Origin of the sequence: Pseudomonas sp. I8001 (assembly GCF_013385345.1) — a bacterium.
GTDB lineage: Bacteria > Pseudomonadota > Gammaproteobacteria > Pseudomonadales > Pseudomonadaceae > Aquipseudomonas.
Map to the genome: position 1 here is coordinate 1 of NZ_JACAQC010000015.1, position 52,737 is coordinate 52,737.

Here is a 52,737-nt window from a genome sequence, read left to right on the forward strand (position 1 = left end):
CTGGGCCATGGATGGCCCGTCGCGGCTGCCCGCTTCGCGGTGCCGGAGTGAGGGAACGCCGAGCCTAGGCGAGGCGCCGACAGGCGGGGCAGAGCCCTAATGAGATGGTCAGCCCGGCACGGGCCCCCGGTAAATCTAGACTTACCGGAGGGCCCACTTCCCGCTCAATAAAACCGACCATTACTCTCTTCCCCCCGGGCAAAAAAAACGCCAGACCAGCCTCCCGTGAAAGAGCGCATGATCCAGCGTAAAAATGAACCTCGGCTGCTTCAGCCAGGCCCCATGTTCAACCCCTTCAGACCGGAATCACCACAAAGCTTTCCGGTTTGCAGGTCAACGCCACATTCGTACCCGGCGGCAGTGCGTGGCTGCCGGGAGTCGGCAGTTGCTGGCATTTGAGATCAAGCGTGCCACCGGCCACCTCCACGCGGTAGATCACCCGATTACCGATAAACGAAGTGTCCTTGACCTTCCCGGCAAACGCACCGTCGGCCAGTGCGGCGCCCAGAGCCGGCTCAAGGCCGATGGTTTCAGGCCGGATCGACACATTCACCGGCCCTGCACCCACGCCGCTTTTAGCCGTATGGGCATAACGCCCAAACGGCAACTCGACCACGCCACCCAGCCCATACGTGCCGTTGACGATATTGGTATCGCCGAAAAACCTGGCGGCAAACAACGTGCGCGGCGACCAATACATCTCCTGCGGCCCGCCGATCTGCTCGATGCCACCCTTGTTCAGCAATACCACACGGTCCGACAAGATCATCGCTTCGTCCTGGTCGTGAGTCACATACACAAACGTGGTGGAAGTCTCTTCGTGGATGCGCTTGATCTCGTTAAGCATGTGATGGCGAATCTTCAGGTCCAGGGCCGCCAGCGGCTCGTCCAGCAGCAACACCGCCGGGCGATTCACCAGTGCGCGGGCCAGGGCCACACGTTGCGCCTGCCCGCCACTGAGCTCGGAGATCCAGCGGCTCTTGAAGCTTTCCAGTTGCACCAGTTCCAGCGCCTTGTTCACTTCACGCTTGATCTCATCCTTGGGCTTCTTCTTCAAACGCAACCCGAAGGCCACGTTGTCGAACACGTCCAGGTGCGGGAACAGCGCGTACTTCTGGAACACCATATTCACCGGGCGGTGTTCAGGCGCCAGGGCGGTGGAGTCCTTGCCGTCGATCACCACTTTGCCGGTGGTGGGCTCTTCGAAGCCGGCAATGATCCGCATCAGGGTGGTCTTGCCGCAGCCACTGGGGCCGAGCAGGGTCAGGATCTCGTTGCGTTTTACCGTGAGGTCGACTTTGCCCAGGGCAGTGAGGTTGCCGTAGCTCTTGGAAATTCCGGTCAGTTCAATACTGTTGGTCATGGTGATTACTCTGCAGTTTCAGCACGTTCAAGTTCGAGGCGGCGACGACGCAAGGTCATGACCAGGCCGGCAATGGCGATGATGGCGATGGTCACCACCAGCATGAATACCGAGGCGGCATTGATGGTGGGGCTGACGGCGCGGCGCATCATCGAAAGAATCATGAGGGGCAGCGTGGTGTCGCTGCCGGTGACGAACACGGTGATCAGGAATTCATCCATCGACAGCGCCACCGCGAGGATCGCGGCGCCGGCAATGGTTGGCCCGATGATCGGCAGCGTCACCAGCCAGAACGCTTTGAGGGGCGAGGCGCCGAGGTCACGCGCGGCCTCCTCGAACGACAGGTCGAAATACTCCAGCCGTGAGCGCACTGACTCCACGAAGAACGGAAAGGTGAACAGGGTGTGGCCGATGATCACCGTCAGCAGCGAGCGGGGCAGGCCGACCAGTGAGAAGAAAATCACCAGTGCAATCCCCAAAAACAAACCGGGCAAGGCGATGGGGGCGAAGTTCATGAACGCGAACACCGCTTTTACCCGGCCTTTCATGCGCATCAGCGCCAGGGCCGAGAACGTGCCCAGCAGCGTGGTGAGAATCGCCGAACCGGCGGCGACGATCGCACTGTTGGTCAGGGCTGTCATGAAGTCCGAACTGCTGAACAGCGCCTCGTACCAGCGCGTGGAAAAACCCTCGAACGGGAACGACAGCGAGGCGGACGAGTGAAAGCTGAACAGCGCGATAATCGCGATGGGCGCGTAGAGGAACAACATGTAGACGTAAGTGAATAACCGGATCATGGCGAGTTACCTTTTTTATGAGCGGCAGTCAGTCGTGGTAGCGCTTGCCGGGTGCCAGGTTGGCTGCGCGCAACACCCCCAGCAGCAACGCGTACACCAGCATGAACACGATCAACAGCAGATAAGCCATCGCCGCACCGAGTGGCCAGTTACCTACCGAGCGGAACTGGTTGGCGATCACCAGCCCGGTGGTCATCGCATCCCGGCCGCCCAGCAGTTGCGGGGTGACGTAGTCGCTGGCGGCCAGCACGAAGGTGAACATGAAGGAGCTGACGATGCTCTTGTGGGCCATCGGCATGATCACCCGCCACAGAATGGTGACACCGCCGGCGCCCAGGTCGGCAGCGGCCTCCAGGTAGTCCTTCTTGATGTCCCGCAGGCCCGACACCAGCAGCAACAGAGTGAAAGGCAGCATGATGTGCACCAGGGTCAGCACCACGGCGAACTTGCTGAACACCAGCCACTCCAGCGGCTGGTCGATCAGGCCGAAGTGCAGCAGGGTGGAGTTGATCACGCCGTTGGTGCCCAGGATCGAGCGCCATGCGTAGACCCGTACCAGGTAACTGGAAAACCACGACACCAACGCCAGGTACAACACGGCGTTGGAGCGTGTGCGGTACACGATGTAATAGGCCACCGGCGCACTGATCACGGTGGAGAGCAGGGCGGTCCAGAAGCCGTTTTGCAGGGCGATCCACAGCGAGTCATAAAACCCGCTGGCGCTCAGGGCCTTGGCATAGTTGGCCAGGGTGGCGGCGGGCTCCATGCTGAAGGTCTTGGCGGTCCAGAAACTGGCAATCAGCAACAGTGCCGACGGAACCAGAAAGAACACCACCAGAAACAGCAACGGCGGCGACGCCAGCCAATACCCGCTGAGGGTTCTCTTATCCATCTTCACGTGTTTACCGACCCTTGAATCGCCGTCGTCCAGGGGCATGGACTCGGTGTTGTTGACTACGGTCATGATGAGGTTGCCTTTGCGTTTTTATTCGAGAGTCAGGGCGCGTTGACCCGTGGGGCGCGTGTTGATGAACACCCACCCCACGGTTGCCAGCGCCGGCGTGCCAAGCGCTCTAGAACGAGCCTTTGAAGTTCGCCCACTGATCGATCCATTCCGCATAGGTCACATACTTTTCGGAGCTCAGGGGCGGTTGGCCATAGAGTTTGGATTTCTCGAAGAAGCTGTCGAGGTTCGCGTAGTCAAAGGTGTTTCTCAGGTCCTCCGGCAGCAGCGGCACGGCCTTGGGGTTGACCACGCCGGAGAACATCGTGGTTGCCATCTTGGCCTGGGTATCGGGCTCCAGGGTCTTGTTGATGAACTCCAGGGCCAGGGGAATATCCTTGGCGGTTTTCGGGATGAACAACGCATCGCACCACAGCGCTGCGCCTTCGCTGGGCACCGACAGGGCAGTGGTCACGCCACGCTTGATGGTTTCGCTGGGGGTGTTGGCGGAGGCCGAGAACACCGCGTCCACTTCACCCGATACCAGCAGCGATACCGCGTCACCCGACGAAGCCGCGAACACGCGGCATTGATCACGGTACGGCTTGAGTTTTTCAAAGGCGTCGTTGAACTCGGCGCGGGTCAGGTTGGGGTACTTGTCGCCGCAGCCGGCGATGGTCGCGATCAGCGACCAGTTCGAGGTGCCGTCATCGACAAAGGTCAACTTGCCCTTGAGCTTGGGGTCCAGCAGGTCGGTGTATTGGGTGGGCTTTTTGACGTTCTTGGGGTTGTAGATGATGGTGTTCATCCCCCACAGCAACGGGATGCCCCATTGCTTGCCGTCCCAGTACCAACGGCTGCCCTTGTAGAACAGCGCGAGGGTATTGTCGGCGGAATAGTTGGGGATCTTCGTGGTGTCGATGGCCTTGAGCAGGCCCATTTCCTGATAGATCTTTTCGTAGCCCAGGGCGTACATGGTCAGGTCGAGCTGCACTGGATCGGAGCCGGCCAGCCGGGCGGTGATGTCGTCCTGGTTGCTGGCATAACTGGAGCGCACGGTAACGTTGCGTTGCTTGCGCCAGTCGGCGAGTTCGGCGTCGCCGGTTTCGCCTTCCCAGCCGAGGATTTCCAGGTGCCCGGTGGTGGCGGCAAATGCGCTGGGCACGAACGAGCCGAGGTACAAGCCTGCGGCAGAGGCGGCAGCGCCCAGCAGGAACGAGCGTCGTTTCAAGCTGAGGGAATTGAAGTCAATGCCGGTCAAACCATAACCCGTCTCTATTTCTTTTTTCATTTCGAGTTCCTGCCTGGGTGGTGGGTGCAAATGTTGAGCGACTTGCAAGGCGTGGGCCTGGTGTCGATGCCAGGTGCGTCCTTTTGTATGCAGTCAGTTGGATCGGCAGTGTTATGGCCAGCATTGATTCCATGCTGCTGGGGAGGGTGGTAAGGCCTCCACTGTTCCGATTGACTCTTCCTTGGCGGGGCGACGCACGCTTATTCCGGGCTGCAGGGTGTTGCGGGCCTGAAGCGGTGCGCCCAGCGCTTGATAGGCTCGGCTTGTTGTTTTCATGGGTTGAGTATTGAGCGGGGAGGCGGGGGGCTCAATTTCGCAGGGGGGTTAAAAGCGACGCACTCTGACGCATTGGAGTGACCTAAGCGGCGCACGTGGGGGGCCAGGGGTTTCTGGGGGGATCCGTAGCAAGAGCACGGCGGCCTGAAAGCCGACCTGCAGGTTAGAAACCAGAGCAGAAGCAGAGCGGCTTTTCTGTAGGAGCTGGCTTGCCTGCGATGCAGACAACTCGGTACATCAGACACACCTGGGCGATGCCATCGCTGGCAAGCCAGCTCCCACATTTGACCGTGCCCGCTTTAGCTTTTGATTTGGCTTCTAACACTCAAGCCGGCCTGCAGGCCGCTGTGCTGTAGTGAGCCCCAATATCTGCGTCAATCTGCGTCTCTTTTACCCAAGGTGCGAAATTGAGCCCACCCCGCACCAGGCGAATACTCCAAGCCTGATCCCGGCCCAGACGCCGCGCATTCGCTGGAGTATCGAGTGAAATTCACAGGTGGCCAAATCATCGCCAAGGCACTCAAGGCCAACAGTGTCGACTACGTAGCCGGGCCCCCGGGCGACGGCGCCCGGGCCCTGGTGGAAGCGCTGCTGACCCCGGGCACCGACATCCCCTTTATCCACGTCATCCAGGCCCACAGCGCCGTGCACCTCGCCGACGGCTACTACCGTGCGTGCGGTCGCCCCATGGCCGTCGTACTTACGGGCCCCCTGGGCATCCCCTCAGCCCTGGGAGCCCTGGCCACCGCGCACCAGGACGCCTGCGCGCTGCTGGTCATCAGTAACGCCCAGCCCGAAACGATAGCCGCCAACGTCATGAAAGATCACGCGACGGTTTCGACACTACAACAGCTACCCCAAGCCCTGCGCCAAGCCTTCGACACCATGCTGAGCGCCCATCCCGGCCCCGTCAGCCTGTCCATTGACGACGCCCTCCAAGGCGCCTCCACCAACGCCAGCCTGCCACCCGCCACCCTGCGTGCAGAACCCCAACCCACCCCGCGTAAAATCAGCGTACTGCGCGAAGGCCGCGCCTCATCCTCCGTGCTGGAAAACGACGCCATTCTCGTCATCGGTAGCGGCCCCACCCAGCCCATGGCCCGCAAGATGTTCCCGGTGCATTACCCCGGCAGGCACTTGTGCGCCGGCAACCCCGCCACCCTCGGCTGGGCCGTCCCGGCGGCTATCGGCGCCAAGCTCGCCATGCCCGCCCGCCAGGTGGTCTGTGCCGTGGGCAGCCGGGATTTCCTGCAGTCGATGCAAGAGATGGCCGTGTGCGTGATGCACAGCATTCCGGTGGTGTTCCTGGTCTTCAACAGCAACGGTGACGAAGCCCTGGGCGACGTACAGACGTCGCCCATCGAGCAGCACCGGGCCGGTGAATTCAACCTGCCGGATGGCAAACCCTATGCCCCGGACTTCGCCGGCATCGCCCGAAACTTCGGCCTTGAAGCCTGGCGCGTGGAACACGCGTCACAACTCAACGCGACCCTCGTCAAAGCCCTCAACAGCAAGGGCCCGTCGCTGGTTGAAATGATGACGGCACGCCAGCCCCTGCAGGTCCCTCAGTCCTGACCGCCCCAGACAATGGTGGCGTTGTCGCCGGTCATGTATTCACGTACGTCCAGCGGGATCGACTGGTCGCTGGGCAACAGCACCGTTGCATTGCGCAAGTGGTGCTTGCGGATCTTGCCCTTGTCCACCAGTCCCAGCGCCATGCGCGTGGAGAAAGGCTGGCGGAACGAGGACGACGCCACACCCGTCACCAACCCATAGAGAAAACGGATCGGCCGACGATGCTGCGGCGTCAGGATCGAGAACGTCATTTCGTTACGTTGCTTGCCTTCGAAATCCACCATGAACAGGCGATCGCCCAGCAGCAGGCAGAACCCGTGATAGGTGAATGAATACCCGATCTTGCCGCTGCCATCGCGCAGCGGAAAGCGCTCGACGGTGACGTACTGCACCATCGAGTCGGCGCGGTACAGGCAGGTGACCGAACGCAGGATCCGGCCCTTGTAGATCGATGAATTGTGGTAGCGGTAATACACCCCCAGATAGTCTTCGAGCACGTCAGCCGACTGCTTGGCCAGCGGCAGGAAATGATTGAACTGCTCCGAAGCCCGCAAGCCGGTCGGCAGTTCGTTTTCATAGCCTTCATAAAACTTCTTGAACTCGGCGGGCGGGCGGAAGAGGTCTTCGGCTTCCATCATGAAATAGCGGCCGATCTTTTGCAGAATCTTCTGCGACGGCACGTGCTGGCCCACCAGGTACTTGTTGAACTGCTGGCGGTTCACATCAACTTTGCGGCACATGTCGGCCACCGACCGGCAGGACTCCACCAGCGTGCTCAGGTTCTTTTGCACATTGGCCTGCAAGTCGCTGCGCGCCTGCTGTCGCTCGGGGTGGGAGGTGGCGGCGGCTAATGACAGAGGCGATGAGTCCGGGCGGCTGGGCATTATTATCTCGATGTACTTGGCTGGGTTAAGGCGCCAGTTATTAAAGTTATAGCGCAGTTATCGAATAACCTTGGGCATAACCGTAATAACCGTTTAAGCGTTTGAAACTTCCGATCACTACCAAAGCATCTTTCATGCCGTTTGTTTAAGTTCAAACATGAAGTTTGAGCATAACTGAATGCGTCAGATTGTAAGCGCTTTTACTGAAGGTTCGGCGCCAGTGCGTTGTGGTTTTCACGGGTCAATCGTGACGGTGGCGGTCCGCCCAGTAACACATTCGATAGCGACGGGTAACACCCCGTGCTGCGCAGGAGTGCTTCAGTCCGCGTCAGGTATCGCCAAGGGTGCGAAATGGTGGAAACACCGGTCACCCCTGATACTCGGGCCAATGCTTTTTGCGGAGGATTGGGCGATGGCAAGGTTGACCGGCGACATTCCCGGAAAGAGGCGACTCAAGGTCGGCATGGTCGGCGGCGGGCAGGGCGCTTACTTCGCCAGTTACCACCGCGCCGCGATGCGCCTGTGTAATCGCTTCGATATCGTCGCCGGCGCATTCTCTGCCGACGCGGATAAATGCCGCGAGGCGGGCGCAGCGCTCACTATTGAACCCGAACGTATCTACTTGTCGTTCGAGGACATGGCGGCCGCCGAGTCTCGCCGCCCCGACCCGATCGAGGCGGTGGTTATCGTGACGCCCAACCACTTGCACTTCGAACCGTGCCGGTTGTTCCTGGAGGCGGGCATCCCGGTGATCTGCGACAAGCCCCTGGTCAACCACCCTGACGAAGCCCGTGAGTTGGCGAGCCTTGCCGAGCGCCATGGGACATTTTTTGCGCTGACCTACACCTACCAGGGCTACCCGATGGTCAGGGACGCCCGCAGTCGAATCCAGGCCGGCGAGCTGGGTGAGCTGCGCTTCCTGTACGTCGAATACCTGCTGGAGTGGCTGGCCCCCGGCGTGTCCGGCTTGAGCAATAGCCTGGCGTGGCGCGGTGACCCGCAAAAGGCCGGCCCCACCGGCGCGCTGGGAGACGTCGGCACCCACGCCTTCAACCTGTTGGAGTTTCTTTCCGGGCAGCGCTGCACCCAGCTCAACGCCAAGTTGACCAGCGTGGTGCCGGGTTGGGGCCTGGACGATACCTGCGTGGTGCAACTGGAATTCGACGGCGGCGTGGATGGATTGTTGTGGGCCAGTTTCGCCGCGCCCGGGCATCGCAACGGCTTGCGCTTCAAGGTCGTCGGCAGCCTGGCTTCGCTCGAGTGGTGCCAGGAGTCACCGGAAACCCTGTTGTTCACGCCCACTGACGGTGCAGACCGCATCTATCGGCGAGGCCAGTCCGACAACAGGCCGCAGACGCTGACGTTCACCAGCTTGCCGGCGGGCAATACCGAAGGTTATCTGGAAGCGCTGGCCGTGCTGTACGCCGACTTCGCCGAGGCCCTGGACGCCGGGGCGCAATGGCGCACAGCGACCAGCGTCCCGTTGCCGGATATTCACGAAGGCGTGCGCGGGGTGTTGTTGTCCCAGGCCAGCCTCGAATCCCACCAGCAGCGGGCCTGGGTGCCTTTCCCGCGGTAATTGATTTCATGCGTGGCACCGCTGCGCATCCAACGACTCACCCAAACGCTGTTGAGGAAAAACAATGTCAAGCGAACTGCATCGCGCCGCGTATTCGGTACTGCTTCCCGCATTCGGGGATTTGCACCTGGACGACAATGTGCGCCGTTACCTGAGCCGTGGTGGTGTGTCCCTGTTGCTTGGGGAAACCCGGGATGAATACGTGGGCCGAGGCATGAGCCCGGCGCGCAAGGCGGCCGAGTCCAAAGCCGATTTCATCAGTATCGTCAAGGAAGCCACGGCGCTGGCGGGCTCTGCGGTGCTGATCGCGGTAGACCAGGAACTCGGCGGAATCGAGCGCCTGCACCAACTGGTCCCGGCGGTCGCCACCCGGGCGCAGCTCCAGGACCTCGGCGCCGAGGACCTCGAGCAACGTTGCTTCGAGATGGCCGCCGCGGCCCGCGGGCTGGGCGTGAATCTGTTCCTGGCGCCCATCGTGGACGTGGTCACCGGCGTCAATCCATGGCTGCACAACCGGCACCTGGGCGCGGATCCAGTGGAAGTCAGCCGAGTGTCCTGCGCGTTTATCCGCGGGGTGCAGCGCGCGGGAGTGATCGCCACTGCCAAGCACTTCCCCGGGCACTACGTCACCGAGCACGATCCGGCGATTGCCGAAGCCACCGTGCCGGGGCCGCTGGAATTGCTGCATGACAATCTTGAAGTGTTCAAGCAGGTCATCGCCACCGGCGTAAAAGCCGTCATGCCTGGCCCGGCGGTGTTTCCTGCGATTGATGCGCAGCAGTCGGCGTCCACCTCGTCGAAGGTCATCGGCGTACTGCGTGACACCCTCGGCTTCGAAGGCCTGATCATTTCCGATGACCTGGACGCGGTGTCGATACTGCGCGGCAACACCATCCCCGACACCGCCGTAGCCTCCCTGGTGGCCGGTGCGCACCTGTTGCTGGTGTCCAGCGAGTCAGGTCTGGACAGCATCGCCGAGGCGATTGTCGCCGCCGTCCACGAAGGCACCCTGGACCGCCAGGTTCTGTTGGACGCCGCTGCCAAGGTTCGTCAACTGGCAATCGCCACCCAGGAAACCAGCCATGAGCGCGAATGACCGCAAGGCCTACGGCGTACTGTTCCCGGTATTGCTGGACGTGCAGATGACGGATGACGTGCGTCGGTTCCTCGGCAATGGCGGGCGCAGCCTGTTGTTTGGCGAGACGGGAGAGGAATACGTCAGCGGAAAAATGAGCGCCAGCCGCCTGCAAACCGAAACCCTGGACATCTGGCAGCGTTTTACCGGCACGGCCACCGAACTGGGTGGGCCGCTGCTGCTGGCAGCCGATGCCGACATCTCCGCCGTGCACCGCTTGCAAGGGGTGACCCCGGCGCTGCCGGAGCCCGATGTGGCCCGGGCGATGGATTGTGCGGCGCTGGAGCAGGCGTGCTTCAAGGTCGCCACCGCCGCGCGGGCGACCGGGGTCAACCTGCTGCTGTCGCCGACGGCGGATGTGGTCGGCGGCCGTAATGTGTGGCTGGCGGGGCGCACGCTGTCGGGCGATGTCCACCAGACGGCGGCGATGGTCGGGGCGTATGTGCGCGGCGTGCGGCGGGCCGGGATGGCCAGCACCCTGAAGCACTTCCCCGGGCACCCGGTGCTGTTTCAGCAGCCGTCGACTGAAACGGCGGTGGTCAGCGAATCCATGCAGCAACTGCGGGCCTTCTGGCCCGGGTTCCAGGCCGGGATCGACGCTGGCGCCGATGCGGTGATGATGGGCCCGGCGATATTCGCCGCATGCACACCGCCCACGGCAGCCTCGGTGTCGCCTGAATTGATCGGCGTGTTGCGCCAGGAGTTGGGCTTCAAGGGGCTGGTGATGACCATCGACCTCGATCACCGCTCAACCATCGGCCAGATGTCCCTCGGCGAGGTCGCAGTGGCCGCGCTGAATGCCGGGGCCGACTTATTACTGATTTCCGCAAAGGCTATGCCCCACGTGCCGCAGATCGTTCGGGCGATTGTCGCCGCCGTCGCCGAGGGCCTCTTGCCCCAAGCACGGCTGGACGCCGCGGCGTTGGCCGTTGGTGCCTTGGCTGATCGCTACTCAACCGTAGGAGCGCCATATGGCAACCCAAAATAACGTCCTCGCCCTGCATTCCACCGTTGCGAAACACTCGACCCTGGCGATGGATATCGACATAGCCCGGACGCTGGGTTTTGACGCGCTGGAGATCAACAGCGGCAAGCTGGAGGCGTATCTGCAGGCCGGCTATACCGAGTCAGAGCTTCAAGCACTGCTCAACGACGTGCCTGTCACCGGCATCGGCTACCTGCGGGACATCGAACGCCAGGGCGCCGAGCGCGATGACCTGTTCAAGGAAGCCCGGCGGCTATTTGAGCTGGCCAATCTGGTGGGCGCCAAAGGCGTGCAGGTCCTCACCGGTCCGATCAATGTACAGGCGGTGATTGATTTTCAGGCGATCGGCAAGAGCCTGCATTACTCAGGCTTGCTGGGCATGGATCAGGCCGAACAATACGCCCGCACGGCAAGCAACCTGGCGGAGTTGGCCGATGTGGCCAGGCAATACGGTCTGCTGCTCTACCTCGAAGCCTTGTCCTGGACGCCACTCAACACCCTGGATCACCAACTGCAGCTGATTGAACGCACCGGGCGCAGCAACGTGAAGATGGTGATCGACTATTGGCATTGCTTTACCAGCGGCGTGACCCCTGCGGACGTCGCCCGGCTCGACAAGGACGTGATCTACGGCGTGCATGTCTGCGACTCACTGGCCTTCGAAGGCGGTATCCCGAATGAGGAAGTGCTGCGCGATGTGCCCACCGGCAGCGGCGTGCTCGACCTGGTCGAGTGGACCGCCGCCGTAAAGGCCACCGGTTACGCCGGGTGGTGGAGTTGTGAGCTGTTCTGCAAAAAACAGCAGCAGCAAAACAGCTACGCCGTCGCCCAACAATTGAAGACGCTGTTAACCGGCCTGGTCGGTTGATAACGCGCGTTTCGACACTGGCTGAATACTAAAAAGATCTGAGGTTGTCATGGTGGATTTCATCGTAATCGGGGGCGGCTCCACGGGCTGCACAGTCGCATCGCGCCTGAGTGAGGATGCGGGAGCGTCGGTGGTGCTGTTCGAGGAAGGCCCGCGGGATCGCAGCCCTTACATCCATATTCCCGGCGCCTACTACAAGACCGCCCAGGGCCCGCTGCTCAAGCGTTATGCGTGGGAGCCGACCGAGGACCAGCACCGCAGCGAAACGCCGACCATGGTCCAGGCCAGCGTACTCGGGGGCGGCAGCTCGGTGAATGCGATGATTTATATCCGTGGCGTGCCCGCCGACTACGACGGTTGGGCCGAACAGGGCGCCGCCGGGTGGTCGTATAAAGACGTGTTGCCGTACTTCAAAAAGGCCGAGGACAACGAGCGGTTCTGCAACGAGGTGCACGGTGTCGGCGGGCCGCTGGGGGTGTCGGACCCGATCAATATCCACCCCTTGACCAAAGTCTGGCTGCGGGCCTGCCAGCAGTTTGGATTGCCCTATAACGAAGACTTCAACTCAGGCCAGCCCGAGGGCTGCGGGCTGTACCAGATCACCGCCAAAAACGGCTTTCGCAGCAGTGCCGCCGTGGCCTACCTGGCGCCGGCCAAGTCGCGCAAGAACCTGACGGTGAAGACCGGCTGCCGGGTGCTGCGTATCCTGATGCAGGGCAACAAGGCCGTCGGCATCGAATACCTGGAGAAGGGCGTGCGCCAGGTGATGCACGCCGACAAGGAAATCATCCTGTCCTGCGGCGCCATCAACTCACCCCGGTTGCTGATGTTGTCGGGGATCGGGCCCGCTGAGCAACTGGAAAAACACGGGATCAAAGTGGTTCAGGATTTGCCCGGTGTGGGGCAGAACCTGCAGGACCATATCGAAATTTCACTGGTGTATGAGCTGACCGGCCCCCACAGCTACGACAAGTACAAAAAACCGTGGTGGAAGCTTATGGCGGGGTTGCAGTACGCGTTGTTCCGGCAAGGCCCGGCGGCGTCCAACCTGATTGAAGGCGGGGCGTTCTGGTGGGGCGACAAGACGGCGGTGCACCCGGATATCCAGTATTTCATGGTGGTGGGCGCGGGCATCGAGGAGGGTGTGGATTCGGTGCCCGGCGGCAATGGCTGCACGTTGAACCTGGGGCAGATACGGCCAAGGTCCAGGGGCTATGTGGAGCTTTACTCCGCCGACCCGATGTCCCCGCCGCGCATCGTGCCCAACTACTTTTCCGATCCGTACGACATTGAAAGCCTGGTGGACGGTTGCCTGGTGGGCGAACAGATCATGGCCCAGGCGGCCTTCAAACCCTACGTGGCTCGTCGGCATGTACCGGAACCCACCGTGCGTTCGCGCGAAGCGATGAAGCGGTTTTGCCATCAGGAAGCCCACGCCGCACTGCATCCATCCGGCACCTGTCGCATGGGTGTGGATGAGCGGGCGGTGGTGGGGCCGGACCTCAAGGTGCATGGCATCGAAGGGCTGCGGGTGGCCGATGCGTCGATCATGCCGACCCTGATTTCAGGCAACCCCAACTCGGTGTGCATCATGATCGGCGAAAAAGCTGCCGACATGATCCGGACCGCCCGATAGGGTTGCCCGGGCGGTAACACCAGCCTCTTTTTGGGGCAGGCTCAGGCGCCGATCAACCACAGCGCGAAACAGCTGCCGAGGGCCAGCAGCCCAAGGGCGATGCCAAGCTTTGCCTGCAGTTCAAGGGGCATTGCCCTAGGGTCCGGATGTTTGTCCATGGAATCAACGGACTGTACGCGGCCGTTGATCATCTGAGCGGTTGCAAAGAACAAACTGTGCATGGCATGTGCCTCGTGGGTCGTTTCTGCTCAAGTCGAGGCCGATATTGGCCGCCTGCTGGTCAATAGCAAGCTCCATGCCATTGCCCAAATCTCAACGGCGCCCCGTCCGTGTACTCACATCCACCCACACCGCCAGCACCAGGATGCTGCCCTTGACGATCATCTGCCAGTAGCTGTCCACGTCGAGCATCGACATGCCGTTGTCCAGGCTGCTGATCACCAGTGCGCCGAGCAGGGCGCCGTACACGGTGCCCGAACCGCCGCGCATTGAAGTACCGCCGATAAAGCACGCCGCGATAGCATCCAGTTCGCCCATGTTGCCCGCCGAAGGTGAACCGGCCGCCAGGCGCGCGGTGTTGACCAGCCCGGCGAGGGCGCACATCACGCCCATGATCCCGAAGATCCACAGCTTGACCGCCTGCACGTTGATCCCCGACAGGCGCGTGGCTTCCATGTTGCTGCCCACCGAGTAGATGCGCCGGCCAAAGACGGTCTGGCTGGTGACGTAGCTGAACACCCCCAGCAGCACCAGAAGCAGCAGCACCGGCACGGGAATGCCGTCGTAGCTGTTGAGGGTGTAGACGAAGCCGGCCAGCACGAAACCGATCAACACCACGCGCACGCTGTCGCGCAGCATCGACGGCAGCGCCAAGCCGTGCAGGGCGCGGTTGTGGCGTTGGCGCCAGGTCAGGAATATCGCCAGCCCGAACAGCAACACGCCGAGAATCACCCCGACCACCGTCGGCAGGTAACCCTGGCCGATGTACACCAGTTGTGGCGAAACCGGTGCAATCGTGGTGCCGCCGGTAATGCCCAGCAGCACCCCGCGAAACGCGAGCATGCCGCCCAGGCCGACGATGAAGGAGGGGATGCGCAGGTACGCGGTCATGTAGCCGTTGCCCAGGCCAATCAGCAAGCCACAGAGGGCGACGATGGCCAGGTTCAGCGGCAGGGGAATGTGATAAACCACATCCAGGATCGCCGCGACGCCGCCGAGCAAACCGAGCATCGAGCCCACCGACAGGTCGATCTCGCCGCTGATGATCACCAGCACCATGCCGCAGGCCAGGATGCCGGTAATGGACATCTGCCGCAGCAGGTTCGACAGGTTGCGCGGGGTCAGGAAACCGCCTTCGGTCTGCCAGCTGAAAAACACCCAGATCAGCACCACGGCGATCAACAGGGCGAGCATTTTGTAGCGGGTGAAGAGCTGTTTGACCTGGTTCATTTACGCGGACTTCCGATCATTATTATTGTCATGCCCGTTCGGTTGGCTGAGGGCGGCGGCGAGCATCTGTTCCTGGGTCAGGCCCTGGTTGATGAAGTCGCCGCGCAACTGGCCCTCGCCGATCACCAGCACCCGGTCGGAGACCCCCAGCACCTCGGCCAGCTCCGAAGACACCATGATGATCGACACGCCTTCGGCCGCCAGCGCGCCCATCAATTTGTAGATCTCATATTTGGCGCCCACGTCCACGCCACGGGTCGGTTCGTCGAGGATCAGCACCCGGGGTTTGGTCAGGAGCATCTTGGCCAGTACGGCCTTCTGCTGGTTGCCGCCGGACAGGCTGGTGATCGGCAGGAACGGGTTCGCCGTCTTCAGGTGCATGCGCTTGATTTCCTGCTCGATGCTGCCCAGTTCCGCCTCGGCATCGATGCGCGTCAGGTGCGAGAAACGGTCCAGCACCGCCAGGGTGATGTTTTGCCCAACGCCCAGGTCCGGGACGATGCCCTGGCGCTTGCGGTCTTCCGGGACCATGCACAGCCCGGCGCGAATCGACTTCAGCGGCGTGCGTGTATCAATCGGTTTGCCATCCAGCCATACCTCGCCTTGGTAGCGCCCGGGGTAGCTGCCGAACAGCGCCGACACCAGTTCCGTGCGGCCGGCGCCCACCAGCCCGGCGATGCCGAGGATTTCGCCACGGCGCAGGCTGAACGAGACATTGTCCACCCGCTTGCGGCTCGGGTTATCGACGTCGTAGCAGGTGATGTTGCGCGCCTCGAACAGCACCTCGCCGACCGCATGGGGTTCGGTGGGGTAGAGGTTGCTCATCTCACGGCCGACCATCTGCGTGATGATGCGCGACACGTCCATCTCGGCCATGGCCGTGGTCGCGATGTGTTTGCCGTCGCGGATCACCGCGATGGTGTCGCAGATGGCCGAGACCTCATCGAGCTTGTGGGAGATGTACACGCAGGCGACGCCCTTGGCCTTGAGCCCACGGATGATGTCCAGCAGCACCTCGATTTCCGAGCGGGTCAGCGCCGAGGAGGGTTCGTCGAGGATCAGCAGGCGCGCCTGCTTGTTCAGGGCCTTGGCGATTTCCACCAGTTGCTGGTAGCCGCCGCCGTATTGCGAAACGGGCAGGGCGACGTTCATGTCCGGCACTTTCAGCTCGCGCATCAGGGCTTCGGCACGGTGCATCATGGCGGGGTAGTTCATGCGCCCGCCGGGCAGTGTCAGTTCGTGGCCCATGAAGATGTTTTCGGCCACCGAGAGGTCGGGTACCAGGGTCAGTTCCTGATGGATGATCACGATGCCGCAGGCTTCGGTTTCGGCGATGGAGTGGGCGCGCAACGGCTGGCCGTCCCAAAGGATTTCGCCGTCCCAGGTGCCATGGGGATACACCGCCGACAGCACTTTCATCAGGGTCGATTTGCCGGCGCCGTTCTCGCCGCACAATCCTACGCATTCCCCGGGTTTTACCTTGATGTCGATGCCATTCAGGGCTTTGACGCCACCGAAGGTCTTGACGATGTTGTTCATTTCCAGCAGGTAGTCGGACATGGCGGGCACTCATTCCACAGCGAAAAGGCAGGAGCGGCCTCAAACCGCCCCTGCAGTGAGCCGTACGCTTACTGCCCGGCGATTTGCGCTTTGGTGTAAAACCCGTCTTCTTCCAGCACGTTGACGTTGTCCTTGGTCAACGCGGTCGGCTTGAGCAGGATGCTCGACACCTGTTTGCTGCCGTTGTCGTACTGCGAGTTGTAGGCCGGTTTCTCGTCACGCACCAGTTGTACCGAGAGCTTGGCCGCCTCGGACGCCAGCAGCTTCAGCGGCTTATAGACGGTCATGGTCTGGGTGCCGGCGATCACGCGCTTGATCGCGGCCAGGTCGGCATCCTGGCCCGAGACCGGCACCTTGCCCGCGAGTTTTTGTGCCGCCAGGGCCTGGATCGCGCCGCCGGCGGTGGCGTCGTTGGAGGCGACGATGCCGTCGATCTTGTTGCTGTTGGCGGTCAGGGCGTTTTCGACAATGCTCAGGGCTTCGGTGGGGTTCCATTCCTTGACCCATTGCTGGCCGACAATCTTGATGTCGCCCTTGTCGATCGAAGGCTGCAGCACCTTCATCTGGCCCTGGCGCAGGATCTTCGCGTTGTTGTCGGTAGGTGCGCCGCCCAGCAGGAAGTAATTGCCTTTAGGCTGCGCGTTCAACACGCCCTGGGCCTGCATCTCGCCGACCTTTTCGTTATCGAAGGAGATGTAGGCGTCGATATCGGCATTCAAAATCAGCCGGTCGTAGGACAGCACTTTCACCCCGGCTTTCTTGGCCTCGGCCACCACGTTGTTCAGCACCGTGGCATTGAACGGCACGATCACAATCACGTCGACGCCCCGGGAGATCAGGTTTTCAATCTGCGAGATCTGCCGCTGTTCGTTGGCGTCCGCCGACTGCACATAGACCTTGGCCCCCAGTTGTTCGGCGGCGGCGGTGAAATAATCGCGGTCGCGGGCCCAGCGTTCAAGGCGCAGGTCGTCGATGGAAAAGCCGATTTTCGGATGGGCCGCGTCGGCCATGACCGAATTGGAAAGCAGTGCCAGAACGCTGGTGAGCAAGACAGTTTTCAGGTGTTTCATGATGGTGAGTCCCTTTTATTGTTGTTTAGACGCACTGCTGGACCTGGAGCGTAGCGGTCATGGGTAGATAAAGCGATTCACTACGCCTTCGAGCATCTCCTGGCGGCCACTCACAGCTTGTGGGTTCAGTTGGTGGCTGAAGGCATGCTCGGCCAGCGACGCCAGGCTGAAGTCGCCGCCAAGCACGGCACGCCCGAAGGATTGGTCCCAGCCGGCATAACGCTGGGCCTTGAACTGTTCGAGGGCGTCGTTCTGCACCATGGCGGCGGCACGTTCCAGGGACAGCGCCAGCACGTCCATTGCGGCCACGTGGCCATGGAACAGGTCCACTTCGTCGAGGCTTTGGCGGCGTACCTTGGAGTCGAAGTTGTAGCCACCTCCCTTGAAGCCACCGGCCTTGAGTACCTCGTAGGTGACCAGGGTCAGCTCCTCGACGCTGTTGGGGAACTGGTCGGTGTCCCAGCCGTTCTGCGGGTCGCCACGGTTGGCGTCGATGCTGCCGAAAATCCCCAGGGACGCGGCGGTGGCGATCTCATGGTGAAAACTGTGGCCGGCGAGGGTGGCGTGGTTGGCCTCGATGTTGACCTTGATCTCTTTCTCCAGGCCGAACTGATGCAGGAAGCCAAACACGGTGGCGCTGTCGTAGTCGTATTGGTGCTTGGTGGGCTCCTGTGGCTTGGGCTCGATAAACAGCTCGCCGGTGAAGCCGATCTTGTATTTGTGTTCGACCACCATGCGCATGAACCGCCCGAGTTGCTCGCGCTCGCGCTTGAGGTCGGTATTGAGCAGGGTCTCGTAGCCTTCGCGGCCGCCCCACAACACATAGCTGGAGCCCTTGAGACGGTGGGTGGCATTCATCGCGCTGAACACCTGGGCCGCCGCATAGGCAAACACTTCCGGGTTCGGGTTACTGGCGGCGCCGGCGGCAAAGCGCGGGTTGCTGAAGCAGTTGGCAGTGCCCCACAGCAGCCGGATACCGGTCTGTTCCTGATGGCCTTCGAGCTGGTCGACCATTCGCGCAAAGTTGTCGCGGTACTCCGCCAGGCTTGCGCCTTCTGGGGCCACGTCGGTGTCGTGGAAGCTGTAGTAGTCGATGCTTAGCTTGGAGAAAAACTCGAACGCCGCTTCGGCCTTGCCGCGTGCCACTTGCAGGGCTTCCCCCGGTTGCTGCCAGGGCCGCTGGAAGGTGCCGGAGCCAAACATGTCACTGCCGGGCCAGACAAAGTTGTGCCAGTAACACGCGGCCATCCGCAGGTGCTCGCGCATCGGTTTGCCGAGGATCAGCTTGTTTGCATCGTAGTGCCGGAAGGCCAGGGGAGAGTCGCTATCGGGGCCTTCATAGAGGATTTTTTCGACCGCGGGAAAGTAGGGCATCGCCAGATCCTTGTTGTTATGAGTGCACGTTAACCTTGCCTCGATACTAGCAACGGCCCCCGGCCAACCGATTATGAAAATCACCAGAGCAGGGTTCGATTTTGAGTGGTTTTGCGCGCATAGTGGCTCGACATATCGCATGGAGCCGCCCCTGTGAAAACTGTCCCGCCTGTGCACCGGATTGCCCTGCTGTTCAATGGCAACAAGATCTACGATCGCGGCATCATCACCGGGATCGGCAACTACCTGAGCAGTACGCGGGTGTCGTGGGATCTGTTCCTGGAAGAGGACTTCGTCTGCCGGCTCAAGGGTATCGAGCGCTGGCATGGCGACGGGATCATTGCCGACTTCGACGACCCGGCGATGGGCCCCGCGTTGGCGGGTGTGCATGTGCCGGTGGTGGCGGTGGGCGGGTCTTATGAGGATGAGCGGGCTTACCCACGGCATACTCCGTATGTGGCCACTGACAATTTTGCTTTGATCAAGCTGGCCTATGAACACCTGATCGAAGCCGGGCTGACGCGCTTTGCCTGTTTCAGCCTGCCTGAAGCCGATATCAACCGTTGGGCCCAGGAGCGCGAAAAAGCCTTCCGCCGCCTGCTGGAGCGCGATGGCTTGCCGGTGGAGGTGTATCGCGGGCTCGGCACCAGCGCGCCGCTGTGGGACTCGGCGGTGGAGCAACAAATTGCCTGGTTGCACAGCCTGCCCAAACCCATCGGCATCATCGCGGTCAGCGACGCCCGTGCCCGCCAGTTGCTGCAGGCCTGCCTCACCGCCGGCATCCCGGTGCCGGAGCAAGTGGCACTGATCGGCATCGACAACGACCCCTTGACCCGCACCCTGACCCGCGTGCCGCTGAGCTCGGTGATCCAGGGCACTGAAAAAATGGGCCGCACTGCCGCGCGCCTGCTGCACCAGATGCTGCACGGTATGCCTTCGGCAGGCAGCCAGATCCTGGTGCCGCCGGAAGCGGTCAACGTGCAGACCTCAAGCCTGCACCAACCCCTCGGCCATCCCTACGTGATGCAAGCGCTGCATTTCATTCGCCAGTACGCCTGCCAGGGCATCAAGACCGCCCAGGTCGCCAACTACGTCGGCGTGTCGCGGTCGTCCCTGGAAGCGCATTTTCGCAGTGAACTGAACCGCAGCGTCCACGATGAAATCCTGCGCTTCAAACTCGCGGCTGCGGTTTCCAGCCTGGAAAATACCAGGGCCGCGATTGCGGATATTGCCTATGACTGCGGGTTCAAATCCGCGCAGTACCTGCACACGGTGTTCAAGCGCGAGTTCGGGTGTACGCCGAGGGAGTACCAGGTGGGGCAGGTCGAGCGCGATTCGAGCGATGTCATTTCTTTGTCGCCTTGAGTCCCTATTTTGTCCTGAGCTTCGCTCCAGAACTTCAAGGGATTGAATCGTCTTATGCCGACTCTTACACGCAGAACGTTGTTGCAAGCAGCTGCCATCGGATCCGCCTACACCCTGTTGCCCGACTCCATTCGCCAGGCCCTGGCGATCCCCGCCAACAACCGCACCGGCACCCTGATGGACGTCGAACATGTGGTGATCCTGATGCAGGAAAACCGCTCCTTCGATCACTACTTCGGCACCTTGCCGGGTGTGCGCGGGTTCAGTGACCGCTTCACCATTCCACTGCCGGGCGGGCACCGGGTGTGGGAGCAGCAGGGCGTTGGGCGGCGGATCCTGCCCTATCACCTGGACAGCTCCCGTGGCAACGCGCAGCGGGTCAGCGGCACGCCGCATTCCTGGGTCGACGAGCACGCCGCCTGGAGCAGCGGCCGGATGAACGCCTGGCCAACGTTCAAGACACCCACCTCGATGGGTTACTACCGTGAGCAGGAAGTGCCGTTCCAGTTCGCCCTGGCCAACACCTTTACCCTGTGCGACGCCTACCACTGTTCGGTACACGCAGGTACCAATCCCAATCGGCTGTTCCACTGGACCGGCACCAACGGCCCGACCGGTGCGAATGTGGCGGCGGTGGTCAACGAATGGGACGGCCCCGGAGCGGTGGGCGTGGGCTACACCTGGAAAACCTATCCCGAGCGCCTGGAAGAAGCGGGTGTGAGCTGGAAGGTTTACCAGTACCTGCCGGATAACTTTGGCGACAACCCCTTGGCCGGGTTTCGCCAGTTTCGTGCGGCCAGCGTCGCGGCCGGCAACCCCGCCGTGCCACCGAAAGACTTCAAGGATTTTGTGCCCTACAGCGATCAACTGAACGCCCGCGTGCCGTTGTACAAAGGCAATGGCAACACCCTGCCGGCGGTCAGCGGCAGCGACCTGGAATCGATCATCCAGGGCTTTCGCAAGGACGTGAACGACGGGCGCCTGCCACAGGTGAGCTGGCTGGTGGCGCCGGCCGATTACTCCGAACACCCCGGGCCTTCGAGCCCGGTGCAGGGTGGCTGGTTCACCCAGGAAATCCTCAAGGCACTGACCGCCAACCCGGACGTGTGGAGCAAGACCGTGCTGCTGGTCAACTACGATGAAAACGACGGTTTCTTCGACCACGTGCCGTCGCCGTCAGCCCCGTCCAAACGCCTGGATGGCAGCTTTGCCGGCAAGTCCACGGTGAAGTTCGACAGCGAGATTTTTACCCACCCGGCACCGCCCGGCTCTAGCCAGCAACCCGCGCCGGACGGCGGGGTGTACGGGCCCGGGCCGCGAGTGCCAATGCTGGTGCTGTCGCCGTGGAGCCGTGGTGGCTGGGTCAATTCCCAGGCGTTTGATCACACCTCCGTGCTGCAATTTCTGGAGAAGCGTTTCCACGTGCGCGAACCCAATATCAGCGCCTGGCGCCGGGCGGTGTGCGGCGACCTCACCTCGGCCTTCAACTTCGTCAACCCCAACACCGAGACCCTGCCGCCGCTGCACACCATCAGCCGCCAGGCCGCCGACTCCCTGCGTCAACGCCAGGAGCAACTGCCCCAGGTCGCCCTGCCGACGGTGGGCCAGCAACAGGCGCCGTTCCAGGCGCGAATGGCGCGGCCATCCCGGGCGTTGCCGTACCAGTTGAACGTTGAAGGCTCGGTTGACCGTCGCGCCAGTTCGGTGAGCCTGGACTTCTTCAACAATGGCGAACAGGGCGTGGTCTTCCACGTCTACGACCGCCTGCACCTGGACGAGGTACCGCGCCGCTACACGGTGGAAGCCGGCAAACACCTCAGTGACACCTGGCAAGTCGCGGGCGCCTACAAGCTCTGGCTGTTGGGGCCGAATGGGTTCCACCGTTCGTTCAAGGGGCACCTGCAGCGTCGCGAGCCGGAGTTATCCCTGGCGTATCACGGCGACACCTTACTGCTGACCCTGGTCAACCCCGGCAAGCGTGCGGCCTCAATCACCATCGAGCGTTGCCCTTACACCAAGCAGGGGCCGTGGCCGCTCGAGATTGCGGGCGGCGGTCGTGTGCAGCGCACGTTCTCCTGCCAGCCCAATGGAGGCTGGTATGACTTCAAGCTACGCGACGAGCATGGTTGGGTGCGGCGGGTGGCGGGGCGAATCGAGACGGGGGCGCATAGCATCAGTGATCCGTTGATGGGCAAGCGTGTGTGAAAGGCTGTTGATCTGCGGGGTGATTTCGTGGGCTTTTTCCCTGTTTTGTGTAGGAGCAGGGCTTTCTCCCCTTGCAGCGCTTGAAACGCCACCCGTCTGGGCCATAGCCTCACGCTTTTCCTGACACTGAGGCCCGGCATTGGGTAAGCGAAAAACGGTTTGGCCCACGGAGCGGGAAGTTCGACTGCGCTTTATCCTGCTGGCAATCATTGAAACGGCCTGTATTCGAGGCGTTCCCATCGAACGCCTGCTGCTTTCATACATACTGTTGCGCAACAAGCCGACCCAGGAGCAACTTTGGGAGGCCATCAGCGATTGCCTGCTCCTCGATGAGATGCGTGGCTTTCGATTTGAACCCGGGTCGGAAGCCGATCGGTTGATGCGCAAGATCAGCAGCGAAATCAATCAGTCCTGACGAGCCACCAGCGCCGGCGTGCGCGGCGGCACCAGGCGCTTGCTTCCCGTCGACTCATAGGCCGATGCCAATCGCAGCAGCGCCGAATCGTCATACGCCCGGCCGGCAAATGTCAGCCCCACCGGCATGCCGATGTCGGCCATGACGCCCATGGGCACCGTCACTGTCGGCACGCCCAAATGGCGGATGGCGAGGTTGCCGTTGGCGACCCACACTCCGTTGCTCCAGGCGATATCCGCCGACGCGGGATTCACATCCGCATCCGCCGGACCTACGTCGGCAACTGTCGGAAAAATCACCGCATCCAGCCCCAGGTTATCCATCCAGTCTTCAAGGTCGATGCGTCGTGTCTGTTCCAGGCCGCGCAGGCCGTCGGGCACGGTGCTGATCTTGTCCCACGGCGTGATGCCGCGCTTGGCCATGCGCACGTATTCGTCCATGCCGGCGGCCAGGTCGTCTTCGCGGTTGGGCAGGGTGCCGGGGTCGTGGGGGAAGATCTTCGGGCCGTCGACATCCGCCAGGCGGTTCAGCGCAGGGTCGCCATTGGCCCGCAGGAAATCATCGAACGCCCAGGCCGACAGTTCCCACAATTCATCGTGGAGGAATTCCTTGGACACCAGGCCTCGGGTAAACACTTTCGGTGCGCCCGGGCGATCGCCTTCGCAATTGGAGACCAGCGGGAAATCCACCTCGACCACTTCTGCGCCGGCGGCTTCAAGTGCCTTGCGCGCAGCTTCCCAGAGCTCGATCACCGAGGCCCGGGTTTTGATTGGCTGGCCAGTAGGGCCGCCGATTCCCGGGGCGTCGCTGGTGCCTGCCTCGGGGTCGGCGTTGATGTACATGCGCGGCACGCCGAAGCGTTTGCCGGCGAGTGCATCGCCGGTCGCGGCCAGGTCTGCGTAGGACTGCGGGCGTACCGAGGCGACGCCGGGGATTGGCACCCAGGGTTGCATCCGCCACAGGTCGCCGCGTGTGTCGGGGTCTTCTGCGACCACGACGTCGAGCACTTCAAGCAGGTCGGCCATGGTCCGGGCGTAAGGCACGACCACGTCCATGGTCGGGGTCAGCGGCCAGTTGCCGCGCACCGAGATCACGCCACGGGACGGGGTGTAGGCACACAGGCCATTGTTGGACGCCGGGCCGCGCCCGCTGGACCAGGTTTCTTCCGCCAGGCCAAACGCCGCGAAGCTCGCCGCAGTCGCCGTGCCGGCGCCGTTGGAGGAGCCCGAGGCGAACGGTGCGGTGAGGTAGTCGGCGTTGTACGGGCTCTCGGCCCGGCCATATACGCCGCGCTGCATGCCGCCGTTGGCCATCGGCGGCATGTTGGTCTTGCCCAGGCAAATGGCGCCTGTTGCCCGCAGTCGCTCGATGGTGAACGCATCGCGGTAGGCAACCAGGTTCGCGAAAGCCGGGCTGCCGGAAGCGGCGGTGAGGCCCTTGACCAGGTAGCTGTCTTTGGCCGTGTAGGGAATGCCGTCGAGCGGGCCCAGGGTTGTGCCGCTGGTCCGGCGTGCGTCGGATGCCCGGGCTTCCTCCAGCGCTTGCGGGTTGCGCACCACCACCGCGTTGAGCGCGGTGGCAGTCGTGGGGGCGTCGTAGGCGTCGATCCTGGCGAGGTAAGCCTCGACCAGTTCAACCGCCGTGGTCTGGCCGGATTCGAGCGCAGTGCGCAGCTGGGCAATGGAAACTTCGGTTACTTCGATCACGTGGTTATCGCCGGGTGCAGAAAAGGGGGAGGGCTTGAGTGCTGACTCAATCCAATCAGTGAAAGTAGCTTACTGATAGATTTTTCATAGCGCCAGAGAATGGCATCCCTTACTGTGGCGCCTCAATTTCCTTATCGATAACGGTGCTGTTTATGTCCGATGAAGTGCGGCTTGTCGTCGTCATCAATACCCAGCCTGGCCGGGGTGCGGACCAGTTGGCGGCCTTTGCCGGGCTCGCTCCGCTGGTCCGGGCCGAAGCCGGTTGCATCCAGTACGACCTGCATCCGGTCGAGGGCAACAGCGACAGTTTTGTGTTGATCGAGACGTGGGCTTCAAAGGCGGCGCTCAAGGATCACCACGCAGCGCCGCACATGCTGGAAGCCGCGAAGCACAACCCGACATTCCGTGCGGGCCCCTCCAACGTATTGGTGCTGGAACCTGCCGTCCAGGCACGTTGACTTCAACCCGGCAGCTCAAGGGGTTATCATTGCCCCTTCATTTTTTGCTGCCCGGAAAGATTTCGATGTTGTTTACAAGGACTGTCATGGCGAGCGCACTGCTCGCCGTTCTGGCCACCCAGGCCCATGCGTCCAGCCTGGACCTGACCTACGAGGCACCTGTCCTCAGCGCTGTACCGCTCACGCCGCAGGCTGAGCCCAAGCCGCGCTTTCCGGTCAAAAGCCTTGCGCCGGTGACCGTGGAAAACAGCTGCACCGGCCGCGAGTGCACCTACGAAGGCGACATCAGCCTGCCCCGTGAGGAGCAGACTGTGCGGCGTATTTCCATCGGTATTCAATAAAGCCGGCTGGCGCCTCAGACAATCCCATACCGGGGCGCCGGCTTGCCTGTTTGCGTGGCCGCAAACAACGCACCACGCGCCGCATCATAGGTCTCCCACAACGAACCATCGGCCACCGACGGCCAGGTGATCGTCTCACCCTGATCCAGCCCGGCCAGTGCCGCGTCCACCAGGTTTTCGGTGGTCATGACCGACTCCTGTTCCAGGGCGGAAAGCGGAATGCCCGACGCGTCCCAGATCTCGGTAGCGGTGGCTGCCGGCAACACGATCTGCACCTTCACCCCGGTTTCCGCCAGTTCCGATTGCAAGCCACGGCTGAATGCCAGGACATAGCTCTTGGTGCCGCTGTACACCGAGCTGACCGGCAGCGAGTGCACGCCCAACACCGATGCCACGTTGATAATCAAACCTTCATTGCGCACCAGCATGCCCGGCAGCGCCGCGTGGGTCAGGCGGGTGAGGGCGGTGATGTTCAGGGCGATCTGGGTCGTGGAATCCTCGACCGAGGATTGAGCCAGCGGATGCAGGCGGGCCAGGCCGGCGTTATTCACCAGCACCTGGATCGCCGGGTTGCCGGCGAGCAGGCTTTCAACACGGGCCAGGTCCGCGGGGTTTACCAGGTCGGCGCCGATGGTCTGGACCTCGCGCCCGTAGGCTTGAGTGATCTTCGCCGCCAGGGCTTCGAGGCGGTCTTCACGACGGGCGACCAGGATCAAGTCGTAGCCACGGGCTGCCAATCGGTCGGCATACACGGCGCCAATACCTGAAGAAGCACCCGTGATCAGGGCAATTTTTGTGGAAGCAGGGATCGACATGAACGGCTCCAATAGATGAGTACTCAACCAATATTGTTGAGGGCTCAAGTTATAGGCTTGGCGTTTGTCCTTGTCAATGGTTTAGTACTCAATCATTCTACCGGCATGGAGGATCTGAAAATGCCAACACACAAGACTGACAAGCCTGATGCCCGCGCCGACCTTTTGAGCCTGCTGGGGGACGTGGCGTGCACCAACAACGCACTGCGCCGTGCCGCCCGGCGGCTGGGCCAACTGTATGACGAAGCGCTGGCGCCGATTGGCCTGAAGGCTACGCAGGTCGGCTTGCTGGGTGAAATCGCCCGGTGGGCGGCAGTGGATGAGCAGGCAGGGCCGACGTTGCAGGAGCTGGCCGGACGCCTGGCGATCCTGATGTCGGCGCTGACCCATGCGATGAAGCCGCTGGTGCGCGACGGGATTGTCGAGCTGCGCCCGGATGCCCTGGACAAGCGCACCAAACGCTGCGTGCTCACGCCCAAGGGCGAAGCGCTGTTCAGTGAGGCGCTGGTGTATTGGGCGGCGGCCAATAACCGGGTAGAGGAGGTGCTGGGGCATGATTCGGCCGCGCAGCTGCGGGGCATGGCAGACCATGTCGCCTCCGAAGAATTTCTGGCGGACTACAACAGCCGATCCGCGCAGGCATAAGCCAGATCCTTTGGTTATTAGACAGACGCCGTTCGCCCATCCGATGCTGGGCCCCTCTCGATCAGGGGCTTTCCATGACCACTCAACGCCAACTGAAGCTGGGCGCGTTCATGCGTCCGGTCAGCATCCACACCGGCGCCTGGCGCTATCCCGGCGCTTACCGTGACGCCAACTTCAACTTCACGCACCTCAAGCAGTTTGCCCAGACCCTGGAGAAAGCGCGTTTCGATGCGTTCTTCATGGCCGACCACCTGGCCCTGCTCAACATGCCCATCGACGCGTTGAAGCGCAGCCACACCGCCACCTCCTTCGAACCGTTCACCTTATTGTCGGCCCTGAGCCAGGCCACCGAGCACATCGGCCTGGTAGCCACGGCCTCGACCACCTACGACGAACCGTTCCACATTGCCCGGCGCTTCGCGTCCCTGGATCACCTGAGCAACGGCCGCGCCGGCTGGAATATCGTCACCACTGCCAACCCGGATGCGGCGCAGAATTTCGGCCTGGAGCAGGCCTATGCCCACGACGAGCGCTACGCCCGTGCGCGGGAGTTCTACGATGTGGTCACCGGGCTCTGGGACAGTTGGGCCGATGATGCCTTCATCCGCGATGCCGACAGCGGTGTGTACTTCGACCCCGACAAGCTGCACACCCTCAATCACCAGGGCCGCTACCTCAATGTGCGCGGCCCGCTGCACATTGCCCGCCCGGTGCAGGGCTGGCCGGTGATCGTGCAGGCCGGCGCCTCGGAGCCCGGCCGGCAATTGGCGGCAGAAACCGCCGAGGTGATCTTCGTGGCGCCCGGCACGCTCGAGGAAGGGCGTAAATTCTATGCCGATATCAAGCGCCGGATGCTGGCGGTGGGGCGGCATCCCGACCATCTGAAGATCTTGCCCGGGGCGTTTGTGGTGGTCGGCGATACGCTGGAAGATGCGCGGCGGATTCGTGCGCATCTCGACAGCCTGGTGCATTACGAAAGTGCGATTGCCTCGCTGTCGATCGCGCTGGGTACCGACGCGACGAAGTTTGATCCCGACCAATACCTCCCGGCGATTCCCCAAACCAACGCCAGCCAGAGCTCCCGCGAACGGGTACTGGCGCTGGCTGATCGCGAACAGTTGACGGTGCGCCAATTGGCCCAGCGTCTTGGCGGTTATGCAGGTCTCTCGTTTGTCGGCACCGCCCACAGTATTGCCGATGAGATGCAGCAGTGGCTGGAAGAAGAGGGCAGCGATGGCTTCAACATCATGTTCCCGTGGCTGCCGGGCGGGCTCGATGACTTTGTGGCCAGGGTGGTGCCCGAGTTGCAGGGGCGCGGGATCTTCCGGCGCGAGTACGAAGGCTCTACCCTGCGGGAAAACCTCGGGCTGCCGCGTCCGGCGAACCGCTTCTTCGCCGAATGAGCGGGTATTTCTACCGTGGTTAGATCGTTTATTTCCTTCTGATTGGGGGCCATTCCCCAATCGCATATCCATCGCGCCGGTTTGGCCCTGATAGCGGAGCCGGCCGGCGTGATCACGCCAAAGCATCTGTCATCGCGGAATTATCCGCTGCCGCGCCCCGGGAAATCCCCATGCAGCGTCTATTCCTGCTGCTGGGCCAGCGTCTTGCGCCGTTGTGCGGCCTCTCTAGAATCGGCCCCAGAACTTACTCATTTCCTGTCGATTACGGAGTTTCGAAGATGATGAACGCCATGCAGATGCCAATGAACAACGCGATGCCGATGATGCCGATGATGGGCATGCCGATGATGATGGCAACCATGACCTGCAAGATGACCGACGAGGCCATGATGTGCACCATGAAGCCGGCCGCGGGCATGGACATGGCGATGTTCAAGAACAACGCCGAAATGATGGCGATGATGATGAACTGCGGCATGCCGATGATGATGCAGTGCGCCAACATGTCGATGATGTGCATGTCTGAAGACGGCATGGCGATGATGAACAGCATGTCGGCCATGAACATGCCGATGATGATGCCGATGGGCATGCCTATGCCGATGATGAAGTGCGTCATGGAATGCAAGATGGAAGCCGACTGCATGACCTGCAAGATGATGCCGATGCCTGGCATGAGCATGGACATGATGAACAACTGCTGCATGCTGATGATGAAGATGATGAACGACTGCGCCATGCCGATGATGATGAGCTGCAACGGCATGCCGATGATGTGCTGCACCTGCTGATTGGTTTGGCGTGAAATCAAAAAGCCCCGGCGAGTGCCGGGGCTTTTTGCGTTTCAGTCCAGGCGTTCCGGGTAGGTGATCACCAGGAATGCCACCGCCTCACTGTCTGCGGGGTTGCGATAGCGGTGGGGCTGGTCGGCGTAGAACAAAATCGAGTCACCGGTGGACAGCAGGTAGCGTTCCTCGTTGACGCTGACTTCCAGCACGCCCTGGGCCACCACCAGGTTTTCCTGGATGCCGGGCCCGTGACCTTCTGAAGTTTCCTCGCCGAGGGCCTTCAGGCGTATCTCGTAGAACTCCGACTGGCGCGCCATATCGTAGGGAAACAGCGCCCGGCTGATGAAGCTGCCATCGGCGCTCACCAGGCGTTTGCTTTGTTGCGCCGGCAGCAGTTCAACCCCTTCGAACGCACGGTTCTCCAGGAACGCCGCCACCGACACTTTCAAGCCTTTGGCGATCTTGCACAGCACCTTGATCGACGGCACGCTGCGCCCGGACTCGATCTGCGCGAGCATCGCCCGGCTTACGCCGCAGTTGCGCGCCAGGGCATCCAGCGACAGGTAGCGTTTACTGCGCAGGCGCTGCAGGTTCTGCGCGACGCACTGGCCGATGGCGTCATCGTCGCCGCTGTTGCAGTCCTTGGGTTTGGTGGGGAGGTCGGGCACTTCGGGTATCGCGTGCAGGAAATTCATCGCCTCACGCCCGGCGGGTATCGCTGGACGTGGTGACGTGTGCGGTAAACAGCGCGACCCCGGCCCGTGCCGCATACATCGCCCACATCAGTTCAGCCGCTGCGCGAGCCTGGCGGCGTTTGCGGTGGAGGGTGAAATCGATGACGGTGGCGGATGTTTGCATGACGTAAATCTCTGGGGACTCAATGGCTCTAAAGTAATCGGTGCCGCTTATTTCCATAAATACTGAGTTTGCATTTGGTAATTCTATTTTGGACTTAACGCCGATGGGGGCCTGTGCGTTCATCAATGGTGACCCGCCGCGCTTCACGGGCTTCCCACCACAGACCTTGTGCCGGACCGAGCCCGTCGCAAAAACGAATTCCAAGGATTTACCCCCATGCCCCCCGCGTTTCCGTTCACCTCCCGAAAAGCCTGGCCCTTGCTGGGCTTTGGCGCCGCCCTGAGCTTCAGCCCGGTTTCCCAGGCTGACGACACATTGCAACTGGCACCCGTCGAAGTCAGCAGCGCCGAACTCAGCGCCGACGAACTGGCCCAGGCCCAGCTCAAGAGCGTGCCCGGCGCTACCAACTACATCGACATGGGCAGCGTCGATCAGGGGCGGGTGAGCACCAACGAGGACGTGTTCAAGTACCAGGCCGGTGTTTATGCCAAGGCGGCAAACAACGAAGGGGTGAAGCTTTCGATCCGTGGCTCGGGTATCAACCGGGGCCCAGGCGCCCACGCTTCCGGCCTGTATGAAACCTTCGACGGCCTGCCACTGACCGGCCCGGGTGGCACGCCCTACGAACTCAAGGACCCGTTGTGGCTCAGCCGCGTTGAAGTGCTGCGTGGCGCCAACGGTTTTGACCAGGGCGCATTGGCCCTGGGTGGGGCAGTCAATTACGTGACCCACACCGGCTACGACGCGCCCAGGCTGCAAGTACGCTACGAAGCCGGCAGCCATGGCTACGGCCAGCGGGAGATCAGCTCGGGCCAGGTGCTGGGGGATGCCGACTACTACATCAGCCTCACCGACTCGCAATACGACGGTTTCCAGGACCACAGCGCCGGCAGCGGCAAGGGCATCGCGGCCAACTTCGGCTACCGCTTCAACCCCGACCTGGAAACCCGCTTCTACTTTCGCTACCGCGAAACCGACAACGATTCCCCCGGCAAACTGACCCGCGACCAGATCAGCAACGACCCGCGCGCCGCCGCCAGCCTCAACGTGGCGCGAGACTCGAAACGCACGCAACCGGGCTCGACCTGGATCGCCAACAAAACCACTCTGCACCTGGACGACAACGCCCGGGTCGAGGTCGGGCTGGCGTATCACGATTATCCGATGGACCTGCGCGAGGGCACCAACCGTCTCAAGGTTGCCTACACCGACGTCAGCGGCACCCTGAATTACATCCGCCAGGACACATTGTTCGGGCGTGACAGCAAGACCACCCTCGGCCTGCGCACCACCCAGGCGATGCCGAACAACGGTGGCTCGGAATTCGTGCGGATCCCTACCGGCAATACGGCGGGCTACACACCCGGCACCAAGACCCGCGACTACAGCTACCTGGGTTCGGACACCGTGCTGCATATCGGCAACGACCTGGAACTGCTGCCGGACCTTTGGCTGACCACCGGGCTGGCGGCAATCTACACCCGTCGTGAAACCGAAGTCAGCTACCCGCAGACCCACACACCCGTCAGCCAGCACGATTGGGATTACGCACCAAGGGTTGGCCTGCGCTACGACTTCAGCCCCCAATTGCAGGTGTACGGCAACCTGAGTCGCTCGGTGGAACCGCCCCATGCGTGGTCGATGATCTGGGGCTCCAACAAGTACTTCCCCGTGGGCAGCGGCCCGGCCAGCGGTTTGCAACGTGAAGGGGTGAAGCTGAAAAACCAGACCGCCACCACCCTGGAAGTCGGCGGTCGCGGTGAAGCGTGGTTCGGCCAGTGGGACCTGGCGCTGTACCGCTCCGAGGTGCGCCACGAACTGCTCAGCGTCGAAACCCAGGCCGCGACGTCCACCACGTCCGCAATAATCGCCGAATCCAACGCCAGCCCAACCGTGCACCAAGGCCTGGAGCTGAGCCTGATCAGCCCGCTGTGGGACGGGGGCCGCACGGGCCAGCTCGCCCTGCGCCAGGCCTACACCTACAGCGACTTCCACTACCGCAACGACGACCGCTTCGGCGACAACACCTTGCCCGGCGTCCCCAGGCACTACTACCAGGCGCAATTGCGCTACAGCCACCCGAGCGGTTTCTACACCAGCCTCAATGGCGAACACTCATCGCGGGTCGCGGTGGACTACGCCAACTCCTACTACGCGGCGGCCTACACACTGCTCGGCGCGACGCTCGGGTACGACGCGCCGAAGCACGACTGGCAAGCCTGGGTCGACCTGCGCAACCTGACCAACCGGCGTTACGCGAACACGGTCACGCCGGGTTATGACGACAAGGGGATGGACGTGGCGCGGTCGACGCCGGGGGATGGCATGGGGGTTTACACCGGGGTTTCCTGGAGCTGGCGTTAATCCATAAAGTGTTTGATGTTGGCAGTGGGTGATTGCTGGCAAAGCGCACGTTCAGCGAACGAAGGCTGCATGCACCAGGCGCTGCAGCTGCGTTCGCTCCCACAGGCTCATCAGATCGAGCGGATTGGTGCCGTAACGGTGCCAGGTGTCCAGTGAACCTTGCCTGTTATCCGGTGCAATACAGCGCAGGCAGCACTCCAGAGCCGTCCCGCAGGTTGACAGCGTGACCTGCCAGCCGTCGATGTCGACAACCATTTGCTCGTCGCTGGAGCTGACGGGTTTCAGCGTTCGAACCTCTAATGCCACGTCCTTGAGCAGTTGATAGGCCTCGCGGGTGGAGACCGTGTTGGCGAAGGTTGTCATGCGTGATGTCCTTGTATGAGTCGCAGAAGTGTTGCGTGCGCACTGGTCGCTTTCAAGGTGGGCACAGCAAGTCGCAGATTCGTTGCAACCCATCACTCCATCCTTGCTCCCCCTTCGTTTTACTGTCATCGTTCGCGCAATTGGTAATCTTTCTTGTTTGAGAAATTTTTGCGCATGCATGACTTTCCTGTAGCTGATGGTGATATAGCCCGTCGCCAGCAGACCATCACCACCCTCTACAGTGACCATCATTCCTGGTTGCACGGTTGGCTGCGCAAGAAACTCGGCTGCTCGCAACATGCCGCCGACCTGGCCCACGACGCGTTTATCCGCATCCTGCTGCTGGCCGATCCCCATACCATCAAGGAACCCCGCGCCTTCCTGGCCACCACGGCGGGGCGCTTGATGATCGATGGCGCGCGTCGGCGGCGCATCGAAAAGGCCTACATGGAAGCCCTGGCGATCCAGAGCGAAGATGCCGGCATGCCGGACCCGGCGGCGATTCATGTGGCACTGCAGGCCCTGGAACGCATTGCCGAAATGCTCATCGGCCTGCCCGCCAAGGCCCGCGAGGCATTCCTGCTCAGTCGCCTCGACGGGCTGACCTATAGCGAAATCGCCGAACAACTGCAGGTGTCTTCCAGCACCGTGAAGAACTACATCTCCAGTGCGTTGGTGCATTGCTATCACACCCTGCACGGGGCGGACCCGCTGTCGTGAGTTCCGAGCAGATCATCAGTGAAGCCGCCCGCTGGCTGACGTTGTTGCACGACGACCACGTGACCGAGGCCGACCGCGCGGCCTTCGAGAAATGGTGCCAGGCCGATCCACGGCATGCCGTCGCCATCGAGCGCATGCGCAGCCTGTGGGGCAGCCTCGACGAGTTGCCCGCCGCCCCGGCGCGCATGGCCCTGAACCGTGCATTTGCCCCACAGAAAACAAGGTTTGCCGCCCGCAGCACCCAGGCCGTCGCGCTGTTGGGTGTGTTGCTGTGCGGCTGGGCCGGGATTGAGCGCCTGCCGGTGTGGATGGCCGACCAACGCACCAGCGTGGGCGAACGGCGCCAGGTGGCACTGACCGACGGCAGCCAGGTGCAGCTCAACAGCAACTCGGCACTGGACGTGAAGTTTGACGGCCACCAACGGGTGATCGAACTGTTGCAGGGCGAGATGTGGGTCGAGGTGGCCAAGGACGCGCAACGGCCGTTCGTGGTGCACACCGACCAGGGCACGGCCACGGCGTTGGGCACGCGGTTCCTAGTGCGCAAGGCCGAGGATGGCGCGACCGTGGTCACCGTGATCGAGTCCACCGTGGCCGTCAAAGGCACCGTTGCGGGCGACGTGAAAGTGCCGGCGGGGCAGAAGTCCACGCTCCAGGACGGCCGTGCCGGCACCCCACAACCCATCGGCAACGCCGACCCGGACGCCTGGACCCGTGGTTTGCTCAAGGTCGACGACCAACCCCTGAGCGAGGTCCTGCAAACCCTCGCCGGTTACCGCCATGGGCTGGTGCGCTTTGATCCGCAGGCGCTGCAAGGGATGCGCGTGTCCGGGGTATTCAAGCTCGACGACACCGGCGCGGCCCTGGCGTCACTGGCGGATAACCTGCCGATCAAGGTCGAGTACTTCACGGATTTGGTGGTGGTGATCAAGCCGCTGTAAAAAGTCTGAATAAAAACTGCTCTCATTCATACCCGATTTTCCGACATGGCCGTCATGACTAATAGAACCCCCATTTCCCAGGACTTCTCATGTCGCGCCTTGCTCGTCCTTTACAGCCATTGACCCTTTCAGTGGCGATGGCGTTTGCCGCCGTACCCCTGCTGACCGTTCAAGCGTCCTACGCGGCTGAAAGCGCTGCGTTCTCCATTCCCGCCGGTGACCTGAGCCAGGCCCTCAACAGCCTCGCCGAGCAGGCGGGCCTGGTATTGGCCTTTGATTCGAGCCTGACCCGCGGCAAACGCAGCAATGGCCTGAACGGGCAATACAATACCGACGCCGCCCTGGCCCAAGTGTTGGCCGGCAGCGGCCTGCAAGCCCTGAAGATCGCCGACGACCGCTACCGTCTCGAAGCCATCCCGCACACCGATGGCGCCATGGAGTTGCAGGCCACCACCATCAGCGGCGCGTACCAGTCGGAAAGCCCCACCGGCCCGGTGTCTGGCTACGTGGCCACCCGCAGCCTGTCGGGCACCAAGACCGACACCGCACTGATCGAAACCCCGCAGTCGATCTCCGTGGTCACCAAAGACCAGATGCGCGCGCAGAACGCCGAGAGCCTCAACCAGATCCTGCGCTACAGCGCTGCCGTGATCCCGGAAACCCGTGGCTCCACCGCCTCGCGCCTCGACCAGTTGACCATCCGTGGCTTCACCCCGGCGACCTACCTCGACGGCCTGCGTATGCCCTCGAGCCGGGATGCCTTGCCGCAAAAAGACGCCTTCGACCTGGAGCGCGTCGAAGTGCTGCGCGGGCCCGCGTCGGTGCTGTACGGGCAGGGCACCCCCAGCGGCGTGATCAACATGGTCAGCAAACGCCCGCTCGACACGCCGTTCCATGAAGTCGGCGTCGAGTACGGGACCTTCAACAAGAAGCGCACGACCTTTGACTTGAGTGGCCCGCTGGACGACCAAGGCGTGTATTCCTACCGCGTTGCCGGCCTGTTCGACGATGCCGACGGGCAGATCGAGCACACCGAAACCCGGCGTCAATCCCTGTCCACCGCCTTCACCTGGCGCCCAGACGAGAATACCTCGCTGACCTTGCTCGGGCACTTCCAGAAGGACCCCAAGGGCGCGTCCTACGGCTCGATGCCAGCCTGGGGCTCGGTGCTGCACAGCCCGACGGGGCGCAAGATCGACGTGGATTTCTACGACGGCGAGAAAAACTTCGAGAAGAGCGACCGCGAGTATTACTCCATCGGCTACGCCTTCGAACATCACTTCAACGATGTCTGGACCGTGCGCCAGAATGCGCGCTACCTGCGCAGCGAAGGGCAATACCGCAGCCTCTACAGCAACTACCTGGAGAGCGATTACCGCACCATCCGCCGCTCGACCATCGCCAGCGACGTGAACATCGACGCCTATGCCCTCGACAACCAGTTGCAGGCCAAATTCGACACCGGGCCGTTGCAGCACACCGTGCTGATGGGCGCCGACTACCAGAACACCAGCACCGACACCAAGTCGGGCAGCGGCGTGTACACGGCAGGGCCTACGCTGGATATTTTCGACCCGGTCTACGGCGCGGCCGTGCCGGTGCCGGCCTACACCAGCGACGCCACCTCGCGCAGCGAGCAAACGGGGGTGTACCTGCAAGAGCAGATGAAGTGGGACAAATGGGTGCTGTTGATGGGCGGGCGTTATGACTGGGCCAGCACCGACAACAGTACCCTGGCGATGACCACCCAGAAAAAGACCAAGTCGTCCCAGGACAGCAAGGCCTTCACCGGCCGCCTGGGCCTGGTCTACCTGTTCGATAACGGCCTGGCGCCGTATGTCAGCTACTCGGAATCCTTCCAGCCGCAATCCGGCACGGGCTACGGCGGTTCGACGTTCCAGCCGACCGAGGGCAAGCAGACGGAAATCGGCATCAAGTACCAGCCGCCGGGCAGCAACAGCTTCATCACGGCTGCCATTTTCGACCTCCGCCAGACCAACGTACCGACGCTGGACCCGGACGCTTCCCACCTGTGCAACGGCTCCCGCTGCCAGATTCAGGACGGTGAAGTGCAATCCCGCGGGTTTGAACTGGAAGGCAAGGCCAGCCTGAACGACAACCTGGATATCACTGCGGCCTATGCCTACCTGGATAACCGCATCAGCAAATCCAACAACACCGTGCGTTATGCGCCCATCAGCGACATCGGTGTCGGCCCGGCCATTGCGGCCGAAGGCACCACCACCTACGCGGTGCCGCGTCATACCGCGTCGGCCTGGGCGGATTACACCCTGCACGACGGCACGCTGAAGGGCTTCGGCGTAGGCGCCGGTGCGCGGTATGTCGGTTCTTCCTGGGGCGATACCGCCAACACCCTGAAGGTGCCCGGTTACACCCTGTTTGATGCAGCGGTGCACTACGACATCCCGCACATCAATCGTCAGGGTGACAACCTGCGCCTGGCAGTGAACGCCACCAACCTGGCGAATAAAGAGTACGTCGCGTCCTGCTATTCCTACTCGTGGTGCTGGTATGGCTCGCAGCGTACCGTGCAGGCCAGTGCGACCTACCAGTGGTAAACACCCACCTACTGTAGGAGCGAGCTTGCTCGCGAAGAACCTGAGAGCAGCGCGCTAAGCCAGGCACGCTGCGTTATCGTTAACGATTTTCGCGAGCAAGCTCGCTCCTACAGTGATCGTCAGTATTTTATGGGAGATGGCCTTTTAACATCGCCACCCACTCTTTATCATCCGCCCCCAGCAACTCCGGCCATGGAGACGCTCCATTCACTAAGGAAGTCGTAATGCACATTGGAAAAATGCTGGGGTTGGCCCTGATCACGTTGTCGATGGGCGGCTGCGCCAGCTTCACGAAGGACGAAGTCGCACCTGTCACGCTGCCGTCGAAGGCCAGCTACGCCAACAAACCGAACGTCTACGTAGACTTCAAGTTCTACCAGGGCGAGCCGACAAATGCCGCCGCGGCCGAAGTCCCACAAGCGCGTGACATGCTCAAGCCACAGCTGCAGAAAGTCCTGACTGACTCCGGCCTGTTTGGTCGCGTGACCCTGGATGAATTCCAGAAGCAGCCAGGCGATTACAGCCTGCGCCTGAAGGTCTACAACCATCCACCGGGTGGCGGCCAACTGGTATTGGCCTTTATCAGCGGCTTTACCTTCACCATCATTCCGGCGCTGGGGACTGATCAGTACACCATGAAGCTGGAATCGGTGGACGCACAAGGCCAGGCACTGAGCACCGGCTCCAACCACGACTCGATCAATACCTGGATGGGCATCTGGTTCATCCCGTTGATGGCCAATACGCCGAAAGACGCGGTGACCGATACCTTCACCCGCCAGGTCAATGCCCTGCTCAAGCAAATGGTCGACGGTAATAACCTGAAGTATTCGGCGCTGGATGCCGGCGTGCCACGGGCGTGACACGTAACTGAACGTTTGAAACAGCTGCGAGGGCAGGGTGGCCGATCCTCGCAGCCCAGGCCTTACTTAAGCGCCTTGATGAACAACGGGTCGCTGTACAGCGACTTGAGCAAATCCCGCACCATCGGGTTGTAGGCGTTGGCGGCATTCGGGATCGCAATGAACCCGAAGAACGAACTGGGCCAGGTGTGATTCACTTCCTTGGTCGCGTCGTACACCACGTCATTGCCCTTGAGCAGGGTAAACCGCGCGGCCAGGGTGCCGTTGCCGGAGCCCATGCCTGCCGACAGCGAATTCTTCACCACCAGCACTTGCAGATGACGTTCTGCTTGCGGGTTCAGCAGGCCTGCCAGTTGCAGTTCCTGGGTGATTGCAGCCTGGATATGCGCCGGGATGCTGCCACTGGGCGAGCGGATCGGGTTGGCACGTACAGACAACGAGCCTTCGCCCGATGCGGCCGTCACCTGGGCATTGCTGACGGGTTGCAGCGGCGCTGCTTGCTTGAGGACCTGGACGTTATCGAAGTTCGGCTCGTATTGCGTCATGGTGACGCCGCAGCCTTGCAACAGCAGTGCGAGCAATGGGGTCAACAGTAGAAGCTTTTTCACGGCGTTTCCTTGCGTGAGTGTGGGAGAGCGCCGCGATTATCGTCAGGCAATGGGCCATCGGCAACCAATAGTGGCAAAATGCCTGAGTGGCAGCGCTGTTACTTGGTTCGGTTTCAGGTCGGAAAATTCATCGAGAAGGCAATTTGCTGGCCCCTTTGTAACAAAATTCTCGCCAAAATCACTTTTATTTTCAGGTGGTTAGGCGGGATGCAAATGCGCAATGTTGGAATCATGCTGATCGCCTGTTCCCTGGCGGGTGGGGCGGTTTCGGTTGAGGCACGGGAGCTGCGGGACAACGACAAGTACATGTGCAGTTGGGGGGCTGGCACCGCCGCCCGGGCCCAGGAATTGAAGCTGTCGGGCGTCTCGCTGTACGCCGCGCGGCAGAAGCTGAAGACCTACCAGTTCAAGAAACCCTGGATGCACATGATGGCCATGGGCATCACCGAACAGACCTACGACAGCCGTTCGCGGGTCAAGCCCGAGGTGATTCGCCAGAGTTTTTATCAGGACTGTTTGCGCTACAAGCTGGCGCGTAAATGATTGCACCGCCCAGTACAAAATCTGCGTAAGCCTGTCCAACTTCGCCCCGGAGCCAGTCCTCATACTGGCCCCAGGTAACCGAAGAGGCACATGCCATGACCCGCTACGTCATCACTCCCAACGAAACCCCGTCCCTCGCCATCCACGGCGACGACGCCCGCTTCCCGCTGCGCCGGGTGTTCTGTGTCGGGCGCAACTACAGCGAACATGCCCGCGAAATGGGCCACGACCCCGACCGCGAGCCGCCGTTCTTTTTCATGAAACCGGCGGATGCCGTGGTGCCTGCCGAGGGCGTGATCGCCTATCCGCCATTGACCGCCGACCTGCACCATGAAGTCGAGTTGGTGGTGGCCATCTGCAAGGGCGGCGTGGACATCGCCCCGGAAGATGCGTTTGCGCATATCTGGGGTTACGGTTTGGGCATCGACCTGACCCGCCGCGACCTCCAGGCCCAGGCGAAAAAGCTGTCGCGGCCGTGGGAATGGGCCAAGGCCTTCGATGAATCGGCACCCTGCACCCCGTTGCAGCCGGTGAGTGCCGTCGGCCATCCGGTCAGCGGGCGTATCTGGCTCAAGGTCAATGGCGAGCAACGCCAAGTGGGCGATCTGGCAGACCAGATCTGGTCGGTCAGCGAGGTGATCAGCCACGCGTCCAAATCGGTGGCATTGAAGGCCGGCGACCTGATCTTCACCGGCACCCCGGCGGGCGTCGGCGCCTTGCAACCGGGCGATGTGGTGACCGCCGGGATCGACGGCCTGGCGGAGCTGAGCTTCACCCTCGGCCAGGGTTGACGCTACAGTGGTGCCCAGGCCCTCCGAGAAGTACGTATGCCCGGCACCCGCATCACCACCTATGGCATGGAACAACGCAGCGACCGCTCTGACTTCTACATCCGCGACAAGCGGGGCAGGGCGGCGCTGACCAGTCCCCATCGCCACGAATACTTCCAGATCCAGATCAACCTGGGTGGCGACACCGTGCAGCACATCGGCGGTGCGGTGCGCCCGTTCCCGAAAAAGGCAATGGCCTTTATCCTGCCCCATCGCCTGCACGTGATTCCCCATCCCGACGACGGCGACTTCATGCTGATCAATTTCAGCCAGGGTTTTTTCCTGCCGCAACTGACCTGCGACCCGCTGGACCTGGAAGACATCCCCATCGGCCAGGCGCCGGAGCTGTCGCCGTTCCGCTTCCAGGAGCAGTTGGACTTCATCCTCGACGACGCGGCCTTCGAAGAAGTCAAAGCCTGGCTGGAACACATGCGCAGCCTGGACGCCCACCGCAGCTTCGGCGCCCGGGAGCGGCTCAAGGGTTACCTGTTCCAGTTGATCGGGCTGGTGTGCCAACAGTACGCCGAACCGCTCCAGGCGTTCGCCGCCAACAACGCCACCCGGCGTGGGCGCAAGGATGCCCTGGCCCGGGTGCAAGGCTACATCCGCGAGCATTTGCACGAGCCGTCGCTGAACCTGACGGATGCCGCGGCGGCGGCGTTCCTGTCGCCCAACTACCTGACCCACCTGTTGCGCAAGGAAACCGGCAAACCCTTCTCCCAGTTGGTGCTCGACCGGCGCATGCAACTGGCGCGCACGCTGCTGCTCAACAGCCCGCAGATGATCGGCGCGATTGCGCACCGTTGCGGGTTTACCGACGAGGCGTATTTTTCCCGGTGTTTCCGCAAGGCCCACGGGCTGGCGCCGGGGCAGTTCAGGCGGCGTGAGCAGGATTAACGCGCAATCCGGCTGACTGTTTTACAAATCCACCACAACCGATGTGTTTCAATTTACATACAATTGAGCGTCTCATCGGGAGGCGGTGCACATGGGTTCGGTTATACGGTTGGCAACTCCGGGCGATATCAATGCCATTTTCGACATTCGCACCGCCGTGGTGCAGAACCACTTAAGCCGCGAGCAGATGGCTGAGCTGGGCATTACCCCGCAAGTCGTCGCCGACAGCATGCGCGAGGCGCCTTGCGTATGGCTTGCCGAACTGGACGGCAGGCCTGTCGCGTTTGCAATGGTTGATCTTGCCGAAGGCGAGGTGTTCGCCCTGTTTGTATTGCCGTCTCACGAGAACCTTGGGTTGGGCCGCCAATTGATGGCAGTGGCCGAGGCCGCGCTGTTCGAGCACCACGACACGCTCTTCCTGATCACGGATGGGCGGGATCAGATCCGTGCCAACGGTTTTTACCAGCGGCTTGGCTGGGCAGTGGTCGACACGGCCGAGGGCGACGATGTTCGCTATCAGAAACACAAGGTGCAATGAGTGTATGAGTGAGCTGGAACCCCCTCAATCCAACGCCTTGCGCTATTTTGGCGTCGGCGTTCTATGTGTCGCGGTGTTATTGGGGACTTATTTCGTTCGGCTCAATGCCCAGGTCGACCGGCAGCGGGAAGAGGCGGCGGAGCGCCTGGCGTTATGCCGCCAGGCGGCGAGTGTTTCGCGCGCCACGCCCCAGGACGAACTTGTATTGGTGGATCCGTGCAAACACCTGTATCAGCACGACTTGAAGAAGCCCACGCACTTTTAATCAATAACCTTATTTTTATCACGGAATTAAACAGCGAAGTTTGTTTAACGATGCGCTGTTATTGCACCAAAAAGTGGCATTTCCAATAATCGGATCCATTAAAAAAGTGTGGTTATTGAATGACTTAGCGCTGTTTTAATCCGACGAAAGGTTGAAAATTATCTTGTTACAAGTTTTCCCGCTGGGTAATATAGCCGGGCGTTCACCTCCCACGGTTTATGCATTTTTAAATCCCAAGTTTCCATCAGCTACTTGGGATTTTTTTTGCCCGCGATTTGAGCGTTGTATCAATCCTCTACGTCGGCAAACTCTGCACGCATCCGGCCATTGCGCTTGGCCTGGTACAGCAACTTGTCGACGGCTTCGACAAAGGCCAGCGCCGCGCTGCCCGGCGTTACCGTGCAAGTGCCTACGCCCAGGCTCAGTGTCAGCAGGTCCGACACCGCCGAGTGCTCATGCGCGATCTGCTGCTGGCGGATCAAGTGCAGGCAGCGTTCGGCCACGCGCCGTGCCGACTCGGCATCGGTTTCCGGCAGCAACCACACAAATTCCTCACCGCCGATGCGCGCAATGAAGTCCCGTGGCCGGTTGGCCGCTTGCGACAGCGTGCGTGCCACCTGGCGCAGGCATTCGTCGCCCTTGATATGCCCATAGAGGTCGTTGTACTGCTTGAAATAGTCGATATCCAACAGGATCAACGACAGCGGCAACTGGCTGCGCTGGGCGCTGGTCCATTCCCGCGCCAGCACGGTGTCGAACATGCGCCGGTTGGCGATGCCGGTGAGGCCGTCCTGGAACGAATACTCCTCCAGCTGCTTCTGCAGGCGAATCAGGTGTTCTTCGGTCTTCTTGCGCTCGCTGATATCGAACATGAAGCCGATCAGCGCCTGCACCTCGCCGTCCTTGCGCTCCACGTGCACCACGTCGCGAATCCACACGTACTCGCCGCTGGCGGTCAGCGCCCGGTAATCGGCTTCGTGGTCGACCCCGGCCCGGGACTGGGAGACGCAGAAGTTGACCACATACTCGCGGTCATCCGGGTGCATGCGTTCCACCCAGTCGTCCACGGTGGCCCAGCTCTGTGGCGTCCAGCCCAGCAGCGCCTCGATTTGCGGGCCGATGTAGCTGAAGGTCATGGTCGGCCAGTCGATGCGCCAGGGGATGGCCTTGGTCGATTCCAGCAACGTCTTGTACACAGCACTGTCGGGTTCGATCAAAGGTTCGATGCTCATGCGGAGTGCTCTCGGTGTCGGAAAAAAACCAGAGCATCTGGCCATCATCGCCAGGAAGCAAGCCCTTCGCGCGGCATCGGATAAGAGGGTGTCGGTGTGGTTTTTTTGGCGTCAGCCGGCCAGCGGTTTTAGCCGAAATGCGCACCACGTATCACTTTTGCATTAATTCCCGGGCAGTTTGAAAAAGCTCATCTACCCTAGACGGATCACGTCCTCCGAGCCCCGTACAGGGAAGGGTGCCCGCATGATTTCGATCGCCGAGTTTCGCCACATCATGGAGTCGGGCTTCCTGCCCCTCGCCTGTGACTGCTCATTGAACAGCGACGGTTCGCTGCGCATCAACATCTTCGACCCGGCCTCCGGGCGCGTCGACCTGCTGCTGCCCCGTGTGTCGCCCCAGGGTCTGGACAGCATCCGTTCCATCTCAAACCTGATTGGCGAACTGCGCACCGAGATCAAGGCCGGGCGCAGGGGTTTTGCAGCGGTCAGTTAGCGGATCAGGAGATCGCTTGTGCCGTCGGGGTAGTCACTACCCCGTAACCGCGCCAGCAGCAATGCTCGCGGTGCCCCGGTAGGAACACGCAGCCGCCAAGGTTCATGAGCAGGACGGCGGCAACCAGCAGTGAAATTCGACGAGACATGGTGATTTCCTCAAGGTGATGGGCGTCGCCAACCAACAGAACGCGCCTGTCGATTACCAACGGTTAACCCTTGAACGCGGCCATATGGATAAATCCGTCGCGACCTTTCAACAATTTCATCAACTCCCCGCAAACCCTGGGCAATACTGGCCCTGCCTGCCGTCCTGAGCGGTCGCGATAAAAAGTTCTTTTTGTTGCGACGGATTTTCGGACACCTGCCGTTCAACCCTACAACTGCGATCACTGGCGATCGCCGATGAAGGAGTTGTCATGAGACTTGCACGACCGCTGGCCAAATTACGTTATGCCCTGTTGATCCCGCTGGCACTGGCCGCCCTGGTCAGCACGCCGACCTTTGCCCAGACCGAAGTGATCATCCGCGAAGCGCCACCGCCGATGCGCGTCGAGGCCGTTCCCGTCGAACGCCCTGGCTATGTATGGGATCGCGGGCACTGGCGCTACGAAGGGCGCGGTTATGCCTGGGTACCGGGCCACTGGCAGCCGGTGATGCGCAACGCCCGTTGGGAACCTGGCCACTGGGAATCGCGCGGCCCCAACTGGTACTGGAGAGAAGGGCACTGGATCCGCTGAGCATTCCGTCAACCTGACCCTTAGCCACCGGACCGAGACTTGCCCTATTGAAAGACACTGATCCGGACGTTGAGCTGTTGGCCCGCATCGGTAACAACGAACCGGCGGCCATCAACGAAATGGTGACGCGCAAACTGCCGCGTTTGCTCGCGCTCGCCAGTCGGATCCTCGGGGATGCCGACGAGGCCAGGGACGTGGCCCAGGAAAGTTTTCTGCGTATCTGGCGCCAGGCTGCAAGCTGGCGCAGTGGCGAAGCGCGTTTCGACACCTGGCTGCACCGCGTGGCACTCAACCTGTGCCACGACCATTTGCGTCGGCGCAAGGAGCGCCCGCTGCACGATGAGGAGGCGATGAGCGAGGTGGTCGACACAGCGCCTGCGCCCGATGAACAGCTGGAAGCGGCCGCCCGCAGTGAGCACATGGCGGCGGCGTTGGCGTCGCTGCCTGATCGCCAGCGTGAGGCGATTGTGTTGCAGTATTACCAAGAGCTGTCGAATATCGACGCCGCGGCGCTGATGAACATCAGCGTCGAGGCACTGGAGAGCTTGCTGTCACGGGCCCGGCGCAACCTGCGCAGTTACCTTGACGACACACCCGGGCCCGCCCGCCCAGGAAGGGGAAAACCATGACGCCTGAACGATTTGCCCAATTGGCCGAGGCTTACGGCGGCCACTTGCACCGTTGGCCGCGCGCCGAACAGGCCGAGGCCCAGGCCCTGCTGGACGCAGGCGATGCCAGCCTTCTTGAGGTGCTGCATCAGGCGCGATGGCTCGACGGCCAGCTGGACGGCTATCAACTGGCACCCGTCGACCCGGCGCTGGCGCGGCAGATTCGCCAATCGTTTCCCCAGCGCCAGTCCTTCTGGGCGCGCTACGCCGGCTGGCTGTCGCCGGCCGGTTTTGTTGGCGTGGGCATCGCCGGGGTCGCCGCCGGAATCCTGGTGGCATCGTTGAGCGTGCCGTTGCCCATGCTTGGCCCTGAAGTACTGCCGAGTGTCTTCGACCAGGGCGACGCCGAAGTCGTCTTCACCGTCAACGCCGAGGAAAGCGAGCAATGACCCCGTCACCCAAGTACCTGAAGCCGCTGCTGGTTGTGTCGGTGTTGTTCAACGTGTTTTTGATCGGCGGTGTCGGCGGTGGCTTGTACCATTGGTTGGCGAACACCAAGCCCGCCGAGGCGGTGGTTAACCAGCATGGCCTGCGTCAGGCGATGGTCAAGCTGCCGCCGGAACGGCGCAAGGAACTGCGCCAGTTGTTGCGCCAGAACCGCGCCGACAGTCAGCCGCTGGTACTTGCCGGGCGCGAGGCGCGGCTGGACGTGATCAAGCAACTGGAGGCGCCGACTCTCGACCGTGAGGCGTTGGTGACGGATTTGGGCAAGGCCCGGGAGGCGGACATGGCGCTCAGGGCGCTGGTGGACAACACCCTGGCGCAGTTCGCCAGCACCTTGCCCCGGGATGAGCGCCAGCGGTTGGTGGAGGCGTTGTATATGAAGGGGCAGGCGAAGGGCAAGGTCGCCAAGAGCCACTGAAGATCGTTCCCACGCTCTGCGTGGGAATGCCGCCCCGGACGCTCTGCGTCCAATTGGCGATGCAAGGTTCAAGTCTTGCGCAGTGGTGACGCGGAGCGTCACGGGATGCGTTCCCACGCAGAGCGTGGGAACGAGCATTAATAACCGAGACGGGCGACGGATTTTCCCGGGTGGCGGCGTTTAACCCGGGTAGGCCCGCCACTCAGGCGAAGGCCAATCTCATTGGGGAACCGTGCCATGTCCCGCCTATTCAAAGCTACGCTGGCCGCCACGTTGATGGCGGCTGCGTTGTCCGGTTGTATTGTCGAGCCTGTTCATCCGCGGCGTCCGCCGCCTTTGGTCGAGGTGGTGCCGGTGGCGCCGGCGCCAGGGTATCAGTGGGTGCGGGGGCACTATCGCTGGGGGAACGGGCAGTGGTTATGGGTGCCGGGGCATTGGCGGTACTGATCCACCACACGTTCAACTGCGACACCGAAACCCTGTGGGAGCTGGCTTGCCTGCGATGGCATCACCGCGGTCTTACTGACAGACCGAGGTGCCTGCATCGCGGGCAAGCCCGGCTCCCACAGGTGATAGGGGCTCTGTCAGGACTTTCCTGAACGTCTCCACCAACGGCCGCAAGTTGATCCGATGCCACGCCGCCCACAGCGGCGTGGTGTAGGTCAGCCACGGCAGTTCTCGCAGCACAACGCCCGGCGGTGCATTGCGGCTCAAGCCCTTTTGCACCATCGCGACACCTAGCCCCGACGCCACCAACCCCAACGCGGTAAACGGCTCGCTGGCTTCCATCGGAATCTGCGGGGTAAACCCTGCCCGAATGCACGCCGCAACAAAGTCATCCGCCGGGTTTGCACCCGCTTTGCGCTGCACGCCAATCCATTGCTGCTCGGCCAGATGCTCAGGCAGCAACTCGCTGACGCTGGCCAGCGGATGCTGCTCGGGCAGCGCCAGCAGCATCGGATCGTCCAACACTTGCAATGCCATCAGGTCCGGGTCATCCGCCGCCGGTGGTTCACCCACCAGAGCGATATCCAGGCTGCGTTGGCGCAGGCCTTCCAGTTGCTCGATGGAGGGCAGGTTGTACAGGGCGATATGCACGTTGGGCCGCGCGTCACGCAGTACCTTCAGGGCGTTGGGCAGCACCCCCGCGTGCATGGCGTTTTCAATGTAGCCGATGCACAGCCCGCCTTCTTCGCCTTTGCCCAATCGCCGGCCCAATGACTCCAGGCGGTTGGCGTGGGTCAGCAGCGCCTTGGTTTCGGCGAGGAACGTCTGGCCGTCGCGGGTCAGGCGGATGCGCTGTTGGCTGCGCTCGAACAGGGTCAGGCCCAGGCGCTCTTCCAATTGGGCAATCTGCCGGCTCAGGGGCGATTGGGAGATGTGCAACCGTTCGGCAGCACGCCCCACGTGTTCTTCTTCAGCGACTACAACGAAGTAGCGCAATTGGCGCAAGTCGATCATGTCAGACCTTAAGGGACTCAAGTTGGTCGCAGTATGTCTTGGACGGTCCGATCTCTGCAATCTACGATCTGCTCAACGGTCAACACAGCGACCTTGAACAATCTTGAGGATTTACCCCATGAGCTTGAAAGACAAACTGCCCGGCGTGCTGGGTTTTGGCACCGCCCCCTTGGGCAACATGTTCCGTGCGATTCCTGAAGAGGAGGCGCAAGCCACCGTTGAAGCAGCCTGGAACCAGGGCGTGCGTTACTTCGACACCGCACCGTTCTACGGCTCGGGCCTCTCGGAAATCCGCCTGGGCCAGGCCCTGTCCAAGTACAACCGTGACGACTATGTGCTCAGCACCAAGGTCGGCCGGGTGATCCTGGATGAAGTGGAAGAAAGCGCCCGCGACCTCGGCGAGAAAAGCGGCGTGTTTGAACATGGCCGGCCGAACAAGATGGTCAACGACTACAGCGCCGATGCCACCCTGCGCTCCATCGAAGACAGCCTCAACCGCCTGCAAACCGACCGCCTCGACATCGTGTGGATTCACGACATCGCCCAGGATTTCTACGGCGATCAATGGCTGGACTACTTCAATCAGGCGCGCACCGGTGCTTTCAAGGTGCTGACCCGCCTGCGTGAAGAAGGCGTGATCAAGGCCTGGGGCCTGGGCGTCAATCGGGTCGAGCCTTGCGAGTTGACCCTGGACCTGGCCGAAGCCCAGCCCGACGGTTTCCTGCTTGCCGGTCGCTACACCTTGCTCGACCATGAACGCGCCTTGCAGCGCTTGATGGATGCAGCCCAGGCGCAGAACGTCGAGATCGTGGTCGGTGGCCCTTACAGCTCCGGGATCCTGGCGGGCGGCGCACATTTTGAGTACCAGAAAGCCAGCCCGGCGATCATCAGCAAGGTCGAGCAGATCAAGGCGATTGCCGCGGCCCATGGCGTGAGTGTGAAAGCCGCTGCACTGCAATTCTCCCTGGCTCACCCGGCAGTGGCCGCAGTGATTCCGGGTGCCAGTCGTCCGAGGCGCATTGCTGAAGACGTCGCGGCGTTGTCAGAGAAGATTCCCGCAGCCTTTTGGCAGGCCCTGCGCGAGGCACGATTGATTTCGGCCCGTGCACCGTTGCCGCTCTAACCACAGGAACGCGAACATGAAAATTGATATCAGTGGCAAAGTCGCAATCGTCAGTGGCAGCACCGCCGGCATAGGCCTGGGCATCAGCCAGGCGCTGGCGCAATCCGGCGCTACGGTGGTGGTGATCGGGCGTGAATCGGGCAAGGTCGACGAGGCGCTGGCGACCATTCGCCAGGCCGTGCCCGGCGCGGATCTGCGTGGGCTGGTGGCGGACCTCGGTACGGCCGAGGGCGCTGAAAAGCTGTTCGCCGCCGAGCCGCGCGCCGACATCCTGGTGAACAACCTCGGGATCTTCAACGACGTCGATTTCTTCGACGCCCCCGACAGCGAGTGGACGCGTTTCTACGAGGTCAACGTGATCTCCGGTGTGCGTTTGTCACGGCATTACACGCCGGGCATGGTCGAGCAGGGCTGGGGCCGGGTGATCTTTGTGTCGTCGGAATCCGGGGTGGCAACGCCGGCTGACATGATCAATTACGGCGTGACCAAAAGCGCCAACCTGGCGGTGTCCCATGGCTTGGCCAAACGCCTGGCGGGCACCGGGGTGACGGTCAATGCGATCCTGCCGGGGCCGACCTTTACCGATGGCCTGGAGCACATGCTCAAGGACGCCGTGGCCAAGTCCGGGCGCAGTGCGCGGGACGAGGCGGATGTGTTTGTGCGCAATGCGCGGCCGACGTCGATCATCCAGCGCGCAGCGAATGTGGATGAAGTGGCGAATCTGGTGGCGTACATTGCTTCACCGTTGTCCTCTGCCACCACCGGTGCCGCGTTGCGGGTCGACGGCGGTGTTGTCGACAGCATGGCGATCTGATTTTTCTTGAATGGTTTGGAGTGTTAATCGTGGCAAAAGCATCTGCTGTTATTGAAATCCCGGTTTCGGCCGAACAGGTTTGGCAATTGGTCGGCGGCTTCAATTCGCTGCCGGACTGGCTGCCCTTTATCGTCAAGAGCGAGCCGAGTGAAGGCGGGCGCGTGCGTCATCTGCAAACGGCGGATGGCGGGGTGGTGGTGGAACGGTTGCAACGCTTTGATGATGCAGCGCGTACCTACAGTTATTCGATCAGCGAGTCGCCGTTTCCGGTGAGTGAGTATCTGGCGACGTTGAAGGTTGAGGCGCTGGGTGACAGCTCCGCGAAGGTGACCTGGTCGGGCGTGTTTACTCCGGAGGCCGGTGTGACGGATGCGGCGGTGGAGGAGTTGTTTACCGGTGTCTACAGCGGCGGGCTGGATGCGTTGCGCGGTAATTTTCCGGGCTGAATGAAGATCAAATGTGGGAGCGGGCTTGCTCGCGAATGCGGTGGATCAGTGCCAGATGGGTTGACTGACACTCCGCATTCGCGAGCAAGCCCGCTCCCACATTGGTTTTGTGGTGTTCTTCAGGCTTCAGGCTTCAGGCTTCAGGCTTCGGGCATCAGTTGTTGGCGGCATTCGAGGATCAGCTTCGCGCCGCCTCGTTCGCTGCTGCCGACTTCCAGTTTGAAACCGTGCAGGTTGATGATCGCGGCCACAATCGACAGCCCCAAGCCAAACCCGCCTTGCTGTTGATTGCCTTCGTCCACCCGGTAAAACCGCTGGAACACTGCCGCACGTTCAGCTGCGGGAATCCCGGGGCCGGAGTCCAGGACTTCAATGCGGGTGCTGCCGGCATCGTTCACGCCGCGCAAAATCACTTCGCCGCCCGGCGGGGTGAATTTGATCGAGTTGCTCAGCAGGTTGGCCAGGGCTTCGAACAGCAGCGCGCGGTCACCGGTGATCCAGGGCAATGAGTCCGGCACTTGCAGCAGCAGTTCCATCTCGCCTTCTTCTGCCAGGGGCAGGTAGAAGTCGTGGAGTTCCTGCAGCAAGGGCAGGGGATCAAGCACCAGAAAGCCCGAGCGGCGCTGGTGGTCTTCCAGTTCGGAAATCCGCAGCAGGCCGCGAAAACGCGCCATCAAGGTGTCGGTCTCGGCGATGGCCGCGTCCAGTTGCAGGGCGTGGGGCGCGTCTTCATCAGCCTGTTGCTGGATTCGGTACAGCTGCGCCCGCAGGCGCGTGAGCGGGGTGCGCAGGTCGTGGGCGATGTTGTCGCACACGCCCTTGACCTCGTTCATCAGCTTCTCGATACGGTCGAGCATCGCGTTGACGATGGCTGCCAGCATGTCCAGTTCGTCGCGTCGGTCGGACAATGGCAAACGGTGGGTCAGGTCGCCGGCCACGATGGCTTCGGCACTCGCCTGGATCCCGCGAATCCGCCGCAATGGGCGCCGCCTGAGCAGGTGCCAGCCGGCCGCGCCGGGAATGATCGTCAGGGTGATCCCCCACAGCAAGGCGTGCAGGATGATCCGCGTCACGCCGAACAGCGAGCCGTTGGCCCGCACCAGGATCAGCCAGCGGCCGTCTTCGGTGTGGGTGGCCACGGCGTCGCAGCTGTCGCGCGGCAGTTTCGGGTCGTCGGAGTCGATGCAGTTGGCCAGGGCGTGGATGTGCCCGTCCATTGGCAGGTCGGGCGGTATCACGCGGATCGGGCCGCTGATGGGGTTGAACTGATTGTCGAACAGGCCGTAGGCGTCAACGCCCTTCATGTCGAAGGTCATGCTGGTGGTCAGGGCTTCCACCAGCTCTTCGCCGTCAAACCGCTGGAACAGGTGCTGGCGCTGCATCAGGGAGTGGCGCGAGAGGTCGCCCAGGTAACCGGACACCTCGTAGTACAGCACGCCCATGAGGATGCAGCTCCAGGCCACGAACAACGAACTGTAGAGCGCCAGCAGCCGGCTGCTGGAAGAGCGCCAGCCTTTAGAGGGGTTCAGCAATGACATACCCGGAACCTCGTACCGTGCGGATCAGCGGCGTGAGGCCCGGCGGGTCGATTTTTTTGCGCAGGCGACCGATGTGCACGTCGATCAGGTTGGTGCCCGGGTCGAAGTGATAACCCCAGACTTCCTCGAAGATCATCATCCGCGAGAGGATTTGCCCGGTGTTGCGCATCAGGAATTCCAGCAGTTTGTATTCGGTCGGCAACAGGCTCAGGGGCTGTTCGGCGCGGCTGGCTTCACGGCTGATCAGGTTCAGTTCCAGATCCGCCACGCGCAAGGCAGTTTCAAACTCCTTGACCGTGCTTTTGCGCCGCAGCAGCACTTCGACGCGGGCGGCCATTTCGTCGGAGGCGAACGGTTTGGTCAGGTAGTCATCACCACCGGCCCGCAGGCCACGTACCCGTTCATCCACATCGGAGAGGGCGCTGATCATCAGGATCGGCGTGGATACGCCGATGGTGCGCAGGGTGGTGACGATGGCCAGGCCATCCAGTTCCGGGAGCATGCGGTCGAGGGTGATCAGGTCGTAATCACCGCTGACGGCACGGACCAGGCCTTCGCGGCCATTGTCTACCCAGTCTACGTCCAGTCCATGGCTACTCAGCTCGGCAACGATCTCGCGGGCCGTTACGGCGTCGTCCTCGATGGTCAAAATGCGGGTCATAAGGATTACCTGGTGAGCGATTCACACTGAAGTGCGGGCATTTTGCCAAGAAATGATAGCCCGCTTCCTAAATAAAAATTTATGTAGGCACAAACGACACAATTCACCATAACCCGCTGAATCTGAACGAACGCTGTGTGTGTAGGATTTTTTGCATGCCACGGCGTGCGTACGGGTTATTTCCTACGAGGAATGCAATACGCCCGCCGCTCCGGGCCATTTCTTGCAAGTTGCATGGTTCAGATTAGTTCAACTTAATTAAGTTATTGAAATATATGAAGTTTTAATTTTCGAGCTTCTGGCACGTCGCCTGCACTGTCCCTTTTGAGACTTGTAACACTATTTTTCATGCCTGGAGCAAAACAACAATGATTACATCCTCATCCACGCTGCAAGAGTCGAGCACGCTCTCCGGGGTTTCCTGGGGCGCGATCTTTGCCGGGGCCGCTGCCGCGGCTGCGCTGTCCTTGATTCTGGTACTGCTGGGCTTCGGCCTGGGCTTTTCGGCGGTGTCGCCGTGGGCCGACAGTGGCATCAGCGCCAAAGGGCTTGGCATTTCTACCATTGTCTGGCTGGCGGTTACGCAAATCATCGCGTCGGGGATGGGCGGTTACATCGCCGGTCGCCTGCGGGTGAAATGGGCCAATATGCACGGCGATGAGGTGTACTTTCGCGACACCGCCCATGGCTTCCTGGCCTGGGCCGTGGCGACACTGGTGACGGCGGTGCTGATCGTCGGTTCGGTCAGCAGTGTGGTCAGCGGTGGTGTGAAGGCCGGTGCCAGTGTGGCCTCGGGTGCCGTCAGTGGCATGAGCCAGGTGGCTGGCGCTGCCTCCAAGGGCGAAGACTTTGGCTACTACGTCGACAGCCTGTTCCGTGATGATCGCCCGGCCGCCGTCAGTGATGACGCGGTGCATGGTGTGGTCGCTCGCATCTTCGCTCGTACCGTGAGCAACAATGGTCAGTTGGCACCTGAAGACCGTGCGTACCTTGCACAGTTGATCAGCCAGCGGACCAACCTCAGCCAGGCCGATGCCGAGGCGCGTGTTGACCAGGTCTATGGCCAGGCTCAAAAAGCCCTGGATGACGCCAAGTTGAAAGCCAAGCAGGCTGCCGACACGGCTGCAAAAGTGGCTGCCTACACGTCGCTGTGGACTTTCGTGGCGCTGTTGATCGGTGCGTTTTTTGCCAGCCTCGCTGCAACCTTTGGTGGTCGTCGCCGGGATGCCGTGGTGTATCTGGAAACCACTCCCCACACCACTTCCGTTCGTTAATTCAAGGAGAACGTCATGCGCTCATTACTGCTGTTTTTCCTCGGTGTGCCTATCCCGGTCATTATCCTGATCGCGATCTTCATGCACTGATCCTGAGGCTTGCTCGGTCCTCATGTGGGAGCGGGCTTGCT

At 61.9% G+C, this 52,737-nt stretch carries 54 protein-coding genes; 33 read left to right on the plus strand and 21 right to left on the minus strand.

The window, feature by feature from the left end; translation table 11 throughout:
- Positions 1 to 295: 295 nt before the first annotated feature.
- The 4 genes from HX839_RS13745 to HX839_RS13760 all read right to left on the minus strand — a co-directional run bounded on the left by HX839_RS13745 (position 296) and on the right by HX839_RS13760 (position 4,394).
- Complete coding sequence (locus HX839_RS13745; RefSeq protein WP_008430152.1) at positions 296 to 1,363, minus strand: ABC transporter ATP-binding protein; 1,068 nt, start codon at positions 1,361 to 1,363, stop codon at positions 296 to 298.
- A gap of 5 nt (positions 1,364 to 1,368) precedes the next feature.
- Positions 1,369 to 2,160, minus strand: a complete 792-nt coding sequence (locus HX839_RS13750) for an ABC transporter permease (RefSeq protein ID WP_008430153.1) — start codon at positions 2,158 to 2,160, stop codon at positions 1,369 to 1,371.
- Between the two features lie 28 nt (positions 2,161 to 2,188).
- Positions 2,189 to 3,124, minus strand: coding sequence for an ABC transporter permease (locus HX839_RS13755; RefSeq protein WP_008430156.1), 936 nt, complete (start codon positions 3,122 to 3,124; stop codon positions 2,189 to 2,191).
- A gap of 109 nt (positions 3,125 to 3,233) precedes the next feature.
- Positions 3,234 to 4,394 (minus strand): PotD/PotF family extracellular solute-binding protein, encoded by a 1,161-nt coding sequence (locus tag HX839_RS13760; RefSeq protein ID WP_177067184.1) that lies wholly within the window; start codon positions 4,392 to 4,394, stop codon positions 3,234 to 3,236.
- Between the two features lie 759 nt (positions 4,395 to 5,153).
- Here HX839_RS13760 and HX839_RS13765 point away from each other — a divergent pair.
- Entirely contained in the window at positions 5,154 to 6,245 is a 1,092-nt protein-coding gene (locus HX839_RS13765) for a thiamine pyrophosphate-dependent enzyme (protein WP_177067185.1), read from the plus strand.
- Here HX839_RS13765 and HX839_RS13770 read toward each other — a convergent pair.
- The gene (locus HX839_RS13770; protein ID WP_032899479.1) at positions 6,236 to 7,102 is read right to left on the minus strand and encodes a helix-turn-helix transcriptional regulator; all 867 of its coding nucleotides are present in this window, start codon (positions 7,100 to 7,102) and stop codon (positions 6,236 to 6,238) included. The two genes, HX839_RS13765 and HX839_RS13770, sit on opposite strands and share 10 nt — an antisense overlap.
- Positions 7,103 to 7,541: 439 nt before the next feature.
- Between HX839_RS13770 and HX839_RS13775 the strand changes: the two genes are divergently transcribed.
- The 5 genes from HX839_RS13775 to HX839_RS13795 all read left to right on the plus strand — a co-directional run bounded on the left by HX839_RS13775 (position 7,542) and on the right by HX839_RS13795 (position 13,332).
- A complete protein-coding gene (locus tag HX839_RS13775; protein WP_177040046.1) occupies positions 7,542 to 8,708 on the plus strand; it encodes a Gfo/Idh/MocA family protein in 1,167 nt (388 codons plus the stop codon).
- A gap of 64 nt (positions 8,709 to 8,772) precedes the next feature.
- Positions 8,773 to 9,804: a glycoside hydrolase family 3 N-terminal domain-containing protein gene (locus tag HX839_RS13780; RefSeq protein ID WP_177009789.1), complete on the plus strand. Its 1,032-nt coding sequence runs from the start codon at positions 8,773 to 8,775 to the stop codon at positions 9,802 to 9,804.
- Positions 9,791 to 10,831, plus strand: coding sequence for a glycoside hydrolase family 3 N-terminal domain-containing protein (locus HX839_RS13785; protein WP_008436030.1), 1,041 nt, complete (start codon positions 9,791 to 9,793; stop codon positions 10,829 to 10,831). The genes HX839_RS13780 and HX839_RS13785 overlap by 14 nt, the downstream gene beginning before the upstream one ends.
- Positions 10,815 to 11,696, plus strand: coding sequence for a sugar phosphate isomerase/epimerase (locus HX839_RS13790; RefSeq protein ID WP_177050026.1), 882 nt, complete (start codon positions 10,815 to 10,817; stop codon positions 11,694 to 11,696). Before HX839_RS13785 ends, HX839_RS13790 begins: the two co-directional genes overlap by 17 nt.
- Before the next feature lie 49 nt (positions 11,697 to 11,745).
- The gene (locus tag HX839_RS13795; protein ID WP_008436028.1) at positions 11,746 to 13,332 is read left to right on the plus strand and encodes a GMC family oxidoreductase; all 1,587 of its coding nucleotides are present in this window, start codon (positions 11,746 to 11,748) and stop codon (positions 13,330 to 13,332) included.
- 312 nt (positions 13,333 to 13,644) lie between these two features.
- On the opposite strand, the gene HX839_RS13800 is transcribed toward HX839_RS13795, so the two are convergent.
- From HX839_RS13800 to xylA, 4 genes are all read right to left on the minus strand, one after another.
- Positions 13,645 to 14,781, minus strand: a complete 1,137-nt coding sequence (locus HX839_RS13800; protein ID WP_003219656.1) for a sugar ABC transporter permease — start codon at positions 14,779 to 14,781, stop codon at positions 13,645 to 13,647.
- Complete coding sequence (gene xylG / locus HX839_RS13805) at positions 14,782 to 16,341, minus strand: D-xylose ABC transporter ATP-binding protein (protein ID WP_177067186.1); 1,560 nt, start codon at positions 16,339 to 16,341, stop codon at positions 14,782 to 14,784.
- 68 nt (positions 16,342 to 16,409) lie between these two features.
- The gene (gene xylF / locus HX839_RS13810; protein WP_003219660.1) at positions 16,410 to 17,411 is read right to left on the minus strand and encodes a D-xylose ABC transporter substrate-binding protein; all 1,002 of its coding nucleotides are present in this window, start codon (positions 17,409 to 17,411) and stop codon (positions 16,410 to 16,412) included.
- Between the two features lie 57 nt (positions 17,412 to 17,468).
- The gene (xylA, locus tag HX839_RS13815) at positions 17,469 to 18,785 is read right to left on the minus strand and encodes a xylose isomerase (RefSeq protein ID WP_177019763.1); all 1,317 of its coding nucleotides are present in this window, start codon (positions 18,783 to 18,785) and stop codon (positions 17,469 to 17,471) included.
- A gap of 153 nt (positions 18,786 to 18,938) precedes the next feature.
- Here xylA and HX839_RS13820 point away from each other — a divergent pair, with 153 nt between their 5' ends.
- The 3 genes from HX839_RS13820 to HX839_RS13830 all read left to right on the plus strand — a co-directional run bounded on the left by HX839_RS13820 (position 18,939) and on the right by HX839_RS13830 (position 22,770).
- Positions 18,939 to 20,150, plus strand: coding sequence for a DNA-binding transcriptional regulator (locus HX839_RS13820; protein ID WP_003219663.1), 1,212 nt, complete (start codon positions 18,939 to 18,941; stop codon positions 20,148 to 20,150).
- 54 nt (positions 20,151 to 20,204) lie between these two features.
- Positions 20,205 to 22,355, plus strand: a complete 2,151-nt coding sequence (locus HX839_RS13825; RefSeq protein WP_177067187.1) for a phosphocholine-specific phospholipase C — start codon at positions 20,205 to 20,207, stop codon at positions 22,353 to 22,355.
- A 139-nt stretch (positions 22,356 to 22,494) separates the two neighbouring features.
- Complete coding sequence (locus tag HX839_RS13830) at positions 22,495 to 22,770, plus strand: hypothetical protein (RefSeq protein ID WP_008436022.1); 276 nt, start codon at positions 22,495 to 22,497, stop codon at positions 22,768 to 22,770.
- Here HX839_RS13830 and HX839_RS13835 read toward each other — a convergent pair.
- Positions 22,761 to 24,476, minus strand: coding sequence for an amidase (locus HX839_RS13835; RefSeq protein ID WP_177067188.1), 1,716 nt, complete (start codon positions 24,474 to 24,476; stop codon positions 22,761 to 22,763). The genes HX839_RS13830 and HX839_RS13835 overlap by 10 nt on opposite strands.
- A 152-nt stretch (positions 24,477 to 24,628) precedes the next feature.
- On the opposite strand from HX839_RS13835, the gene HX839_RS13840 reads away from it, so the two are divergent.
- Positions 24,629 to 24,934 (plus strand): putative quinol monooxygenase, encoded by a 306-nt coding sequence (locus HX839_RS13840; RefSeq protein WP_177067189.1) that lies wholly within the window; start codon positions 24,629 to 24,631, stop codon positions 24,932 to 24,934.
- 86 nt (positions 24,935 to 25,020) lie between these two features.
- Positions 25,021 to 25,275 carry a hypothetical protein gene (locus HX839_RS13845; protein WP_003219674.1) on the plus strand — a complete coding sequence of 85 codons (255 nt, stop codon included), beginning with the start codon at positions 25,021 to 25,023 and terminating at the stop codon, positions 25,273 to 25,275.
- A 14-nt stretch (positions 25,276 to 25,289) separates the two neighbouring features.
- Here HX839_RS13845 and HX839_RS13850 read toward each other — a convergent pair whose 3' ends face one another.
- Entirely contained in the window at positions 25,290 to 26,090 is an 801-nt protein-coding gene (locus HX839_RS13850; protein WP_087693038.1) for an SDR family oxidoreductase, read from the minus strand.
- 120 nt (positions 26,091 to 26,210) lie between these two features.
- On the opposite strand from HX839_RS13850, the gene HX839_RS13855 reads away from it, so the two are divergent.
- Positions 26,211 to 26,735, plus strand: coding sequence for a MarR family winged helix-turn-helix transcriptional regulator (locus HX839_RS13855; RefSeq protein WP_003219677.1), 525 nt, complete (start codon positions 26,211 to 26,213; stop codon positions 26,733 to 26,735).
- A 74-nt stretch (positions 26,736 to 26,809) separates the two neighbouring features.
- Positions 26,810 to 28,138 (plus strand): LLM class flavin-dependent oxidoreductase, encoded by a 1,329-nt coding sequence (locus HX839_RS13860; protein ID WP_003219678.1) that lies wholly within the window; start codon positions 26,810 to 26,812, stop codon positions 28,136 to 28,138.
- Positions 28,139 to 28,400: 262 nt separating this feature from the next.
- Here the strand turns inward: HX839_RS13860 and HX839_RS31875 are convergent, their stop codons facing one another.
- Genes HX839_RS31875 through HX839_RS13875 form a run of 3 tightly spaced genes read right to left on the minus strand, consistent with a single transcriptional unit; the run spans position 28,401 to position 29,784 of the window.
- Positions 28,401 to 28,922: a hypothetical protein gene (locus HX839_RS31875; protein WP_008436008.1), complete on the minus strand. Its 522-nt coding sequence runs from the start codon at positions 28,920 to 28,922 to the stop codon at positions 28,401 to 28,403.
- Positions 28,923 to 28,982: 60 nt separating this feature from the next.
- Positions 28,983 to 29,621: a helix-turn-helix domain-containing protein gene (locus HX839_RS13870; RefSeq protein ID WP_177067190.1), complete on the minus strand. Its 639-nt coding sequence runs from the start codon at positions 29,619 to 29,621 to the stop codon at positions 28,983 to 28,985.
- 4 nt (positions 29,622 to 29,625) lie between these two features.
- Positions 29,626 to 29,784: a hypothetical protein gene (locus HX839_RS13875; RefSeq protein WP_003219684.1), complete on the minus strand. Its 159-nt coding sequence runs from the start codon at positions 29,782 to 29,784 to the stop codon at positions 29,626 to 29,628.
- 216 nt (positions 29,785 to 30,000) lie between these two features.
- On the opposite strand from HX839_RS13875, the gene HX839_RS13880 reads away from it, so the two are divergent.
- Positions 30,001 to 32,148 (plus strand): TonB-dependent receptor domain-containing protein, encoded by a 2,148-nt coding sequence (locus tag HX839_RS13880; RefSeq protein ID WP_177067191.1) that lies wholly within the window; start codon positions 30,001 to 30,003, stop codon positions 32,146 to 32,148.
- A 51-nt stretch (positions 32,149 to 32,199) separates the two neighbouring features.
- Here the strand turns inward: HX839_RS13880 and HX839_RS13885 are convergent, their stop codons facing one another.
- Entirely contained in the window at positions 32,200 to 32,511 is a 312-nt protein-coding gene (locus HX839_RS13885; RefSeq protein ID WP_177067192.1) for a hypothetical protein, read from the minus strand.
- 174 nt (positions 32,512 to 32,685) lie between these two features.
- On the opposite strand from HX839_RS13885, the gene HX839_RS13890 reads away from it, so the two are divergent.
- The 4 genes from HX839_RS13890 (at position 32,686) to HX839_RS13905 (ending at position 37,614) form a co-directional block, all read left to right on the plus strand.
- Complete coding sequence (locus HX839_RS13890) at positions 32,686 to 33,231, plus strand: sigma-70 family RNA polymerase sigma factor (protein ID WP_003219688.1); 546 nt, start codon at positions 32,686 to 32,688, stop codon at positions 33,229 to 33,231.
- Entirely contained in the window at positions 33,228 to 34,172 is a 945-nt protein-coding gene (locus HX839_RS13895) for a FecR family protein (RefSeq protein ID WP_008435992.1), read from the plus strand. Before HX839_RS13890 ends, HX839_RS13895 begins: the two co-directional genes overlap by 4 nt.
- A gap of 89 nt (positions 34,173 to 34,261) precedes the next feature.
- Entirely contained in the window at positions 34,262 to 36,751 is a 2,490-nt protein-coding gene (locus HX839_RS13900) for a TonB-dependent siderophore receptor (protein ID WP_177067193.1), read from the plus strand.
- Between the two features lie 224 nt (positions 36,752 to 36,975).
- Positions 36,976 to 37,614, plus strand: coding sequence for a hypothetical protein (locus tag HX839_RS13905; RefSeq protein ID WP_177067194.1), 639 nt, complete (start codon positions 36,976 to 36,978; stop codon positions 37,612 to 37,614).
- A gap of 62 nt (positions 37,615 to 37,676) precedes the next feature.
- Here the strand turns inward: HX839_RS13905 and HX839_RS13910 are convergent, their stop codons facing one another.
- Entirely contained in the window at positions 37,677 to 38,222 is a 546-nt protein-coding gene (locus HX839_RS13910; RefSeq protein WP_003219695.1) for a hypothetical protein, read from the minus strand.
- A gap of 213 nt (positions 38,223 to 38,435) precedes the next feature.
- Here HX839_RS13910 and HX839_RS13915 point away from each other — a divergent pair, with 213 nt between their 5' ends.
- From HX839_RS13915 to HX839_RS13935, 5 genes are all read left to right on the plus strand, one after another.
- Positions 38,436 to 38,765, plus strand: coding sequence for a hypothetical protein (locus tag HX839_RS13915; protein ID WP_023658946.1), 330 nt, complete (start codon positions 38,436 to 38,438; stop codon positions 38,763 to 38,765).
- A 95-nt stretch (positions 38,766 to 38,860) separates the two neighbouring features.
- Complete coding sequence (locus tag HX839_RS13920; protein ID WP_177067195.1) at positions 38,861 to 39,556, plus strand: fumarylacetoacetate hydrolase family protein; 696 nt, start codon at positions 38,861 to 38,863, stop codon at positions 39,554 to 39,556.
- 36 nt (positions 39,557 to 39,592) lie between these two features.
- Positions 39,593 to 40,492 (plus strand): AraC family transcriptional regulator, encoded by a 900-nt coding sequence (locus HX839_RS13925; protein ID WP_177067196.1) that lies wholly within the window; start codon positions 39,593 to 39,595, stop codon positions 40,490 to 40,492.
- 91 nt (positions 40,493 to 40,583) lie between these two features.
- Positions 40,584 to 41,030, plus strand: a complete 447-nt coding sequence (locus HX839_RS13930; RefSeq protein ID WP_003219700.1) for a GNAT family N-acetyltransferase — start codon at positions 40,584 to 40,586, stop codon at positions 41,028 to 41,030.
- Positions 41,031 to 41,034: 4 nt separating this feature from the next.
- On the plus strand, positions 41,035 to 41,295 hold the full coding sequence (locus tag HX839_RS13935; protein WP_134326909.1) for a hypothetical protein: 261 nt from the start codon (positions 41,035 to 41,037) through the stop codon (positions 41,293 to 41,295).
- Positions 41,296 to 41,582: 287 nt separating this feature from the next.
- On the opposite strand, the gene HX839_RS13940 is transcribed toward HX839_RS13935, so the two are convergent.
- Positions 41,583 to 42,527 carry a sensor domain-containing diguanylate cyclase gene (locus tag HX839_RS13940; RefSeq protein WP_177009773.1) on the minus strand — a complete coding sequence of 315 codons (945 nt, stop codon included), beginning with the start codon at positions 42,525 to 42,527 and terminating at the stop codon, positions 41,583 to 41,585.
- 244 nt (positions 42,528 to 42,771) lie between these two features.
- Between HX839_RS13940 and HX839_RS13945 the strand changes: the two genes are divergently transcribed.
- Positions 42,772 to 43,020 (plus strand): DUF1652 domain-containing protein, encoded by a 249-nt coding sequence (locus HX839_RS13945; RefSeq protein WP_008435982.1) that lies wholly within the window; start codon positions 42,772 to 42,774, stop codon positions 43,018 to 43,020.
- Between the two features lie 4 nt (positions 43,021 to 43,024).
- Here HX839_RS13945 and HX839_RS13950 read toward each other — a convergent pair whose 3' ends face one another.
- Positions 43,025 to 43,168, minus strand: coding sequence for a hypothetical protein (locus HX839_RS13950; RefSeq protein WP_166742173.1), 144 nt, complete (start codon positions 43,166 to 43,168; stop codon positions 43,025 to 43,027).
- A gap of 270 nt (positions 43,169 to 43,438) precedes the next feature.
- Here HX839_RS13950 and HX839_RS13955 point away from each other — a divergent pair, with 270 nt between their 5' ends.
- The 5 genes from HX839_RS13955 to HX839_RS13975 all read left to right on the plus strand — a co-directional run bounded on the left by HX839_RS13955 (position 43,439) and on the right by HX839_RS13975 (position 45,736).
- Positions 43,439 to 43,759 carry a YXWGXW repeat-containing protein gene (locus tag HX839_RS13955; protein ID WP_003219711.1) on the plus strand — a complete coding sequence of 107 codons (321 nt, stop codon included), beginning with the start codon at positions 43,439 to 43,441 and terminating at the stop codon, positions 43,757 to 43,759.
- Between the two features lie 47 nt (positions 43,760 to 43,806).
- On the plus strand, positions 43,807 to 44,388 hold the full coding sequence (locus HX839_RS13960) for an RNA polymerase sigma factor (RefSeq protein ID WP_087694119.1): 582 nt from the start codon (positions 43,807 to 43,809) through the stop codon (positions 44,386 to 44,388).
- Positions 44,385 to 44,816, plus strand: a complete 432-nt coding sequence (locus HX839_RS13965) for a hypothetical protein (protein ID WP_003219715.1) — start codon at positions 44,385 to 44,387, stop codon at positions 44,814 to 44,816. Before HX839_RS13960 ends, HX839_RS13965 begins: the two co-directional genes overlap by 4 nt.
- On the plus strand, positions 44,813 to 45,289 hold the full coding sequence (locus tag HX839_RS13970; protein ID WP_003219717.1) for a periplasmic heavy metal sensor: 477 nt from the start codon (positions 44,813 to 44,815) through the stop codon (positions 45,287 to 45,289). Before HX839_RS13965 ends, HX839_RS13970 begins: the two co-directional genes overlap by 4 nt.
- 237 nt (positions 45,290 to 45,526) lie before the next feature.
- Positions 45,527 to 45,736 (plus strand): YXWGXW repeat-containing protein, encoded by a 210-nt coding sequence (locus HX839_RS13975; RefSeq protein ID WP_080673247.1) that lies wholly within the window; start codon positions 45,527 to 45,529, stop codon positions 45,734 to 45,736.
- Positions 45,737 to 45,808: 72 nt separating this feature from the next.
- Here the strand turns inward: HX839_RS13975 and HX839_RS13980 are convergent, their stop codons facing one another.
- Positions 45,809 to 46,750 carry a LysR substrate-binding domain-containing protein gene (locus HX839_RS13980; protein ID WP_177067197.1) on the minus strand — a complete coding sequence of 314 codons (942 nt, stop codon included), beginning with the start codon at positions 46,748 to 46,750 and terminating at the stop codon, positions 45,809 to 45,811.
- A 118-nt stretch (positions 46,751 to 46,868) separates the two neighbouring features.
- On the opposite strand from HX839_RS13980, the gene HX839_RS13985 reads away from it, so the two are divergent.
- From HX839_RS13985 to HX839_RS13995, 3 genes are read left to right on the plus strand one after another with little or no spacing between them, the layout of a single operon-like run.
- Entirely contained in the window at positions 46,869 to 47,873 is a 1,005-nt protein-coding gene (locus HX839_RS13985) for an aldo/keto reductase (RefSeq protein WP_177067198.1), read from the plus strand.
- Between the two features lie 16 nt (positions 47,874 to 47,889).
- Positions 47,890 to 48,687 carry an SDR family NAD(P)-dependent oxidoreductase gene (locus tag HX839_RS13990; RefSeq protein ID WP_003219722.1) on the plus strand — a complete coding sequence of 266 codons (798 nt, stop codon included), beginning with the start codon at positions 47,890 to 47,892 and terminating at the stop codon, positions 48,685 to 48,687.
- Between the two features lie 29 nt (positions 48,688 to 48,716).
- The gene (locus HX839_RS13995; protein WP_177050001.1) at positions 48,717 to 49,133 is read left to right on the plus strand and encodes an SRPBCC family protein; all 417 of its coding nucleotides are present in this window, start codon (positions 48,717 to 48,719) and stop codon (positions 49,131 to 49,133) included.
- 140 nt (positions 49,134 to 49,273) lie between these two features.
- On the opposite strand, the gene HX839_RS14000 is transcribed toward HX839_RS13995, so the two are convergent.
- Both HX839_RS14000 and HX839_RS14005 read right to left on the minus strand, forming a co-directional pair.
- Entirely contained in the window at positions 49,274 to 50,671 is a 1,398-nt protein-coding gene (locus HX839_RS14000) for a cell wall metabolism sensor histidine kinase WalK (RefSeq protein ID WP_008435962.1), read from the minus strand.
- Entirely contained in the window at positions 50,649 to 51,332 is a 684-nt protein-coding gene (locus tag HX839_RS14005; RefSeq protein ID WP_003219726.1) for a response regulator transcription factor, read from the minus strand. The genes HX839_RS14000 and HX839_RS14005 overlap by 23 nt, the downstream gene beginning before the upstream one ends.
- Before the next feature lie 368 nt (positions 51,333 to 51,700).
- Here HX839_RS14005 and HX839_RS14010 point away from each other — a divergent pair, with 368 nt between their 5' ends.
- On the plus strand, positions 51,701 to 52,606 hold the full coding sequence (locus HX839_RS14010; protein ID WP_003219728.1) for a hypothetical protein: 906 nt from the start codon (positions 51,701 to 51,703) through the stop codon (positions 52,604 to 52,606).
- Positions 52,607 to 52,737: the final 131 nt, after the last annotated feature.

Coding starts and splice junctions, on each gene's coding strand:
- HX839_RS13790 (WP_177050026.1), top strand. CDS start 10,815: ATGGCAACCCAAAATAACGTCCTCGCCCTGCATTCCACCGTTGCGAAA.
- HX839_RS13935 (WP_134326909.1), top strand. CDS start 41,035: ATGAGTGAGCTGGAACCCCCTCAATCCAACGCCTTGCGCTATTTTGGC.
- HX839_RS13980 (WP_177067197.1), bottom strand. CDS start 46,750: ATGATCGACTTGCGCCAATTGCGCTACTTCGTTGTAGTCGCTGAAGAA.
- xylF (WP_003219660.1), bottom strand. CDS start 17,411: ATGAAACACCTGAAAACTGTCTTGCTCACCAGCGTTCTGGCACTGCTT.
- HX839_RS13920 (WP_177067195.1), top strand. CDS start 38,861: ATGACCCGCTACGTCATCACTCCCAACGAAACCCCGTCCCTCGCCATC.
- HX839_RS13990 (WP_003219722.1), top strand. CDS start 47,890: ATGAAAATTGATATCAGTGGCAAAGTCGCAATCGTCAGTGGCAGCACC.
- HX839_RS13930 (WP_003219700.1), top strand. CDS start 40,584: ATGGGTTCGGTTATACGGTTGGCAACTCCGGGCGATATCAATGCCATT.
- HX839_RS13890 (WP_003219688.1), top strand. CDS start 32,686: ATGCATGACTTTCCTGTAGCTGATGGTGATATAGCCCGTCGCCAGCAG.
- xylG (WP_177067186.1), bottom strand. CDS start 16,341: ATGTCCGACTACCTGCTGGAAATGAACAACATCGTCAAGACCTTCGGT.
- HX839_RS13795 (WP_008436028.1), top strand. CDS start 11,746: ATGGTGGATTTCATCGTAATCGGGGGCGGCTCCACGGGCTGCACAGTC.
- HX839_RS13970 (WP_003219717.1), top strand. CDS start 44,813: ATGACCCCGTCACCCAAGTACCTGAAGCCGCTGCTGGTTGTGTCGGTG.
- HX839_RS13950 (WP_166742173.1), bottom strand. CDS start 43,168: ATGTCTCGTCGAATTTCACTGCTGGTTGCCGCCGTCCTGCTCATGAAC.
- HX839_RS13905 (WP_177067194.1), top strand. CDS start 36,976: ATGCACATTGGAAAAATGCTGGGGTTGGCCCTGATCACGTTGTCGATG.
- xylA (WP_177019763.1), bottom strand. CDS start 18,785: ATGCCCTACTTTCCCGCGGTCGAAAAAATCCTCTATGAAGGCCCCGAT.
- HX839_RS13885 (WP_177067192.1), bottom strand. CDS start 32,511: ATGACAACCTTCGCCAACACGGTCTCCACCCGCGAGGCCTATCAACTG.
- HX839_RS13875 (WP_003219684.1), bottom strand. CDS start 29,784: ATGCAAACATCCGCCACCGTCATCGATTTCACCCTCCACCGCAAACGC.
- HX839_RS14010 (WP_003219728.1), top strand. CDS start 51,701: ATGATTACATCCTCATCCACGCTGCAAGAGTCGAGCACGCTCTCCGGG.
- HX839_RS13745 (WP_008430152.1), bottom strand. CDS start 1,363: ATGACCAACAGTATTGAACTGACCGGAATTTCCAAGAGCTACGGCAAC.
- HX839_RS13755 (WP_008430156.1), bottom strand. CDS start 3,124: ATGACCGTAGTCAACAACACCGAGTCCATGCCCCTGGACGACGGCGAT.
- HX839_RS13800 (WP_003219656.1), bottom strand. CDS start 14,781: ATGAACCAGGTCAAACAGCTCTTCACCCGCTACAAAATGCTCGCCCTG.
- HX839_RS13760 (WP_177067184.1), bottom strand. CDS start 4,394: ATGAAAAAAGAAATAGAGACGGGTTATGGTTTGACCGGCATTGACTTC.
- HX839_RS13840 (WP_177067189.1), top strand. CDS start 24,629: ATGTCCGATGAAGTGCGGCTTGTCGTCGTCATCAATACCCAGCCTGGC.
- HX839_RS13975 (WP_080673247.1), top strand. CDS start 45,527: ATGTCCCGCCTATTCAAAGCTACGCTGGCCGCCACGTTGATGGCGGCT.
- HX839_RS13870 (WP_177067190.1), bottom strand. CDS start 29,621: ATGAATTTCCTGCACGCGATACCCGAAGTGCCCGACCTCCCCACCAAA.
- HX839_RS13955 (WP_003219711.1), top strand. CDS start 43,439: ATGAGACTTGCACGACCGCTGGCCAAATTACGTTATGCCCTGTTGATC.
- HX839_RS13940 (WP_177009773.1), bottom strand. CDS start 42,527: ATGAGCATCGAACCTTTGATCGAACCCGACAGTGCTGTGTACAAGACG.
- HX839_RS13860 (WP_003219678.1), top strand. CDS start 26,810: ATGACCACTCAACGCCAACTGAAGCTGGGCGCGTTCATGCGTCCGGTC.
- HX839_RS13900 (WP_177067193.1), top strand. CDS start 34,262: ATGTCGCGCCTTGCTCGTCCTTTACAGCCATTGACCCTTTCAGTGGCG.
- HX839_RS13825 (WP_177067187.1), top strand. CDS start 20,205: ATGCCGACTCTTACACGCAGAACGTTGTTGCAAGCAGCTGCCATCGGA.
- HX839_RS13785 (WP_008436030.1), top strand. CDS start 9,791: ATGAGCGCGAATGACCGCAAGGCCTACGGCGTACTGTTCCCGGTATTG.
- HX839_RS13780 (WP_177009789.1), top strand. CDS start 8,773: ATGTCAAGCGAACTGCATCGCGCCGCGTATTCGGTACTGCTTCCCGCA.
- HX839_RS13775 (WP_177040046.1), top strand. CDS start 7,542: ATGGCAAGGTTGACCGGCGACATTCCCGGAAAGAGGCGACTCAAGGTC.
- HX839_RS13880 (WP_177067191.1), top strand. CDS start 30,001: ATGCCCCCCGCGTTTCCGTTCACCTCCCGAAAAGCCTGGCCCTTGCTG.
- HX839_RS13985 (WP_177067198.1), top strand. CDS start 46,869: ATGAGCTTGAAAGACAAACTGCCCGGCGTGCTGGGTTTTGGCACCGCC.
- HX839_RS13915 (WP_023658946.1), top strand. CDS start 38,436: ATGCGCAATGTTGGAATCATGCTGATCGCCTGTTCCCTGGCGGGTGGG.
- HX839_RS13850 (WP_087693038.1), bottom strand. CDS start 26,090: ATGTCGATCCCTGCTTCCACAAAAATTGCCCTGATCACGGGTGCTTCT.
- HX839_RS13845 (WP_003219674.1), top strand. CDS start 25,021: ATGGCGAGCGCACTGCTCGCCGTTCTGGCCACCCAGGCCCATGCGTCC.
- HX839_RS13855 (WP_003219677.1), top strand. CDS start 26,211: ATGCCAACACACAAGACTGACAAGCCTGATGCCCGCGCCGACCTTTTG.
- HX839_RS14000 (WP_008435962.1), bottom strand. CDS start 50,671: ATGTCATTGCTGAACCCCTCTAAAGGCTGGCGCTCTTCCAGCAGCCGG.
- HX839_RS13945 (WP_008435982.1), top strand. CDS start 42,772: ATGATTTCGATCGCCGAGTTTCGCCACATCATGGAGTCGGGCTTCCTG.
- HX839_RS13965 (WP_003219715.1), top strand. CDS start 44,385: ATGACGCCTGAACGATTTGCCCAATTGGCCGAGGCTTACGGCGGCCAC.
- HX839_RS13750 (WP_008430153.1), bottom strand. CDS start 2,160: ATGATCCGGTTATTCACTTACGTCTACATGTTGTTCCTCTACGCGCCC.
- HX839_RS13925 (WP_177067196.1), top strand. CDS start 39,593: ATGCCCGGCACCCGCATCACCACCTATGGCATGGAACAACGCAGCGAC.
- HX839_RS14005 (WP_003219726.1), bottom strand. CDS start 51,332: ATGACCCGCATTTTGACCATCGAGGACGACGCCGTAACGGCCCGCGAG.